The following is a 42,546-nucleotide window of genomic DNA, read 5'->3' as shown; positions in this document are numbered from 1 at the left end:
TTAGCTGCATCGATTCCGCTCCCACCCCTCCCCGAACAGCGCCGGATCGTGGCGCGGATCGAGGCGCTCTTCGCCCGCACCCGCCGTGCCCGTGCCGACCTCGAACGCATCGCGCCGCTGGCAGAGCAACACCGCCGCGCCCTCCTCGCAGCCGCATTCAGAGGCGAACTGACAACAGGTGGACCTGCCAAACCCGGTGACCCGAGTGGCAAAGAAAACCTCGAACGGGTGCGCGCAGCCCGTCGCAAGACGATACACGACCGCCGCCGGCGGGAGGCGCTTGAGGCCATACCAACGCCAAGCGCCGCGTTCCCCGAGATTCCTTCTGGCTGGGCATGGGCCTGCGTGGAGGAAATCGCGTCTGACATCCCACGCTCGATCCAAAGCGGCCCCTTTGGTAGCGCATTACTGCATTCCGAATTCACCGATACTGGTCGATTGGTCATCGGTATCGACAATGTGCAGGATGGTCGCTTCTCCCCTGGTTCGCAGAACCGGATCAGCGACGAGAAGTTTGCGCAGCTCGCGCGATTCCAGGCGCGCCCGCAGGATGTTGTCATCACCGTGATGGCGACCGTCGGCCGGTGCTGCGTGGTGCCAGCGGATATCGAAACCGCCATCATAACCAAACATGTTTATCGTATTTCGGTGGATCCCCGGCTCGTCAATCCGCATTATTTGATGAACGCGCTGCGCGGCTGTGAGGCTGCACTCGAACATATGGGTGCGAACATTCGTGGCCAAACCCGGCCCGGGATTAACGGGGAAATCTTGAAGTCTCTATTCATCCCGCTTCCCTCTCTTGCCGAGCAGCAATTGATCGTGGACCGTCTCAACCAAGGCCTCGCTGCAATCGAACAAGCCGAGCGACAAGCCACCCGCGCTCTCGCGCTCCTGGACCGCCTGGAACAGAGCATCCTTACCAGAGCCTTCCGCGGTGAATTGGTCCCCCAGGACCCCAACGATGAACCTGGCAACATACTGCTGGAGCGGACCAAGGCAGGGGGTGACGCCGGAGGCGAAAAGCCGACAAGCGGGCGTGGGCGGAAGCCAAATAGATCGAAAGAGCAATTGATGCTGGATAAACCAATGGCGGCGCGCGACCGGCTCTTGAAGGACAGCGAAAAGTGGCCGACGACTGGCCTTCCCTTTGAAGCCATAGCCATGCGCAATTTGATGCCCCATGACACTTTGCGCGATGCCTTGTTTGAGCTTCTATCCGGCCCATCCCCTGCTTTGCAGCAGCATTTCGATGCCGAGGCAGAAGTAATGGTTATCCAGCGGGTCGCGGCATGAGGCTTCGACGCCTTCAGGTCACCCGCGCGTCAAAATGCGGCGGCCTGCTCGATTGGGCCGATATCTGGCTAGGGCGGGCGGAGACGGAAACAAACAATCAACCGCTTGAACCGTTATGCCTGATCGGACCGAATGGTTCGGGAAAATCTCAGTTTCTACAGCTTGTAGCCGAGATATTTCAGGCGGCCTGGCACGCCCATGCACCAGGCGAAGAGCGGGACTCGGCAAATTCTGATGCGATCTTTGAACTAGAGTACTTGATCAGGCCAAGCACAGACGATCCTTATGTACTGACGAAGTTGTCCCGGACGGCCAAGGGTAAGTACGCTGGTCCTATCGAACTCCACGTCCAGAAAGGCGACGATTGGATTTCGGTCAAGCTGGGAACATCGGATTTTGGGAGGCATTTGCCGTCGCTGATCATCGGTTACACGTCCGGTGACAATGAAACGATGAGCCTGCCCTTCATGGTGAGCCGTGCGGGCTATGCCAATTCGGTGGCGACGGCGGCGCTAGCAAAGGCCGCGCCAGCCGAGCCGCCGCCTGACAACCGCGCATTGCTAATCGACTATGGGACCAACCTTGAAGTCCTGTTCGCCAACCTGACGATGGCGAAACCGGAAGTGCGCAAGGACATCCTTCAGCACGCCCGGCTTGAGGACCTTGCCTCATGCCGGTGCGTCATACGAATGGCGCACTCCGCAGCGCCCAAAGCCCCGGCTTCAGCAAAGAAGGTCGGGGGTCGTAAGGGCATACAGCTCACGGGGGAGCTTGAAGATATCCTGCGAAAGCTGAAGCGGTCAGCCACTTGCTGGCATCTGGACGAGAAGACTGAGTCCTACACGTTTGACTATTTCGTCGACGGCGCGACGCGGCAGGCCCTTTCGCACTTTTTCCACAGCGCGCTCGACCTCTATCGGTCCTTGCATAAATTTGCGTTACTCAACGACCTTGTAATCCCCAAATCCGCGCGGGAACGTATGCGCAAGGCTGTACGCGAGAGGCGATTTGCTACCCGCTTGCCCGAACCTCAGCAGGACGACATGGTCTTCGCGTTCGAAGAAGTCCGGTTCCATCCTTGCTCTGACAAGGCCGACCGGACGCCCGTAGACTATGTCGCGCTGTCTGACGGCGAACATCAGCAATCGCTGATCCTTGGCCTATTTTCGATGATCATCGAACAAAACGCGCTGTTTCTGCTCGACGAGCCGGAATCGCACTTCAATCCCCAGTGGCGCGTGCAGTTCGTGAAACGCTTTCTTAATCTGCATGTGGAACGCGGCGAGCAAGATGTCCTGCTCACGTCACATGCCCCATTCGTTCCGGCTGACATTTCCCGCGAACAAGTGCTAATTTTCAAGCGGCAGGGCCACACACTCGAGGTCAGCAACCCAGAGATCGAAACGTTCGGCGCGAACTTCGACCGCATCCTGGAGCATTGCTTCGAGATCAGGCCGCCCCTGTCACAGCTTGCCCGCGATGAAATCGAGGGCTCCTGGACAGCAATGACATTGGAAAGCTGGAAGCCGCACTACCGCCGTTGGGAGCGTCGGTAGAAAAATCGTTTGTCGCTGACCGTCTGCGTCAACTAAAAAAGGGGCGTGTGACGTAGTGCTATTCTCATACCCGCCAGCTGGATTTCAGGATAACTGGCTGCACGAGACTCTAACCGAGATGTTAGCCTCCGACATGGCTGCGATAGATGCTGGCCAGCCGCGCTCGCGCTGGCCCACATGCATTCCGCTGAAACGCCGCGAAAAACTCCGGAAAAAATACGGCCTAAAAAGCCGACGGGCTGCGTTCCTTGATTGCTATCAAGCGTTAGGAGCTGCAGATCGAGTCCGTGTTCATGATGCGATGAGAAGACACAATGCGTTTCCAGCCATCTTCGACGATGGCCAGCCTTGCTTTGGCATATCCGATCTTCCAGAAGATATGGGCAGGGCAGTAAAAAATATCTTCGAACTTGCCTTCGACCTTTTAACCGACCTGGGTCTGCGCGACGCGAACTATAAGCTCGTGTACGAGCATTTGAAATACAAGATTTGTGCCTTTTGTGGTGTAGAATTGCTCGATGCGCCGGGTCAAAAACGGGAAGCGCTGGATCACTACCTTCCCATCGCCGCTTATTCTTTTCCAGGGGTAAATTTTCGAAATCTCTCCCCGATGGGCACGAAGTGTAATTCGCGGTACAAATTTCGACAGGACATATTTGTTAACCCTGCGACTGGGAAGCGCCGTACCTGTTGCGATCCATACGACAGTCCTACAATTTCGCTGTCGTTGAATGCTAGTCGTCCATTCGAAGGTCCGCGCGTTGACCTCGTGACCTGTCCCGAGTGGGCCATCCAATGGGAGGGCGGAGATCCTGAAAAACTTCAGACTTGGGACTCAATCTTCGCGATCTCAGAACGATACCGGGAGTCGTCACTAAATCCGAATTTTCGAAGCTGGATCGATCATTTTTGTCAATGGGCTGCTCGGCAGCCGCATGATGCGGGCAGCCCGGAATTACTGCGTAGTGTGCTTCGCGAATTCACCGAGATAATCATACCTGAAGGCTTAACAGATTCGGCGTTCTTAAAGCGCGCGACATTTCAGATGCTGGAAAAGCACTGCGACAGCACGGAGGGCGGTCGCCGAATATTCGACTGGTTACATGGACAAATCTTGGATCATAGTGCGCTCGCTGCACCCGTCGCACATTCGGCGTCTCCATTGGAATAGGAAGCCCGGCGATACGCCTTTGCGGCGCCGACTGTCGCTGGCTCAGCCAACTGGGAGTGGCTCGCGCTGTGCCTCCCACTCCACCGGAAACGGCTCCATCAGCCGCGGCAGCGTCATCTCATCCGACTGCCGCCCGTCCAGGATCGCCTCGACGATGTCGGGGGACAGCAGCGTGAGGCGCAGCAGGCGCGAGACGTAGGACGAGTTGATCTTCTCGGCTGCCGCCAGCTCGTCGATCGTGCCATAGCGGCCCGCCTCCATCATCCGCCGCCAGCGGAACGCCCGTGCCAGCGTCTTCACCAACGTGATGTCCGCAGCCGAGACGCCGCGGGACGCCATGCCGCCCGGCGTCAGCACCAGCTTTCGCCCGCCGCGCTGCTTCCGGACCGCCAGCGGCACCCGCACGGTCAGCATCTGCGCGGCGCCGGTCATGCTGCCGCCCTGGGCGCTTCGGCGGGTGGCCCGGCCCAGGTCCCGCGCCAGGCTGGCCAGCCCCTCCAGCTTCAGCCGCACGTCGGCGCCGCCCACCCCGATGTCCACTCGGTCGACCAGCAAGCGGATGATGCGCGCCTGCTCCGCGGGGAATAGCTCCTCCCACAGCGGGTCCAGCCGCTCCAGCGCCTGGCGGAGCCTCCTCTTCTACGAAGTCCGCAAAATGCCGTGCGGCATCAAGGCTGCCAGACGCCCGCGCCGGTTCGCTGCAGGCCGCCCAAAGCCGGCACCTCGAAGTGGGGATTTATGTGGGGAAATCTTAAGCGCTGCGCTAGATGCCGCAGACCAGCTCATGTTTTGGCGGAGGAGGTGCGACCGGTTACAAGCGGTCGCTGAGCGCCCCATTTGGCCACGGGCCGGCAGGCGGGTCGATGTCGATGGCTCATATCAACCCTTTCACCTCGGAACGGAGTCCAGGCTAGTCTTCGCGCCACCCAGAACTGCTGCTGGCCTTGCGCGGCCCAGCCGGAGGGCCGCGCCCAAGCGCCAGCTCAACCTGCGGCGCAGCCTGCGTTCTGTCTGTCGCTGCAACTTGCCTTGTCGAGAGCCGACGTGTCCGCGGCATGACCGCCGCGCTACGAGCAGCCTTGGCGTCAGCCCGCGAAGGAGTTGCTGGCGGACTTCTCCCGCTTTGAGGCGACGCTGCACCCCGACGACCGCGGCATCGTCAATGCCCGCAAGGTGGCCCAGCCACGTGGCGAGCCGGTGGTGTCGGAGTACCGCATACTGCGTCCGGACGGAGAGATACGCTGGATCCTCGAACGCAGATCCTTGATCTCCACGGCACCGGCTGACTCTCCGTCACGATCAGATCGGCGAGGGTCCGCATCGCGATGGTAGCAGAAACGAGGGCGCGCCCCTTATTCGGGCAGGCCGGCCTGGCGAAGCTGATCGAAGAAGCGGACCCGCACGGCGGGCGGCAGCGTGGTGCGCAGCGCGAAGCCGCGCAGGCTGAACCCGGGATCCAGCTCCAGCAGGCGCCGCGCGGCCTCGCGAGCCTCGGACATACGGCCGGCCGCGACGAGGCTGACGATCAGCGCCCGCCATGTCGCCTGGTGCCGGGGGTTGGAGGCGATGGAGGTGCGGCCCCATGCGATTGCCTGCTCCCAGTTCCCGGCCGTGTAGTGCGCCTGGGCCAGGATATGCTCGTGCAGGAAGGCGAAGGGATCGACGGGGGCGAGGCGCACGGCGCGCTCCGCCCAGGCGACCGCCTCCTTGCCCTCGTCCCGCCAGTTGCGGAGCGCGGCGCCGCCGCTCCAGGCCAGCGCGCAGCTCGGGCTGGCGGCGACCGCCTGGTCGAACAGGCGCTCCGCTAGGTCGAAGTCCCGCTCGATATGGCCGACCAGCAGGCCGCGCGCCGTTAGCGCCAGGCTGTCGTTGCGGTCGCGCTCCAGCGCGGCGGAGGTCGCGCGCGTCGCGGCGGCCTGGTCCGCCGCGATGTCGTCCGACCATCCCTGCGCCACCCAGAACACGTACCACCAGCCGAGATGGCCGTAGGCCAGCCCGTGCCCGGGATCGGCGGCGATCGCCTGTTCCAGCAGCGCGCGGCCGCGCTCCATCGCGGCGCGGTCGAGTTGCCGCATCTCGTCGAGCGCGCGCAGCGCCAGCTCATAGGCGGTCAGGCTCGCGGGCGGCTTGCGCATCGCCCGCGCCAGCTCGCGCTGGCGCACCTCGGGGGCGATCGTGGTCACCACCCGCTCCGCGATCAGGTCCTGCAGCGCGAAGAGGTCGTCCACATCGCCTTCGTAGCGGTCGCTGCGGATGATGGCGCCGGTGTCCGTCTCGCTCAGCTCCGTCGTGATGCGCAGCCGCTTGCCCGCGCGCCGCACGCCGCCGTAGAGCACGTAGCGCACGCTGAGCGCGCGGCCGACATCGCGCGGGTCGACCGTCGTCTCCGCCACCGCCAGCGACGAGCCGCGCGAGACCACGACGATCCGCTCGAGCCCCGAGAGAACATGCACGATGCCCTCGATGATGCCGTCGGCGAAATAGGCCTCTTGCGGGTCGGCGACGCCCCTGCGGAAGGGCAGCACCGCGATGGAGGGGCGGTCGTCGGGCAGCCCGGCCGGGCCGTCCCCGGCGGCGTGGCCGTCCGACCGCTCCGCCGCCACCTCGGCCTGCAGCAGGTAGCCGCGGCGGTACAGCGTCCTGAGCAGTCCGGCGCCGCCCTTGCCCATCGCCTTGCGCAGCTCCACCACGCACTGCGTTATGCTGTCGTCTGTGACGAAGACGCCGGGCCAGGCCGCCTCCATGATCTCGTCGCGCGTCACCACTTGGCCGGCGTTGTGCAGCAGCAAGCGCAGCAGCTCCAGTGTCTTCGGGCGCAGCAGCGTCTCCGCCCCGTCGGGTGCGAACAGCACGCCCAGCCCCTCGTCGAGGGTGCAGTGGCCGAAGCGGATCCGGTGCGCGCGCGCCTTGGTCTCCATTCCTGCCTACGCCCATCCCGCGCGTGTCCCTGGGCCTTCCAGCTAGCCGGAACGGACACACTCTATCGCAACGCAGCGCTGGCGCCACCTCCTGCCCGTCGCGAACGCGATCGCATGAAACATCTGCAACAGCGCAGATCATCCCGTATTCGGTGCCTGTCGCTGCACGTCCGCCTTGAGCAGCCAACCTAGGCTGCCCGCCGTTGGCGGGGCCCGCGAAGGAGTGCCGCAAGATGTGCGGCGTCACGTCGGCCGGCAGCCCGCCCGTCTTCGCGATGCGCGCGAACAGGGAGGGGGAAGCCGGTCATCGTCCCGTCGTCGCGCGAGGGCGGGAACACCTGCGCATCCAGGGCGCCCTGCCCTTGGGCTCGCAGCACGTCGCAGGCGGCGGCGGAGAGGGGGCGGAGGCTTTCGCCCGCATTGGTTTCCGGCGAGCGGGCGTTGCGCCTGGCGAGGTCGACCCTGTCCCACCGCAGCGTAAGCGCCTAGCCGCTGCGCCAGCCGGGAGCGCCAGGAAGCGAGCCGCTGCGATAGCGGCAGGCCACATCGTCACCTTGGCGGGCTTTCTGTCCTTCCGCGGCGGCGGCTTCGGTCGCAGCCGCTGGCTGGCGCTTCACGCCCCTTCTTGGCTTCGTTCAAGATGATCGTCACCGAGATTGCCCCGCGCGCCCTGCGCCCCCCAGGAGACGTTCGGACGCCGGCGCTGGCTCGCCGTCCCCCGCCTCAAGGGGCCGGTTTCGTGAATCTTTCGTCTTCGCTTCCTGATCGCCCTGCGCGCTCGTGCGACTGATTAGGCGACGGTTTGTGGGCGAGGTCGGTATGCACAGGATCTGGACCAAAGTGCTGGCGGTGGCCGCGTTCTGTGCGGCCGGGGGAGAGCAGGCCTGGACCTACCCGCTCACGCTGGAAACACGGTCCCAGCTGATCGACTTGCCAGCGCCGGACGGGTTCGCCACCGCGGCCCTGCCCCGTGCCGACGTGCTGTGGGAGGGCGCCGAGGTAGAGGACGATGCCCGCAGCCTTCTCGCGGATGCCATTCCCGGAGCGGTCGTGCAGTCCCTCGTGGCGTACCCCTACGAGCCCGGCCCTGGCGTCAGCGGCTATGTCGCCTGTGGCGCTATTCGGCGCACCAATGAGGTCGTCGGCTTCGCCGTCTTCTACGTGGCCACCGAGGAGACGGTCGGGTTCGTCCGCGCCGGTGGGCCGATCGTAGTGGGATCGAGGGCGCATGCTGCGTCGTCGAGCGAGCTTGTCTGGGAGCTCTGCCGCCGCGCCGGCCTGGCAGGGACGACGACAGAGGTCTCGTTCACCGGCACCGAGCCCCGCGCTCGCTGAACGCACCGGCGCTTCGAAAGGCGGGGGCCTTGGGTCCGTCGTTGGTCCGCCCCCGCCCAACATGGACTCGCATCGTTGGCTGCCGCGCTCAGGCGCGCATGCCTCCACGGGATGACTGGATTGAAGCACGCCGATGTCAGCCACTCCCCCTCCACTCGAAACTGCGCTTCGTAATTGGCCGGCGCTGTGCCTGTTGGTTGGGCTGCTGCTGGGCCACGCCGCGCCCGCATCGGCCACGCGCGAACAGCCGCCTGAGCCTTTCTGCGAGATCGGGATGTTTCGCGCCGACGACGCCAAAGGTATCCTGGTCGTGCCGCCGGGCGCGCCCGATTGGCAGACACCGCACGTTTCCGCCCTGCACGATGCCCTTGAGCCGGATGGCCGCGCCGGCCTCTCTACTGATCAATCGCTCGGCACCGGTGTCGCTGTGCTGGAAATCGAGGCTTTCGAGGCTGATTCCCTCAATGCCCTGCTCGATGCGCTGGCGCGCCATCCGCGGGTGGCGGGCCAGCCCAGAGGTCTGCTGGGCTTTGGCGCGGGCTCCCGGATGGCGGCGGAATGCTCCGGGCCGGTCGCCACGCGGGCGCTGCTGTATCCGGGCTGCTGCGGGCTTGTCCGGGCCGCGATGCGGGGTGGGCCGGTGCTGTTGATGCATGGCACGGCCACTTCGGCCGATGAACCGGATGGCTGCGCCAGCGTGGGCCGGACGCTCAGCGCCGCGGGAGCCAGAGTACGACTGCGGACGCTGGTGCTTTCCGCCGGCGACGTCGCGAACTGTTGCGCGGCGAGCCTGCTGGGCGGTCGGCGGTGAGGTGCTGCCTTGCAGATCCGCGAGGATCGACCCGGCACACGCGGCCAATCCGGGCGCCAACCGTGCGGCACGACACCATGGGCGCGCGCCATGCAGCGTGATGCGACGGGAGCGGTGCCGCGCCGCGATTCTCCTTTTTCGGTCCTCGGGTGCTGCACACTGGCGGCGGTGGCCTACGCCGGGACGGTCGGCGCGATCTGGCCGGGACTGGACATGCTGCTGCCTTTGCTAGCGGTGTTCCTGGCGTCGGCCGTCGCATCGATCGCGGGCTTCGCCTTCGCGCCCATCTGCGCAGTGATGCTGGTGCATCTGGTCGATGAACCGATGCGGATCGTATCGATCATTCTGGTCGCCAGCATCGCCATGCAAGGCTATTCGGTACTCCACCTGTGGCGGGACCTGGACTGGCGGGGCGGGGTGCCGTTCCTGCTCGGCGGCCTGGCAACGCTGCCCTTGGGGCTGATGCTGCTGCTGCAAATCAGCGGTCGTGGCCACATCCTCCTTCTGGGTACGCTGCTGATGGTCTTTGCCACCTGGATGCTTTGGCGGCCACCGTCAGCGCCGCAGGACGCGGGGCCGCGCTGGGCGCAGGTGCTGGTCGGAGCCGCAGGCGGAGTCGCGGGCGGGCTTCTTGCGTTCCCGGCGGCGCCGGTGGTGGTTTGGTGCGGCGTGCGCGGCCTTGGTCGGGGCGCGGCGCGCGGACTGACGCAGCCGTACATCCTGATGATGCAGGTCGCGGCACTGCTGCTGTTGCAGGTGATGGACCCGGGGCGTAGGGCGTTGTCCAGCGCCGACCCGGAGCTGCTGCTCACCGTGGCACCGGCGCTGTTCGGGACCGTGTGTGGGCTGGCTTTGTTTGACCGGCTTTCGGACCAGCAGTTCGGGCGAACACTTAGTGGAATGCTGCTGGTGGCGGGGGGCACGATGGTACTGTGACGGGTGCTTCGCATCCGGACGATCGTGCTGCAGATGCAGCCGACTGTTTGGCACAAGGAAGAATCCTTGGCCACAAACACTGCTGCTGCCATGCTGAAGCGTTCGTCGCGATGGTGGAGACACATCGATGGCCGTCCTAGGAAGGGCCACGCCGCATAAGCGCGTCCCTGGCCAAAGGCCTGGCCCGGATCAGCGCGAAGAGCTGCTCCGGATTTGGGGCCATGTCGATGACGACGGCCGTAAGATGCTGCTGTTCTTTGCACGCCAATTAGCCCGTTAGCAGGGTCTGGTGCTGGCCGATACGCCGCTGATGGTCACCAATCGCGTGTTCTGACCTCGTTCAGGGCACCCGCCGCTTCACCACCCCCACCGACAGCGTCGCCGCCGCGAGATCGAACGTCGCCCCCGAGATGTTCCGCGCCACCATGCGCACCGTGTTGTTCGACCACACCGCCGCATCGAGTTCGATGAACCGAGTCGACGATACCAGCGACGCCTGCGCGAAATCCCCCGCCCGCGCCCCGTTCACGGTGACGTCGAGCAGCGATGTCGCTCCGGGCGCCAAGCTCGGCAGATCCCAGGATACCTCCGCCGCAAACTCCCGTCGCCCTGAGCCGAACAGCGCCCCCGTCAACAGCGGCGTCCCGTTCAGCACGGCGGGTGCAGCCTCGGGCAGCCCGTAGAGCCGCAGCGACTGCAGGTCGATCGGCCCATCGAAGCCGATCACCCCCACCTGCGCATAGGCCACGGATGCGCCGACGCGGATGGTCTGCGCCGATTGAAGTTCGCATCGTCCATGGGCGCGCCGGCGTTCCAGCCCTTGGCGGGCCCGTTCCATTGCATCGTGGTGATCGAGGCCAGCACGTCGCCCGCGACGTCCTCGCGGACATTTCCAGCGCCATCAAACACCCGCACGAACAGACGGCCGCCCGACGCCCCGTTCGTCAGCCAATGCGCCAGCGCGAACTCCTTCGCCTGGGAGGTATCCAGCATCCACCCCAGCCCACGATTGGCCGCCAGCGTCACCGCGCGGTCGGTCGGCGTCAGGTCGGTCAGCCCATTGAAGCAGAAATCAGCCATGAAGGTTGCGGTGGTGGTCGAGGTGGCGATGGTGATCAGCCCTTCCACCCCGACCTCCGTCGCCGACTGCCGGAACGCCGCCGCTCGGGTGTTCGGCACGCCGGCGAGGAAGCGCTGGAAGCGCGACGCCGGTGCCCGATGGCGGTTGATCACGGCATTGCCGCAGCGGCTGGCCGTCGCGGTGTAGTCGATCCCCACCAGGTAGGTGTTGGTCCAGGCGATGTCGTACTCGCAATCCTGCGCGCCCGCCGTGTGCCGTGCTGCCAGCGGCGAGCAGGCCTCCATGCGCATGTTGCGCGCGATGATGGCGCTGCCCGAGGTCTGGTTCAGGAAGGGGATGGCGATGTTGCTGCCGGCCTGGCGCAGCTCGAAGTTCGGCGCGTCGAAGACGTGGCGGTTGTGGTTGGAATAGGCGCCGACCTCATTGCCGAAGCGCACCCCGAACCGGTCCTGCGCCGCGTTCACCCCGGTCGCGTGCGCGAAGTGGCCGCCATAGTAGCGCACGGAGGTGTTCCACGCGGTGGCGGTGGCGCACCAAATGTCGAGGCCGATGCGGTTGTTGACGATGCGCCCGAGCGTGAAGGTGCTGTCCTCCACCCCGCGGCCATCGCCCAGCGTGCGCATGCCGATGGTGAAGCCCTCGACGCGGCGCAGCTCGATCTGCGAGGCATCGACGTTGCGCACGGTGATGCCGATATCGGCCTCGGAGGACCAGTCGGACTGCGTCTGCCGGATGACGTTCAACCCGCTGTAGAGCTTCTCCGCGTTGCGGATGGTGCCGCCATCGCCCAGCACCAGCATGCTGGTGGGCGCGGTGCCCGTGTAGCGGATGGTGCCCTGCATGATCAGGCCGCGCGCCCCGCCTGGCAGGGTGACGGTGCCGGAGACGTTCCAGGTACCGGGCGGGATCATCGCGAATTTCTGGTCCGCGCCGGCGCGATCGAAGGCCGCCTGGATGGCGGTGCGATCATCGGCCACGCCGTCGCCGAGCCCGCCGAAATCATTCGGCAGCACCGCCTCGCGATCCCGCAGGTACCTCGCGAAGTCGCTCTTGTTGAGGTTGGCGTTGAGGACGAGCAGGTCGTCGATGCGTGCCGGCATTTTTCCCGAGTCTCCTACAGGGCGGTGGCGGTGACTGGGCCGGCGAAGTCGGAAACGTTGCCCTCGGCCGAGACGCTGCGGAGCCAATACCAGCGGGCCTGACCGGTGGTGAGGCCGGTGCGGTCCCAGGGCAGCGCGGTGGGCTCCGTGGCCAGGCTGGCGCTGTCCGCCTCGAACACCTGCAGCCGTACGGCGCCGATGGGGACGCCGCCCGAGAGGCGCACGCCGCCGGTGATGCCGAGGGCCGCCGGCGCGGTCACCGCACCTGGCACCGCCGCCTCCCGCCAGCCCGACACGGCGCCACTGCGCGCCACGGCGCGCGCCCGAAAGGCGGTAGGCTCCGTGGTGGGGACCGAGGCCGCGGTGGCGCCCAGGGCGCCCCCGTAGCCCTGCCAGACGGCAACGGAGGCCGGCAGGAACTCGAGCTCGTAGCCGGCGAGAAAGGCCGAGCCCACGGGAGACCAGGACACGCCCAGCGCCCAAAAGGCGGCGGTGACAGGCGTTGCCACGGCAATGGCGGCCGGCGCGGCGATGATGCCCGGGTTGGGCAGCACCACCGAGGGGCTGTCGCCCGCGGCGCGCTCGTCCACCGCCGGGTTCCAGTTCCATACGGCGGGGTCCTCCTCGGACAGCGCCAGATCCACCCCGCCATCCGGCGACAGCCGCCAGCCGGTCACCCGCGCCGGAAAGGCCCCCACGCGATCGAGCGCCACCGTCACCCCATCCCAGGGCCGCAGCCGCAGCGCCGACAGGTTCGCCGGAAACGCCACCTCACGCTGGCGCCGCACCCGTTCCAGCTCGGCCTTCATCAGCCGCTGCACGGTGGCCACCGAGGTGGTGAGCGGGAATTCCAGATCGCGAAAAATCTGCTCGCCGCCATCCTCGGCCACGTAGTTGGCGGCGAGCAGCGGCGGGGCGTCGGTGGGCTGCCAGTTTTTCGCGGGGTCGACATAGACCGCCCGCACCCCGTTGAAGAGGTCCCGCCGCGGCCGGCTCCCTGGATGGTGACGTCGCCGCGCAGGTCGTCCGAGGTGAGTGTGGCGGAGGGCAGCGCGGGCCCGCCCGCATGGATAAAGAACCGCCCGCCTGAGACCACCATAGCCCCGGCCATGGCGGCGACGAGCTTGCGGGTGATGGCGATCTTGCCCTCGCCGAGCGAGACGCGGCCGTTCACCGTGTAGCGGCGCTCGTGCAGGCCGGCGCGGGTGCCGATCAGCTCGTCGCAGATGTTGGTGGCGGCCATCAGCGCCGGGATGTCGATGTCGTCCCAGGAGGCTTTCCAGCCGAAGGGCGCGGTGAGGTACCAGGCCAGGCACAGCGCGGGATTGTCGGACCACCCTAAGGCACCGGTACGGGGGTCGAGGATGGTGTCGGCGCCCTCGACCAGGGCGGCGATGTTGGGCGGGCCGGCGGGAAAGGCCTCGGCCGTGATTTTCAGGCGCAGCGCGACATAGGCGCGGCCGCGACCGCGGTGGTCGGCGGTCCATTTGCCGCTGGTCTCGGTGATGAGGTTGGCGTCGGCCGGCTGGTCAATTGTGCCCAGGTGGCGATCGACCCGCACCAGGCCGGCGAACTTCGCGTCGGTCGCCAGGGTGTCGCCCAGCCAGACACCGCCGATGCCACGCACGTGATGCGCGGCCAGCACCATCACCGAATAGAACCAGCCATCGGCGCGGCCCTCGTCGTCGGGTGCCGAGTGGATGAACACGATGGGCCCGCCGACCTTGCAACGGCCAAAGACGATCTGGTGCTCGGTGATGGGCTGGCGAAAGGACTGGGTGCGGCCGGCGCCGGGGGCGGAGGGGTCGTCGCCGGGCCGAGTTGGGGCGGTCGGGCGCTTGGCCGGAAAGACCGAGGCGCCGATGGAGGAGACGACGAAGGCTGCCCCGGCGCCGACCAGCGCACCGAGCAGGCCGCCGCCGAGGGCGGCGGAGGCCACGCCGCCGGCGACGACGGCGATGAGGGGGATGGTAGCGGGCATTCAGCCAATCCTCCAAGCGGTGGTGCAGTCAGTGACCGGGAGGCGGATGAGGCCGCGCGGCCCGACGAAAGCGGCGCGGCCGCCGTCCACGACGATGCCCAGCCGCGGCGGATCGCCTGCCAGGACCACATCGCCCATGCGGGCAAAGGCGGGCGGGATGCGGGGAAAGCCCGCGCTGTCCGCGGAGGCGGCGAGATCCGGCAGCACGCGGACGCGGGGCCGGGTGCCGGTCACCGCCTCCACGGCCGCCCGCGCGAAGAGGGCGCAGTTCCACTGGCCCGGATGGAAGGCGCGCGCCTCCGCCGCTGACAGCAGGGCTGCCAGCCCGGTCGGCCAGTCGGGGTGGCGCATGGGGGCTCGGCCTACCGCGCCGGCAGCCGGATCTCGGCCTCCTGCAGCGCCGGCACGTATTCGAAGAACCGGTCGCCCGGATACTCGGCCTGCTGGTAGGCATCCGTGTAGCGGCGCACCTCGGCCCGCTCGAGGTCCACCAGCCGGCTCTCGCAGGTGAGTGTCACGCGCGGTTCGGCACCGTCCGTCACCTGCATGGTGTCCATCAGCCCGGCCCACAGCGGAAACGGGTCGGCGATAAACGCGCCCTCGGCATCGAGCAGCGCGCCCCACAGCCGGGCCGGCCGCAGCCGAAAGCTGCGCTCGGCCAAGGCGATGTCCACCACCTCCTGCGGCACCGGAGAGAGCGCGAGGGACAGGCGGACGGCGCGCAGCTCCACCGTCTCCTCGATCTCGCCCACGGCGCCGATTGAGCCCACGCCCTCAAAGACCTTACCGGCCCAGTGCAGCAGGCCGAGCCCGGTCCAGGCGCGGAAGGCACCCGAGGCGAAGTCGAGCTCCACCATCACCACGGGGGCAGCGACCGGCGCAGTTGCGGAGGCCGCCGCGTGGGCGGAGAGACGCGGTGTGCCGAACATCGAGGGAATTCCGCATACTGAGTGTGATTGAGGTGGAGCTGCCCCGGCCGCGTGCCGCCCCTGCACCGCTCTGGCGATCGATTCTCGGCGGCTAAAACACCAGCGCTATGCCGTGCCTTGAAGCATTGGTCCGAACAGCGCTCGGCCGACCTCCAGCGCTTGCTGCAATGTCAGCCTGTGGCCCGCACCGTGCGGATCGACCTCGCGTCGCCAGGCATCAAGGTGGGCGTCGCCGCAGAAAAAGACCTTGAGCAAGCAGCCTGATGTCGCGGCGCAGCCGCCTGAATATCGGATCCCAGACCACACCACGGCCATCCCAGGCGCCGAGCAGGCCAGGCTGCGCCCATTATCGCTGGTCCGCACTGCGATCTGCGTACCGCAATGCGCACAGCTTGAGGTGATGCGGGACGCCACGGAAAGCATCGCCCCGGCCCCCAACGCATCGATTGCGCAAAGCGCATGCACCGGCAGTGTCGCCTCCGCCAGCAAGACACGGTGCGGAGTGGGTCTCGCGCTGAAGGGGTAGCTGGCGAGCACGTTTTGCTCCGTTGGATCCAGCACAAGAAGGTCGCGCTGCTGCAGGCGCCGCAGCAGGTTGCGAACCTCCATCGCATCGCGACCGGTGGCGTCGGCGAGATCCGCGATGGCCGGCCCGGCATCCTGCGAGACGAGGTGGCGCAGCACAGCACGGCGCACCGCATCCTCGGCCGCATCGAGGCCGGCCCAGCGCGTCCGGCGCTCCGATACCGCCATGCTGTCGGCCAACGCCCTCCGCGCCGTGGGCTCGGTCACGCAAGACCAGTCCGGCACCTCCAGGCCAGGGCGCAAGGTGATGGTCTCGCCCGGCATGAAATCGGCGACGAGGCTCACGGCTGGCGCCACCGCAGCAGCCGTCGCTCAAGTTGTTCGGCCAGGAAAAACAGCAGCAGCACGAATACCATGATGAGCAGGACCAGCGCGAGCGACAGCGAGGCGTTGTAGGTGCTCTGCGCGAATTGCAGCAGATAGCCGAGGCCGCGGGCGGAGGCGACAAACTCGCCGACGACGGCGCCGGTAAATGCAAAGCCCACTGCAACCTTCAGGTTGCCCATGACCCACGAGACGACGGAAGGTACATAGACCTCCCGCACCAGCACGGCGCGACCGCCGCCGAGGGTGCGCACGCGCTCAACCAGGCGCTGGTCTACCTCCTTCACCCCGGAATAAACCGAAAAGAACACCAGCACCGCGACCAGCACCGTGGCTAGCGCGACCTTGGAGGCGAGGTCGATGCCCATCCAGATGACGAACAGCGGCGCCAGGATCACCCGCGGCACCGCGTTCAGCAGCATCATCACCGGCTCCAGCAATGCCGCGAGCAGCGGCACCAGCGCCGCCGCAAAGCCGAGCACGATGCCGATAAGGAGACCCGCCGCGAGACCCAGCAAGGCTGCGGTGAAGGTTGCCTGCAGGTGCTGCCAGATGCTGCCATCGGCGAACAGCCCAGCTGCGACCCGCGCCACCTCGCTGGGCGGCGCGGCATAGAGGGGATCAAGCAGTCCCGCCCAACCGGCAGACTCCCACAGCAGCAGCAGAAAGGACAGCGCCAGTACACGGCGCAGCCAGATGCGCTCCAACATAGGTGTGGCGGAGTTCATGCAGCGACAGGCTCCGGCAAGGGTTCGGCCGGAAGGCTGGATGCGCCTTCCAGGTCACGCCACAACTGGCGCAGCAACGGTGCAAAGGCGGGGTGGCCGCGTGTCGCGACCAGATCGCGCGGCCGCTCTATCGATACGGGGCGGCTCGCCAGGATACGCGCCCGTGGGCCGTTCGAAAGTACATGCACCACGTCAGATAGTGCGATGGACTCTTCCAAATCGTGGGTAACCAGCAACACAGAAATGCCCTCCCGCTGAACCAGGTTCAGCAGGTCTTGGGTAACGCGGGTCCGCACAATCGCATCCAGCGAGGCGAAAGGCTCGTCCATCAGCAATAGCCGGGGGCGCAGCGCCAGCACCTGCGCGATGGCCACCCGCTTGCGCTGCCCGCCGGAAAGCTGCCGGGGGAAGCGTCCGCCAAATCCGGCGAGGCCGAGGCGTGCCAGCCATTCCTCCGCCCGTGCCAGGGCATCGGCCTTGGACATGCCGTGAATCCGCAGGCCAAGCGCCACGTTCTGCGCCGCGGTGCGCCAGGGCAGCAGCGCGTCGTCCTGGAACAGGAAGCCGACCTCGGCCGGCGGCACCGACAGGTCGATGACCCCCGCCTGCGCGCGCTGAAGCCCGGTGATGGCGCGCAGCACGGAGGTCTTGCCCGAGCCGGAGGGGCCAACCAGGCTGGCGAATTGCGCTTCCTTCAGCGAAAGGTCGAGATTGGCCAGCACGGGCTCCGGCCCGCCATAGCCGAGGGTCAGGCCATTAATGCGCAGCACCGTCACCCCTCCAGCACCGCGGTATCGAGCAACGTGTCCAGCGCCAGCTCCCGGTTCAGCACCCCGGCCTCGCGCTGCGAGACGACGACGCGCTGCGCCGCCTCCCGGTCGATCCGCACATCAGCCGGATAGAGCGAGCCGCGGTAGCGCTCCAGCATCACGCCCAGCCGGCCCCAATTGCCGCCTGCGATGAGCTCGCGCGGCAGCGCGGCCACCACCTCCTCAATCGGGATGTCGCGCGTGTCGCGCAACCCGGCAGTCAAAGCTCGCGACAGGCGGCGCATCTCCTCAAGCCGGCGATCACGTTCCGCCGCGCGCACCGCGACGCCCATGAATTCGAAGGCGCCGCCGAGCACGCGGTTGGCGTCCTCGATGTCCATCGCGTTGAAGATCACCCGGCCACCAGCTTCTCGCACCAGGGTCAGCGCCGGTTCCTGCACCATGCCGGCATCAACCTGGCCACGGCGCAGCGCCTCGAACAGGTTGGTGCCGATGGCGGCGAAGCGGGTGCGCGCGAGATCAGCGCCGGCGCGCTTCATCAGGTACATCACCAGCACATGGTCAGCATTGCCAAGGCCGGAGACGCCGATGGTGCGGCCCTCGAGTGCGCGGATATCGCGGATGTCGTCGGCACTGCGCGGCGCAGTCGCCAGGGCGAATAGCGGCAACCTGCCGGTTGAAGCGAAACGGCGGATTTCGGCTCCATTCGCAAAGGCCTGCAGCGCGACGTCAAAGGAAGTGCCGGCGTAATCAACCGCGCCGCCGACCAGGGCCTGCATGGCCTGGTTACCGCCACGTGTGTAAATCAGTTCGACCTCCAGACCCTCCGCCCGGAAATGGCCGCGAGCCTTGGTCACCTCATAGGGGACGACGCAGAGTAACTGGCCGCAGAAGGCCAGCCGGATTTGAGTTAGCCCGCCCTGAGCCTTGGCCGCTGCGCCGAGCGCGATCGAGCCGGCAACTCCGCCGAGCGCGGCTCGCCGTCCCAAGCCTCGCGCAGCTGTCTCGTCCTGGGGAGCGGGGTTGAGGCTGTTGCAGCAATCCATCTTAAGTGCCTCCATCGTCCGTGCGAGCTGTGCCGGAGCTACAGTTGGCCGGGGATATGGAAAGATTTTGCTTAGATTAACAAGACTGGGACGTGTTTTCGTTGAATTTTTCTGAATTATCCAGTTTCAGTGGAAGGATATCGTCCCATGAGGCCGCGGGCGGCACATGCGCTTTCTGCGCTCTGTAGATGAAACTGCGGCGCCGACGGCAGCATCGTGCCAAGCGAGGGTCAGGGGGGTTGTGCGCGGATAGCCCGGAGAGGCACCAGCACCACCGGCTCGGTTGCCGAGGCTGCTGCGCAGGCGGAAAGACGCAGCGTGCCGTTGCAGGCGGACATCAGAGTGCTTCCTCCATCCGGATGGTGATCGCCGTGAACCGCCCCGGCCGCGTCGGATTGGCCGCCTCGTCATCAGAGACCAGCCGCATTGGCACGCTGGGGCTGGTCAGAACCAGCGGCGCGCTGATCAGCATGGCCTCGCGCAGCGGCGGCGCGATGGGGATGGTGGCCGTGCCTGCGCCCGAGGCCACCACCGTCTCGGTGGCCATGTAGAGCCGCCCGCCAAGCCCGGTGTGATCCCCAGCCCCCACCGCCACCGTGCCCGGCCACCAGCCCGCGGTGATGATGCTCAGTGCGCCCCGCGGCGCCCCGGCGGCCAGCGCCGGATTGCCCGACCCCACCACAAGCCCCGTCCCATCCGTGAAGATCGTCGCGTCCGAGAAGCTGTAGGGCCCGCTCGGCACATCGCCCTGGCTGCGCGGATCGCCGGTCCGGAACTCCCGCCGCCAGTCCCACACCCGGACGGTGTTCACCGAGCCGGCCAGCGCCGCCAGCAGCCCCTCCAGCACGCCGGCCCTGGCCGGGTTCAGCGGCTCAAAGCTCGCCTCCGCCACCCAGCGCGCCCCCTCGCGCCGCATGACCTGGGTGGCGCGGGTCACCGGCGAGATAAAGCGCAGCGTGTTGTGCTGCAGGTAAAAGACCAGGCGTGAGGGGCGCAGCAGCTCCGGCCAGGCATATTCCACCATCGCCGCTACCCCCGCACCGTCTCATAGGCCGCACCACCGCGGCGCACCGCATCCAGCGTCATCACCGAGGCCTGGCGCGCGATCTGCCCCGCCAGCAGCCGCAGCCGTGCCTCTACCCCGGCGTCCGCCCCGCGCGCGTCGATCGAGATGGTCTGGTGGATCACCGGCCCGCTGGCGGGCGCAGTGCCGTTGGGCAGCACGGTGCCGCCCCGGCTGGGCACAAACCACTCCGGCCCGCGCTCGCCCACGATGTAGGGCTGCCCTGCCGAAACCGGCCCACCCTCCGCCCGGAACAGCCCCGAGAAGAGGTTCCCGAAGGAGAAGCCCGACAGGGCGGTGCTCAGCGCATCGCCCAGCGGCTCGGTGATGGTGCGCCGGGCGATGACGCGGGCGATGTCCTGCAGCAGCCCCTGCATCACCTTGGACAGCTTTTCCCCTTTGATGATCGCGTCCTCGAAGGCGCTGCTGAAGGTCATCCCGAGATCACGGGCGGTGCTGCTGGTGCGCTCAGTGGCGGCCTGCACGCGCTGCTGGCCGCGCTCCAGTTCCTCCAGCGCGGCATTGGCCTCGCGCGAGATGGTCTCGTCCGGCACCGGGCGGCCGGCGCGCTCGGCCCGTTCCACCAGCCGGCCCAGGTTCTCCAGGCGGCGCTGGTACTTCTCGTAGGCCGTCTCGTTGTTCTGGATGAGCCGCTCGCGCTCGCGGATCAGGTCGTTGATCTCGCGCTCGGCCTCACGGTCGGGGCGCGGAATCGTGGCCACGCGCCGCGTGGTGCCCTCGATGCGCTGCAGCGCCTGGTCGCGCTCGCGCAGGGCCAGGGTTTCGAGGCGGGCGCGGTCGGCGGCGGTCAGCCCGCCGGCGGCCTCGGCCTCGCGCAGGCGGCGGACGCGCTCCTCATAGGCGCTGTTGATCCGAAACCGGTCGTCCAGTTGCTTGCGGAGCTCCTCGGCCTCGGCGGCGGCGCGGCGGCGGCGGGAATCCGCGGCCTGGGCGGCGGCACCCTCGTGCTCGGCGCGCTGGCGCTCGCCGGCGGCCTGCTCGCCGCGGGTGATCTCCTCCGACAGTTCAAGGTACTGCCGGCGCAGCTCCTCCAGCCGGGCGGCGCGATCGACGCCCGCCTGCTGCTGGGCGGTGCCGACCAGCCCACCGCGAATACTGCCGCGGCGCGGCTGGGCGCGCAGGCTGTCGCGGCCATCGTCCTCCGCCTCCATGCGGGCGATGGCGGCGCGCAGCTCCTCGGCCTGGCGGCGCCGATCGGCATCCACCTCGCCCGGCAGGCCAAGCCCCGCGCCGCGGCGAATGCCGTCCAGCACCCGGGCGGCCCCGGCCAGGGCGCGCGCCAGCCCGTTGGACAGGCCGATGGCCTGGTCGAGCTGGCCGAGGAAGGTGTCGGTCGCGGCCGTCAGCTGGCCAAAGGCGCGGCTGAGCGAGAGCGGCGCGCGCTCGAACTCCGCGCCCAGGCGTTCGGTGGCGCGCAGCAGGGCGGGAAACACCCGCTCAGCCGTAAGCTGGCCCTCGGAGCCGAGCTTGCGCAGCTCGCCGATGGACACGCCGAGCTCGCGCGACAGCCCCTCGGCCAGCAGCGGCATGGCCTCGAGGATGGCGCGCAGCTCATCGCCCTGCAGCACACCCGAGGCCAGGGCCTGCGCCAGCTGCAACGTGGCCGAGGAGATCTCCTGCGTCGACGCGCCGGAGACGATGGCCACACGCTGCAGCCCGCCGACGAGGCGCACCACCTGGTCCGAGGTGGCGCCGATCTCGCGCGCGGCGATGGAGAAGCGCTGGAAGGCGGAGACGCTCTCGCCGACGGCGACGCCGGTGGAGAGCGCGTTGCGGTACAGCGCCTCATACACCTCGCTGGCGCGCTCGATCGAGCCGGTGGCGTTCTGCAGGCGGGACAGGCCCTGGGTGAGGCTGTCGCCGGCCTGCACAAAGGCGCGCGCCGCGGCGGCGAGGCCCGCGATTTGCAGGCCGCGGACAGCGACGTCCAGCAGGTCGAGGGAGCGGGAGGCGCGCTCTGCACCGCCCCTGATCTGGTCGAGGGAGCGCTGGCCGGTCTCGCCGACCTCGCGCAGGCCGGCCTTGACCCGGGCGGCGTCGTCGAGCGAGAGCTGCACCGAGACGCGGCGGGTGGCATCGGCCATGTCAGCTGGTCTCCCCCTCGCGGTGGGTGGTGGCGCCCTCGGCCATGCCGATGCGCAGCGCGAGCAACAGCTCGGCGGCGGCCCAGCCGGTGGCGCCCATTTCGCGGGACGCGGCGAGTGCGCCGGCGGTGTCGAGGGTGAGGCCGGTCATGGAAGCCTGAGCGCAGGCGGTGCCGGCGGACCAGCAGGCGTGCCCCTCGATGCTGGTGGGGGCATGCGCGGCGTAGGGGCACTCGGTGCCGCAGTCGCGCGCGAGGGCGGCGCAGCCGCGGCAGTATTCGGGCCCGCGGCCGAAGTGCCAGGCGGCGCGAGCCCTTAGGCGTTTCCCTCCAGGGCCACGGCGGCGACGGGGCCGGTGGCGCGATCCCAGAAGGCGGCGGCGATCTCGTCCATGTCCATCAGGCGCTCGACCGCCTCCGGGGAGAGTGGCAGCGGCTTGCCGGCAGCGTCGCCGACGCCCTCCCAGGCAGTCACCGCGTGGCGGGCGAGCGCCTTGACCAGGAACGCGAGGGAGAGACCGCGGGCCATGTCGGGGTCGAGGTCTGGGTCGGCGATGCGGATTGCGGCGATGCGGCGCGCGGCGGCGGCCTGGGCCGCGGCCATGACGGCCGTCGTCACGGGGCGGATTTCCACGCGGACGCCGCGCGGCAGGTCGAGCCAGTACGGCTCGACCGGGAGGTCGAGGGTGAGCATGGGGTTCTCCATCCTTCGGCTTGGAACTGCGTGGCCTTCGCGGCAAAGCGGCGCGACACTTGAGCCATGATTGGCTTCCTGACGTAGCCGCCGCGCGGAGCAGCGCGGGGCCGACCGGAAGCGCACCGCGCGACAGCGGCGTTCGGGGTCTGCTGGGCGGTGTTCAGGTGATGGGCACGACGGCCTGCATCAGCCATGTCGTAAAGGCGGTTATGAGCGGCAGCCGCGGATGGTTAGCCCGGTGCGTGAGGTAGAAGCCGTAGCCCGGCAGGCGAAGGCCGCAGATCGGCACCAGTCGCCCGGCGCGCAGTTCCGCCGCCACCAGCGCATCGCTGCAGATGGCCACGCCCTGGCCGCCAATGGCCGCCTCGATTGCGTGCGCCTCCTCCTGGAAGCTCAGCGCAACCCGCCCGGCGAGAGAGGGTAGCGCGCCGCCCGACTGCGCCCGCGTCGCCGCGGCCCAGCACCGCCAAGTCGGTGCCTGACCGTCCGATGGCGGCCATGCAGCCTCGATCAGCGGCAGACGGATGATCTCCTTCGGCGCCAGCGGTAGCCGGGCATCGCCCACGAGGGACGGGCTGGCGACGACCTGGAAGCTGTCGCGTAGGATTTCCACCGTGCAAAGATCGGGCGGAGGCAGGCGCGCATAGCGGATCGCCACATCCGCCTCGCCGGCCCGCAGGTCGAGCACCGCATCCGTGCCGGCGATGTCGAGCGCGATGTCCGGATGCGCGCGGCGCCAGGCTGGCAGACGCGGCAGCAGCCAACGGGCCGCGATCGCGTTGGTGGTGGTGACCCGCAGGCTTGCCGCGGCACGGGCCGGCAGCCGGGCCAGGGCATCGGCCATGGACTGGAACGCATCTCGGACCGCCGGGAACAGCGCCTCCCCGGCCGGCGACAGGGAAAGCGGGCGCGGCCGCCGCCGGAACAGCGGGGCGCCGCAATGCGCCTCGAGCTTGCGGATCTGGTGGCTGATGGCGGTGGGCGTCACACCGAGCTCGGTCGCCGCCCGCTGGAAGCTCAGCAGGCGCGCCGCGGCCTCGAAGGCGCGGAGGGCGAGGATGGGGGGTGGAGCGGCCATACGCCTAGTCTAGCTGACTCCGATTCATCTGCTGATAAGAACTTAGCAGTTGCAGCTTGATCGCGGGCCGGCCGAGGCTGTGGCGGGAGGGGGAGACCCGAGCATGCACGCGCAGGAAGCCGAGACAGTTGCCTTGCTGCTGGACCGAGTGCGTGCTCTCGCACGGATGGTGGCGGAATGCCGGGAGGCCATCGAGCAGGAGCGGCGCCTGCCCGCGCCGCTGTTCGGCGCGCTGGCGGAGGCGGGACTGTTCCGGCTCTGGTTGCCGCGGGCGCTCGGCGGGCCGGAGGTCTCGCCCTTCAGCTTCATGGAGGTGGTGGAGGCGGCCGCGGCGCTGGATGCCTCGGTCGGCTGGGTAGTCGGCAATGGCGGTGGCGCTAGCCGCATCGCCGGCTACCTGGAGCCGGACGCGGCCCACGGCCTGTTCGGCGACCCGCGCGCCTTCATGGTGACCGCGACGGGCGCGGTGGGGCAGGCGGTGCCGGTGGAAGGCGGCTTTCGCGTCAGCGGAAGGTGGCCCTTCGGCAGCGGCATCCATGGCGCGACCGCGGTGACCGGCCTTTGCGCAGTGGAGCAGCGGGGCCGGGAGGGGCTAGCGCCCATGATCATGTGCTGCGCGCCGATCGGCGCGGCGCGCGTGATCGACAACTGGCATGTCTCTGGCCTGCGGGGCACCGGCAGTTGCGACTGGGTCATGGAGGACGTCTTCGTCCCCGCCGAGCTTGCCTTCGGCTTCCCGGACCAGCGCGCGACGCAGCCGGGCGTGGTCTATCGCATGCCGGTGATCAGCAGCTTTTCCTGGAGCGTCGCGGTGGTGCCGCTGGCGCTGGCGCGCGCCGCGCTCGATGACTTCGTGGCGGTGGCGCGTGACAAGGTGCGCGTCGGCACCTCCCAGCCGCTGCGCGAGCGGGAGGTGATCCAGTCCGATGTCGGGCGTGCTGACGCGCTCCTGCGCGCGGGCCGCGCGCTGCTGGTCGAGGCCATGCAGGCGCTGGTGGTGGCGCTGGAGCGCGGCGAGACGGAAGTGTTCCCCCTGCGGATCGGCCTGCGCCAGGCCGCGGCGCATGCCGCCGAGACGGCGCTGCGCGTCGCAGGCATGTTGGAAGGCATGGCAGGCTCCGCGGCGATCCTGGAGGCGGGCCGGCTACCGCGCCAGTTGCGGGACCTGCGCGCCTCGGTTCAGCACGTCGCCATGTCGCCGCACAACTTCATCACCGCCGGCCGCCTGGCGATGGGGTTGGACCTGGGGACGACGCGGGTCTGACCCCGGGCGGCAAAGCAGGAAGGAACGACATGCCTTGCGTTCGGATTGCCACTGGCCTTTGGGCCGTCGGTCATGAGGCTGCGCTGATTGCGGCAGTACAGTCCGCCCTGGTGAGCGCATTCCGCATCCCCGAGGGCGACCGCGACGTCGTCCTCGATCTCTATGGCGAGGCTCGGCGCATCGTCCCGGCCGGGCGTTCGGACCGCTACACGCGCGTTGAGATCGTGGGCATCGCTGCGCGCTCGACTGAGGCGAAGCGTGCCCTGTACCGGGCGATCGTGGACAACCTCGAGCGCCTCGGCGTGCCGCCGCTGGAGAGTCGCATCGTGATGATCGAGCCGCCGGCGGAGAACTGGGGCATCAAAGGCGGCATCCCGGCCTCCCAGGTGGAGTTGGGCTTCCGGATCGATGTCTAGCGCGGCGCGGCGCATGGCGTGGCGACCTTTCGCGCGGTAGGCTTGAGGAGCCTTCGCTCTCGGGCAACGACGGCTCGCCGCCCCATGCTTCCGGACGATGGCACGAACGTCACCAGCGTCATGAGCGTCACGCATACTCCGTTCCCGCCTGCTGGTTCCGCAGCACCACCGTCATCATCCGCGTCGCCGTCGCGTTGAAGGCCGCGCGGAAATCGAAGCTGGCCTCCACGCCCGCCGGCCCCTCGATCGGTGTCTTGGCCAGCGCCAGGTACACCTCGTGCAGCGTGATGGTCAGGCTGCGGTTCGCATCAATGGTGTAGGCAAAGGCGAATTCCGCCGGGGTGCCGTTCTGCGCCTGTGTCAGCAGCGTGGTATTCTCGAAGCGCGCGGTGATCTGGCCCGTGGCGCGGGAGACACCGGGATCCGCGCCCTCGATCCTGCGATCGGCGCGGATGGTGCGCACCGTCTCGATGCTGTTGGAATAGGCCAGCCGCGCCCCGGTCACCTGCGCCAGCGCGGCGCCGCTCCGCGTGATGGACCCTTGAGCCTTGTTGAAGGCTGTGTAAGCGGCGGTGACGGGCGAGCCGCCCGAAGTCGCGCCCGAGCGCACCGAGCCCTGCGCCACCAGCTTGATGGTGGCCGTCGCCGGCCCGGTCGGCGAGAAGTCGATCTCCAGCGTGTCGGCGCGTACGCCGGTGCAGACGTCGAAGGACGGCACGTCGGGATAGCCGGTCTCGATCGCCTGCGACGGCAGCCCTGCCGCGCCGGAGCCGAAGGTGTGGATGAAGTTCGGGCTGGTGCCGGTGGTGGTCGGCGCGCCGAGCATCAGGCGCAGCCAGTGGCCGGTGTTCACCAGATCAATCGGCACCACGACATCGCCAGCAACGGTGACGGTGTCGAGGAAAGGCGCGGCAGGATCGCGATTGCCACCGAGGCCGATGACATCCGCGTCCAGCAGCGGCTGCTCGGCGCCGAGGCTGGTGGAGAGGAACGGCACGCGGCGCCAGTTGCCGCCCGGGGCAGTGCCGTAGGTGACCTCGGGGATCATGAGCAGGCGCGAATTCGCGCCGATGGCACGGGGCATGGGGAGACTCCTGTCAGGCCAGCGGCGAGCCGGCGACGGTAAAGACCAGCGTCACGGGAATGGCGGCGGCGCGGGCAGTGGCCGCGCCCTCCGTCTCGACGTCGTCGAAGGACGGGGCGCCGGGCTGCGCCCATTCCACCGTGCCGCCGAGCGTGCGGTCCGCGGTGATGGCGGCGCCAATCTCCACCAGCAGTGCGTCGAGCGGCGTGGTGCTGGCCGCCACCACCTCGACCACGGCGCGGTGTTCGATCTGCCAGGAGAGCGGGGAGAGGATCGGTGTCTCCTCCACCGTCTCCCCGTCGCGCAGTACCACCAGCCCGCAGGGCGGCAGGCGCTGCGGCACCGTCTCGTTGCGCAGCAGCTTGGGCGGGGGGTTGCGAAGGGCCAGCGACAGGGCGAGCCGGTTCTGCAGCGCCGTGATGGCGGTCTCGCGGATGCTCATGCCCACCCCAGCAGAGACGCAAAGAAGCGCCCGGTGACCCAGGTGAGCGCCATGCCGACGGCCACGGCCACCCAGGACAGCGCGACAAGCCCGAGCAGCAGGAGAAACCGCGCCCGCACACTCATGCCGCCCGTCCCGTCTCGGCGCCCCACGCCGCCACAAAGCGCCGCGGCAGGCGGCGCAGGGCGCGTAGCGAGGCGCCCCGCACATCGAGCCGCTTGCGCAGCAGCACCTGCGGCAGAAGGAGAAACATCGGCACCATCCCCTGTTCCAGCAGGCCGCGGGCCCAGGCCTCGCGCCCCTTGCGGTTGGCGGTGCCGACCTCGGCCACTCCACCGGCGATCAGACGCGTGCGCCGCCGCCGCCCGGTGCCCTGGCCCTGCCGCAGCGGCAGGCACCACACGAAGCCCCGGCCCGATTTGAACGGCCGGAGGAAGGCCTGACCGGAGGCGACCATCTGCGCCGGCGTGACGCGCAGCCCCTTGTCGCCGCGCCCGCGCCAGCCGCGGGCGGCATTGAAGCCGGTCGCGATGGCCAGGAACTTGCCGCCGCCCTTGGGGCGGATCAGCGCGCCGCGATCGAAGGCGTCGATCACCAGCGGGGTCTTGCTCCACACCAGGCCAGCCGCGCGCATCGACACGCCGCTCCGCGGAAACACCTGCGAGCGCCAGGCATTGGCGATGCCGGGCGCCTTGCCGCCGAGCGAGCCGGTAACCTGCTGGCGCAGTTCGCGCTGGAGCATTTCGGTTTCCTCACGCACGGCGCGGGAGGCGGCGCGCTCGCCGGCGCGGACCTCCTCGGCCAGTGCCTTGCGAAGGTCGCCGACGATGGCGGTGACGCGCATGGGCTATCGGCGGCAGAGGACGCGCCAGGCGACACCCGCTGCATCACGCTCGGCGCTGTCCACCCTCAGCACGTCCGCGCCGAGGGTGAATGTGTCGCCCGGTTCAATGGCAGGCAGCGTGGCCAGGGGCACGGTGAGAATGTCGGTGGCCTGGAGGATGCCGGTGCCAAAGCCGTCCGCCACGCGATCGGGGCTGGAGCGCAGCACGCGGAGCGGCACAGGCGCGCCGGTGCCACCGGCGCGGTAGGTGGCGTCGGTCCCGAGGTTCGGGTCTGCGGCCAGCACGGCCAGCGCCGCGTCAAAGGCGGTCATCGGGTTCAGCCCAGCCCGAACCAGGAGGCCAGCTTGGCGCCCATGGCCGCACCGATGATGCCGCCCGCCGCCGCCGCCCCGGTGGCCGGCACCGCCATCGGCATGCCGGAACTGCTGCCCACCGCAGAGAGAGATAACCGCGCCGTGAGGGCTGCCATGGCCTTGACCAGCTCCGTCACCGTGCGGGTCAGCTCGCGCATATCGGCGTCGCCCTCGCCGAGCCGGCGCTCGATCTCGGTGAGGCGGGCGATGATGGCGCCGAGCTCGCGGTCGTGGTCGGTCATGGCACGATCTCCCGCTGACGCTGCAGACGCTGGAGGATGCCCCAGGCCGCGGCACCAGCGACGGCCAGCGCCACGCCCCAGGGGCCGAGGGCTCGCGCAACGGAGGCGAGGCCGTCGGCGTGCGGGGCGATCAGTTCCACCGCCTCCAGTACGGTTGCGGCGCTGAGGCCCGCTGCCGCGGCACCGGCGGCGGCGCGCACGGTGCCGGTGCGGGTGATGCCGGGCTCTACCAGCCCGGCCATGCGCAGACCCTCGGCGATCACGTCTGGCGCATAGGGCTGGCCGCCCAGCTCATGCCGGATGATGCCCTCGACCAGGCCCCGCAGCGCGGCGGCGTCGTGCAGGTCGATGGGATCATCCAGCCCGACCGCCAGGCGCTTGGCGACCGCGTCCTGGTAGGCGCGGGTGTTGTTCTCCGTGCTCGGCGCCCAGCGTGCGACGATGCCACGCACGGTGCGCAGGCCGTGCCGGTCCTGGTAGCTCTGCAGCAGCAGGGCGAGCGCGCGGATGCCGTGCTGGTGCGAGTGGAACCGGCAGAAGCGCCCATCTGAGGGTGGATCGGCCAGGCCCTGCCACTTGTTGGCCGGGACGTGCTCGATGTTCCCCGGATTGCGGTTGCGATAGCCCCGCGCGGCCTTCGGGTCGCCGCTCATGTGCCGGACGCCGGGGCGCGCAGCAGCACCGCGCGGACGGTGGTGTCCGCGGCGAGCGCCGCCAACGCGGCGATGCCCACCTGGAAATTGCCGGTGGCGGTGGTGGTGAGGCGTCGGTTGGTATCGTCCCAGAAGAGGCGGGCGCCGGCGGTGATGGCCAGCGCCGGCTGCTTGGTGATGTCGAACACGCCCTTGGTCTGGCATTCGATGACGGCGTTCTGCGCGCCGTCGACGGCGGCGACGCCGAACAGCGCGCCAACCAGCACGCCCTGGCCGGAGGTGACGCCGCCGGCATAGGGGACGGCGAGAGCCAGGCTGGCGCCCGGCTGCACATAGTTGCGCATGGGGATGATGTCTCCAGAAACGCAGAAGGCGCCCGGTGGGGCGCCCTCTGAGTGGATTGACGATGGATGGCCTGTTGGGTGGCGGAGGTGATCAGGTGCCCGGGTTGAACCAGGCGCCGCGCCAGTCGATAGCGCCCACGCCGAAGTCGAAGATCACCGACACCTCGACGCCATCCACGCCCTGGACATTGCCCGTGGTGACCTGCGGACCTTCGGCACCGTTCAGGTAGCCATAGACATAGACCGGCGCCGCCAGTGGATCCGAGAACAGGTACCAGCGGTTCGCCGGGATCAGCGGCTCGACCAGCGGCTGCACGAAGCCCGCATAGACGTTGGCGTTGCTGGTCTGCGTCGCCTGCACCGAGACGGTCAGCTGCCGCGCCGCGAGCTCCTGGTTCGGCCCGACCAGCAGGCGCATCTGCGCGCCGACCGCGATCGGCAGGCCATCGAGGGTTTTCTGGCGCATCACCGCGGCACGGCCCAGCGCCAGGTTCGGCAGATCGAGCGCCGTGCCGGCACCCGCCTTGTTGGCTCGCGCCGCCGCCGTGCCAAACACGGCTGCCGCACCGGTGATGAGCGTCGGGCCGTCGCCATTCGCCGCATTCAGCAGCTGGTAGGCCGTCGCATTCTCGAAGTCCGCGACGCGCCGGCCGATCATGCTGGCGAAGTCGGTGAAGGCGCCGAGATCGTCGTTCACAAGCATCTGCCGCGTCACGCGGATGCGTCGGGCGAAGGTCTGCAGGAAGACCAGCTCCTGGCTTTCGGACATCGTGCCCGCCTGCACCTCGCCGTTCTCCGACAGCGGCAGCAGCGTCGGGAAGTCGCCGACCCGCAGATGGCGGTGCGGCTTGAAGTCCCGGAAATCGCGCCGCAGGAACAGCGTCCGGTAGGTGGGTGCCGCCGGCGCATAGGCCGCCAGCAGCATCTTGTTGGCCGCAGCCGAAAGCAGCGCGGGGAAGTCGGAGGTGGTGTGGAAGGCGCTCGGCCAGGATGGTGGGGTTGCGCGGCACGTTGCGTTCGCCACGGGCGCGGAGCAGCTCGCCGATCATGTCGGAGGGGCGCCAGCCCAGGAACTCGGTGTGGCGGCCGGTCGCTGGTGTCTGGTAGCCGGGCATGGTGCGGGCGGCGAGCGCCTCGGCCATGGCGTCGAGGAGCTGCGCCGGGTCGTCGTTGGACGGACCGGTGTCGGGGCGAGCCGGCAGGGACGGGCGCGCGGCGCCGCTGGTGAAGGCCTCCCACAGCCGACCGCGCAGCACCTCGGGGGAGACGCGGTCGCGGATGGCGGCCTCGCGCATGGTGTCGAGCATGTCGGGGGTCACCAGGCCGCGGGCGGCGGCCAGCACCGGCTCATAGCCGGCGATGCGCGCGACCGCGGCGCGCTCGGCCTCGGCGCGGATGGCCTCGAGATCAGGCGTGGGCGGCATGGCGCGGGTCGGCTCGGGCGGGGCAGTGGGCGGGGTGCTGGCGGGCGTCGTGGTCACAGGGTTCTCCTGGGGCGGGGCGATGGGCGGCGCGGGCGGCGCCGGCGCGTGATCCGGCGAAGCCGGCGTCGTCTCGGGCATGGGTGGTTCCTCGGGGATGGTCAGGGCGGGTTCGATGGCGGTGGCGGGGGTGCCCTGGTCCCCCTCACCACGGACGACGGCGGCTGCGTCCACGGGGACGGGCACGATCGAGATTTCGTAGGGCTCCCAATCCACCGCGCGGTGGATGGTCTGGCCGGTGCTGGCGTCGGGCCGTGGATCGTAGCGATGCACACGGTAACCGACGCTGACAGACTGCAGCGTGCCGTCGGCCACGCGCTGCCAGACCGGCTCCACGTCGTCCGCGCCGCTGAATTGGAGGGTGGCGTAGCCGCGGCCGGCCTCGAGGCGCGCGGCGGTGACACGGCCCAGAACGTCACGCGTGCCGGCGCGCCGGTGGGTGTCCAGCACCGGTGCGCGACCGGAGCGCAGCGCATCCATGCGCACCGCGGAGGGTGCCATGTCGAGCTCTTCGAGGATCGGCCCATAGGGGGGCACGAAGTTGCGGGCCCGTGCGCCGGTGCTCCACACCACCTCGACGGTGCGGGCTGCGCGATTGACCGTGACGGGCGCGGCAAGCGCACGGCACGCGGTGATCGACTGCCCAGCGTCGGGCATTCGATCCGGCGCAGGGGATTCCCCGCCCGGTTCGATCGGCTCGGTCATGAGATGTGCTCCTGGGGCGGCGCCGCTACGGCGCGGCAAAGCCCTGCGCGTTGACGTAGACCTGCGCGCCGGTGGTGATGTAGGCGACGTTCATCGCCGTGGCGGCGGTGCCGCGTAGCGGGGTGGGAAAGGTGATCTCCACCGGAGCCGCCATCGCGGCTGGCAGCAGCTGCCGCCAGATCACGGTGGCGCCATCCTTGATCACCACCTCCGTCGCCACCGTCGCATGCGCATTGCGGATGTCGATCGAGGTGACGTAATTCCGGATGCCGGCCGCGGCCGCCGCCCGGAGCACCACGTCGGTGGTGTTGATGATCCCGCCCGCGGCGGCGGCGTATTGCCAGTCGGCCTCCGGGATGGCGTAGGGCTTGGTGACCAGCGCGCCGATCAGCGTCGCCAGCAGGTCCACGCCGCGCGCCGTGGTGACGGCAATCGGGTTGGCCGAGTAGCCGGTCGCGGCCAGGACCGGCACGGCGCCGCTGGTGTTGCGCGCCTGACCACCCACGGGCGTGACGGACGGCGGGATGGTGCTGAGGACGTTCACGCCCAGCCCCTGGCCCGCAACCGACTGGCCGCGGCCGGCCGTGATTTCCGTCGTCAGCTCGGCATAGTCCGCGATGGTGACGAACTGGACCTTGATGTCGGTGTTCGAGACCGGCGCGAGGCTGCGCGAGACCGAGGCCCAGCCGGTGTTCAGATAGGCGCCGGTGAAGGTCGAGCCCACCAGGTCAAAGCTGTTCGCGTCGATGACCGTGATCGTGAATGTCCCGGTCGCCCCGGGCACGCCCGAGACATCGGCGACCGTCACCACATCGTTCGTGGCAAAGCCATGCGCCGCGCGGGTGATGCGCACCGCGCCTCCGCCATTGTTCGCCACCGCCGAGACGCCGCTGTTGAACTGGCGGTTCCGCACGCGGATCCGAAAGCGATACAGCGCGTTCGGCTCGGGGATCTGCTGATGGCGGACATGAGAGTTCGACCGCGCCGCCGTGGTGTCGAGCAGCCGCCCATGGAAGTAGCATTCGTCGTTGGTCGGCTCGAGCTCCAGCACCGACCAGCCCGCGGGCGCGGTGGTCGGGATGGTGCTGCCGGAGGTGCTGCCCAGCCGCGGGGCGCCCTCGCTCTGCACCTCGTAGTTGCCGAGCGTCGCGCTGGCCCCGTCCAGCCGCCATGCGGCCGCGCTGCGCCCGTCCGGCTGCGCCGTGGTGGGATCGATGCTGACCAGCTCGAGCCACACCGACTGGCCGACGATCCGCTGGCTCATGTTCACCGCCACCATGACCCGCAGCGGGATGGTGAAGGTGGTGCGGCTGGTGAGCGTCAGCTCATCGTCGAGCGTGGTACCGGTGGAGATGGTGACGGCGCCATCCGCGACGGTGTGCGTAATGCCGCCGCCGGTGGCCGCGATCTCCCAGCGGGCCGGGTTGATCTCGGTCCCGTTGAAGCTGTCGCGGAACTTCTTCTGCATGCTCTTGATCTTGAGCATGTCGTCGGTCCAGTCGTAGGCGCCTGCGATCATGGCTGTGCTCCGGGTGTCGGCTCGGCGCGCGGCGACGCGGCACCGGTGGCGGCGATCTCGATGGCGGCGAGCTGCGCGGCGTCCTGGGCAGCGCCGGACTTCGCGACACGGCGGGGATCGGTGTCGAGCGAGAGGCCGGGCTCGTCGAGCAGGGCATTGGCCTCGCGGATCATCTCGACCACCTGGCGGAAGTCGTAGCCAAAGGCACCGACCGCCTCGGGCTGCGGCACGAAGCCCGCACGGACCTGCGCGATGAGCGCCGTCGTGTCCTTGAGCGGGTCGATCATCTCGTGCGCCGGCGGGACGTGGGACAGGCCCTCCGGGATCTCCGCGCTCCATAACCCGAGCAGTGCGCCCTGGGCGTGGAAGCGATCGGCGATCGGCCGCACCAGCATCGGGATGAGCATGCCGTACTGCACCTGCTCGCAGAGGCGGCGGAACTCGATCTTGCCGGCGCGGAGCGAGGAGTAGTTCGCCTGCGTCAGATCGCCGGCGACCTGGTCATAGGTCAGGCCGGTGCCGACGGCGGAAGCCTCCAGCGCCCGCCGCGCGAAAGCAGCGTGCGATCCGCCGCCGCTGGGGTTCACCACCTCCACGGATCCCATGCCACGGCGATACAGGATCATGCCCGGCTCGAAGCTCTCCACCGTACGACCCTGGGCGTCGCGCAGCAGCCCGGAGGCGGGCCCGGTCATGGCGTCGTCGCCATCCTCGGAGACCACCGCGGCGAGGCAGGCCTCGATCCTGGCCTTCATGAGCAGCGCGGCCTCGTAATCGCCCAGGTCGCGGAGCCGCGTCAGCACCGGGGCGAGCCAGGAGACGTCGCGCAGCTGCCCAGGGCGGCGCTTGCGGTAGATGCAGCAAGCCGCAGGCCGATCGGGTTCGCCGGCGTGATGTCGGCGGGGAGGAGGCGCACGAAGCATTCGCCGCTCTCGACCACCGCCCGCATGACCAGGGCCTGCAGGCCATAGAGGTCGAGGCGCCCCTCCGCGTCGCAGGCGGTGCTGTCGGACCAGCGGCGCCAGGCCTCGGCGTGGGGTTTGTCCGGCCAGCGCGTGGTGATACCGGCGCCCACCGCGTTGCCGGTCCAGAGATCGACGATGCGGGCGCCGTAGGGGTCGTTGCGGACGGCATCACGGGCGCGGCGTGCGACGGTGGGGGCCGCGGCGCCGACCTCGGCCGTGGCGCTGCCACCGGAGGCCGCCCAGCTCGAGGCGCGGCTGTCCTGCGCGGCGGCATAGCCCCGCAGCGCGTGCCAGGCATCTCGCAGACGCCCCATCACCTGCTGCCCCCGCGCGAGAAGGTGGCGAAGGTGACGCTGGGTCGGCGCGCGGCGGCGTTTTCGGCGGCGTGCAGCACGGACAGGGCGCGGCCCAACTCATCCAGCAAGCGGTACTCCACCGTGCGGCCATCGAAGGTCACGCGCGTGGTGCCGCCGGTGAACGCCGCGGCCAGGACGGCGGCACGGGTGCCGGCAGGCTGTGCCAGCGCCCAGGCGAGGACGGTCGGGTCCATGGCTTCCCCTGTCGTTCGGCAAACAGTGTGGGTGAAATTTGCGGCTGGAGCTGAAATTCGGCGCACGGCACGAACGCGCGTTGTCGATTCTCAGTCCTGATCACGCCGTTCCTGCGGCAGTCGAGGCGCCGCAACCTAGGCCTAGCCAAAGCGTTGACCGCTTGGTTCCAGGAGCACCCGTCATGTTCATGCACAACAAGCGTCTGATGTACACCGTCCGTGTCGACGCGCCCGATGCCCGGATGGGCAACCTGATCTTGGAACAGTTCGGCGGCGCCGACGGGGAGTTGGCGGCGGCAATGCGCTACTTCACGCAAGGCCTCGCGGAGGGCGACCCTGGCCGGAAGGATTTGCTGCTCGATATCGCCACCGAGGAACTGAGCCATCTCGAAGTCGTTGGCAGCATCGTTGTCATGTTGAACAGGGGCGTCAAAGGGCAGATGGCCGAAGGTATCGGCGCCGCGGAGCTCATGGCCAACATCACTGGCGGGACGGACAGCCACACGACCGCCCTGCTCTATGGCGGCGGCGTCGCGCTCACCAACTCGGCCGGTGTTCCGTGGACGGCCGCCTATGTTGATTCCCGCACCGAGCCCACGGCGGACATGCGGTCCAACATCGCAGCGGAGGCGCGGGCAAAGATCATCTACGAGCGCCTGATCAACCTCTGTGATGATCCAGGCGTCAAGGACGCGCTGGGCTTTCTGATGACACGCGAAATCGCCCATCAGAAGAGCTTCGAGAAGGCGCTTTACGCAATGGAGATGAACTTCCCACCCGGTAAGCTGCCGGGCGAGCCACAATTCACTGACAAGTACTACAACATGTCCCAAGGCAACGGCGACATGCGAGGGCCTTGGAACCAGGGCTCGGAGTGGGATTACGTCGACGCACGAGGCGAGCAGGCGGCCGTCGATGGCGGCGACGGAGCGGCCAGTGTGAAGCTCAGCCGGAGCGAACAGGCGCTCGAGAGGAAAATCCTGGAACGGACCATGTCCGATCCGGACAGCGATCCCACGACCGGTGCGGATCTCGGCGCGGGTCCAGGAGCCGGAAAGACGAAAAAAACGCTCTGAAACAGTGCGTTAGCGGGTTGGGAAACGCAAGCGCGCCGCTGCCCAGCAAACAGGCGGCCGCGGCAGCACCCAGGCGATGGCCTTCGCGAGGTCGTCTTCCTCTCAGCGAAGCCAGCCGCTGCGCGGCGCGAGCCAGCCGCGTGGCCGCTGGGTGTCGGATGCGGCTGGCGCAGGTGGTGGCGACTGAAGAGCGACATTCCCACCGGCGGGAACCTCGCTCGACCGCAGGGGCGCATCAGCGATCTGATCGCGCAGTTGCTGCCAGAACCGCTCGCCGTAGCGATCCGCGCCGAGCAGCCAGAGCGCGGCGCGGGCGAGCACCGCGCAGTCCAGCGCCTCGTTCCTCTCGCGCAACTTGGCCCATTCCTGCCGGGCGAAGCCGCGCCGATCCTTTGTCGTCCGCAGCTGCTCCGCGACCAGCTGCTTGACCCATTCGACGTCGATCGCGCGCGGCAGATGCACCCAGCCGGGCGGCAGTTCCTCCGCGTCGCCGCGGCCGAGCCAAAGCCGACGATAGAGATCAGCCTTCCACGTCGAGACCGACACCGTCCAGAGCTTGAGGCCGCGGCGGAGCTTCTGGCCGTTCACCAGCGCATCCACCGGCGTCGGGCCCTGGACAGGCTGCGCCCGGTTCCAGCCGTCGATGCCCTTGGTCGGCGCGATGCGCGGATCCCGCAGGCGCCGCAGGTGGCCATAGACCGCCGCTGTGTCTCGGCCGCCGGTGTCGACGCAGGCCTTGGCGATGCGCATGCTGCCGCCGCCGGTCCTGGGCCAGTCGCGCGCCAGCACCTTCGCCAGTTCGTCCCAGGGCTCGCGGTCCCGCGGGCTGCCGGGGATCACCACGTGATCGACGAGCCAGGAGGAGAAGCCCTCCGCCCAGCCCCAGACGTCGCATTCCAGGCGGTCGTCCTGGACGTCCATGCCGGCGGTGAGCACCAGCGCACCGGGCGGGACGACGCCCATAGCGAAATCCTCGCGCCGCTCGACCAGGCGCTCCCAATCCGGCGCCTCACCCTGCTCCTGCCAGGTCTCGCCCAGGACCGTGTTCTTGAAGGTCTTGATGTCCTCGGGCTTGCCCTGCGCCGCCTCCCAATCCCGCGCGATCTGCTCCCAGGAGAGCCATCCCACCGGCGAGTACAGCGCCGAGATGTGGAAGCCGATGGTGTGCGGATCCTGGCCCTCTGCCGTCGCGCGCCACTCGCCGCCGCCGAGCATGGCGGTCTTGTCGTGCTCCTGCATCGGGTGGTCGCAGGCATCGCAATGATACCGCGCTGTCTCTGGCGCACCCTTCTCCCAGAGCAGCCTATCAAAGCGTAGCCACTGCATCTCGCCGCAGGCGGTACACGGCACGAAGAATCGCCGCTGGTCGCTGGCCAGGTACTCCCGCTCGATCCGGCTGCGGCCGGCAATGGTGGGCGTCGAGACCAGGAAGGCCTTGCGCCGCCAGCCGAATGTACGGGTCCGCGCTTCGGCGAGGGCGATGGGGTCACCTTCCCCGGCAACGTCGCCGGGATAGGCGTCCACCTCGTCAAGAAACGGGAACCGCGCCGTCATCGAGCGCAGGCCGACCGCGCTGTTCGCGCCCGTCAGGACCAGGATGCCGCCGGGGAATTCCTTCGACAGCATGGTATTGCCGCTGTCGCGGGCACGCGCTGGCGCAACCCGCTCCCGCAGCGCCGGTGTTTCCTCCAGCAGCGGGTCGATGCGCTGGCGCGAGAAGCGCTTGGCCAGTTCCACGGTCGGCTGCACCGCCAGCGCGGGCGCCGGCACGTGGTGCATGATGTAGCCGAGCCAGTTGTTTCCGCTTTCCGTGGCGCCGACCTGGGCGCCCTTCATGAACACGACGCGGCGGGCAGGATGCACCGCAGACAGCGCGTCCATCACGTCCTTCAGGTAGGGCGTGCGGCTGGTGCGCCAGGGGCCCGGCTCCGCCGAGGCGCGGCCGCCAAGCATGCGGTGCCGCTCGGCCCATTCTGACACCGTGAGCTGCGACGGCGGGCGCAGCATCGCGCCGACACGCCGGCGCACATGCTCACGGCTGCGGAGACCGGTCCCCTCCGAGGCCTGCTGGATCGAAGCGATCGGCCGCCTCCGTCAGCAGGTCGTTGATATGACTCTGCAGGATGGTCTGCAGCAGATGCGGGTCGACGCTGATCTCGGCGGCGATCAGGCCTGCCACACACGCGGGCCAGTTCAGCAGCGCGTCACGCATGGTGCTGCCGATCTCGTCGAGCGCGGCATTGGCCTCGGTGACGTCGAGCAGGCGGCGCTTGGTCTCGTCGAGCGAGAGGCGCTGCGCCTCCACCTTCAGCGCGAGCTGCGCGACCTTCAGCCGGGCGAAGGGCGTGCCATCCGCGCCGGCGCTACTGGCCAGGGGCGAGCGGACGGGATCGGCGGTCTCGGTCAGGCGGCGGCGGGTCTTATCGATATCCCACCGGCCGTCCGGCTCGCGGGCAATCCGGCCGGCCCGTTCGGCCTTGTGGATGGCGGTGTCGCTGACGCCGAGGCGACGGGCGGCCTCGCGCGTGGAGGCGGTGAGTTCCGGCATGGCGGCGACCTCCCGCCGCACGAGATGGGCGCGGTGCAGCCAGTCCGAAGAATTGAGGATGGTCAGGCGACGGCGCGAATGATGCCGTTTCGGCAAGCAAGCGCCCGGGAGGGCGCAGGCTGCGCTGTCTGCCGGGGGTCAGGCACGCACCTTGATCAACTCAGAAACAAGTAATCTGCCTCAAGCAGGACAAATTTGTAGTGTTTAGCGCATAGGACGCTCATTGGGCTATCAGTGAGCCGAGCCACCCCCGGAGGATACCCCCATGCGCAAACTCGTTCTGCTTGTCGGAGTGCTATTGCTTTCACCGATGTACGGCGCCACGGCCCAAAATCTTCAGTTACCGAGCCTTGGAGATGTCCTCCAGGACGTCTTAACCCCCAACCGCAACAGCGACCGGCGCAACTACGACGACCGTGATCGCCGTGATGACCCTCGGGCCTACAACGAATGGCGAGCTGAGCAGGAGCGCCGCGAGGACTATCGCGATCGTCGCGACGATGAACGGCGGGCCTACGAGCGCAGGGATGAACGCGACGGTAGCCCATCCTGGTCACGCGGACGGGACGATGAGAACCGCGGTCGCGGCCGCGGCAACAACGCGGGCCGTGGAAACGACGGCAATCCTGGGCGTGGTAACGGCCGATAGGTCGCCGATCTAGCGTCTGTTGCGGATCAAAGGGTCGCTTTCGCTCGTTTAAGCTGCTTTACGGCGTTTCAGGCCGTAGCGCTGCCGCCGCCACCGGCACCACCATCGCCCACCGCGGATGGCGGTGTCGCTGATGCTAAGGCGGCGGGCGGCCTGGAGCGTGGAGGCGATCAGTTCTGGCATGGCCGCGTGTCAGGTTCCCGCGCCGCTTCCGGCCGAAGCCCTTAAAAGCGGAGCACCACAATCACAATTTAGCGAGATGATGATGCGGAAAATCAGCGGCCACATTTTCGACTTTACGTATGCGCAATACTCGGCCGCGCAAATGGAGGCGCTTCGCCATGCAAATCAGACAAGGTCGCTCTACTTCCCTGGAACATCGTTCTGGCTCGAATCGGAAGCGGTTCCTGGCAGGAACCGTTGCGTTTGCCTTGCTGATGGCGGCTCCCATGCTGCCAATCCTCGAATGGCCCGGTCGCCATGCGTTCGCGGCCGGCGGCGGTGGCGGTGGTGGCGGCGGTGGCGGTGCCGGTGGCGGCAATGGTGGTGGTGGCGGCGGTGGTGACGGCGGCAATGGCGGTGGCGGCGGCAACAGTGGCAATTCTGGGAATAGCGGCAGCGCTGGCAACAGCGGCAATTCCGGTAACAGCGGCAGCGCTGGCCGCGGCGGGTCCAGCGGGCAAAGTGGCAATGCCGGCAGCCAGGGGCAGGGCCGCGGACCGGCCAATCCGGCCGGTCGCGCCGGCACTTCCAGCCAACACGGCACGCCGGCGGACCGGGCCTCGCTGTCCCGTGCGCTCGGTGCACTGAATGCGGCGAATGCCTCGCCAACGGCGCGGGCGAACGCGTCCACGAATTCTCGCGTCGGGCAGATAGCGTCTTATCAGCAGGCTATGCGCGCTGCACTCTCGCTGCCCGCGACCAACATTGCCGAGGAACAAGTCCGGACAGCGGCCATCGCGCGAGCGCGCAGCCAGCAGCTCAGCGCCGCAGCCAACCGAAGCTTGACGCCGTCGGTTGTCGCCCAGGTCGACAGCCTGCTTGGTCTACCTGCCGTGGACCCCTCGCTTGGTACAACGCGTCGCTAGGCACGGCCGACGATCGCCTGGCTGGTCGCAGGGAGGCGCGTGCGCGTGCCTCACCTGCTGCCAAGCCGGAGCGCTGTTTGCCTGTCAGCACTGGCTTTCGACCAGTAGCGAAAATGCCTTGGGGCAAGTTCAGCACGAGTGCATGTGGCTGAGCGGCATGGCTCTCTATTGCACAGACACCAAACTCAGGCCTGTGGGAGGGTTCGCCAATCTGCGGCGAACCCCGCCTCGTGCCGAAATGGTCAGGCCGAGAGGTGGTAGACGGTGAAGGAGCCCTTTGCGCCGGTCTTATTGGGGCCGACCATCCGCTCCCGCGACTTCACCTCGACGGCGTGGCCCTTCTTCTTTAACCCGGCGAAGAATCCGCGGACCGTGTGCTGCGCCCAGCCGGTGGCGTCCGCGATCTGCGCGACTGTGGCGCCCTCGGGGCGGCGCAGCATGGCCAGCACCTGCTCCTGCTTCGTGCCCTCCCGCGGCTTGCGCGCCGCACCGGGCTCGCGCGGAGCGCGGGCGGGCTTGCCGGCGAGCTGGGTGCGCAGGGCTTCAATCGCGCGGGAGATGGGATTATCGGTAGCGCCCTGCGCAGGGCTCGCGTCCCAGGCATCGAGGACCCGCTGTGCGGCGTCGCGCACGCTGGTCCGCGGCGTTGCGGTGCGTGCCGCCAGGGCCTGGTCGAGCAGGGCGATCTCCTCCGTCAGGGGCGCGGCCTGGGCGGCTTCGGGCGCCGGGGCGTTCTGCCCGTGCGGCGTCGGGTCCTCCGCGCCCGTGGGCGCCGTATCGAACACACTGCCCTCGATGCCCGAGCAGTCGGGCTCGCCGGCCCCCGCGTCGCCCTCGTTCGGATCGATGCCAATGGCGCGCAGCCCCTCGTCGGTGATGCGCGCCACGATCCAGGTGCCGTCGTCATCCTGGCGCCAGCCCAGGCCGACATGCTCACGCGGGGCGCTGATCTCGGTGAGCAGGTTGTTCATGATCAGGCTGCGGAACACCGCGTTGCGCGCTGCGGCCGGTAGGCTCTTCGGCGCGCGGGCCAGCCCCATCTCATGCTGCGCGGCGGCGCTGAGGATCACGCGCTGGGTATCGGAAAGCTTGGTCATCGTGTTGGTCTCCGGTTCCGGGTGCCGGTCATCGGCCCCTACTGCCGGGAGCCCCGCCGGCGTCGCCGGTCGGGGCGGTGCGGGAGTGGCCCGCGTCAGGCTGCGTATTCGCCGCGGCTGAGATGCTGGTCCGCGACGTCCTTGAGCTTCGCGGTGGCATCAGAAAGCCAGGCGGCTTCGCCCCAGAGCACCGTCTCCGGATCCGCGCCGAAGTGGTCCGCGCTGGCCTGGGTGAGTTCCGCGAGGAGGGCGTCGAACTCGGCCTTCTTCGCGAGGAAGGCGGCCAGGCTATTTGCCTGGTTGCGGGCGGCGCGGGCGGTGCGGTCGGTCATCGTCGACTCCATCTGTTGCTGCAGGGCATCCCCTGCGTGTGACGGACCATTCGCGCTGTGCCACGCACGAGCCAAGCAAGATGCAGCGGCGTGAGATTGCTATGTTTCGGCGGTCTGGATCACATCATGATCGACGACGCCGCGCGCTGCCGCGACATCGGCAAAGATGCGATCATCACCCTCCAGCACAGCGGCTTCGCCGGTCGTCTCCTGCCACCGCTGCACGATCACATCGGCATAGGCGGGATCGATCTCCAGCAGCACAGCGCGCCGTCCCGTGCGCTCCGCCGCGATCATGGTGGTGCCTGAGCCGCCGAAGCAATCCAGCACCGTGTCGCGCGGCTTGCTGCTGTTGCGGATGGCACGTTCGACCAGCGCCACCGGCTTCATGGTCGGATGCAAGTCGTTCCGCGCCGGCTTGTCGAAGTGCCAGACATTTCCCTGGTCACGTGCGCCGCACCAGTGCTGCGCGCCCGCCTTCCAGCCGTAGAGCATCGCCTCGAACTGCTGATGGTAATCCGCACGGCCGAGCGAGAAGGTGTTCTTCGCCCAGATGATGGTGCTGGACCATTTGCCGCCGGCCTCCTGCCAGACCCGATGCAGCGTCGGCCATTCGGAGGAGGACATGCAGACGTAGCAGGCGCCCTTGGTCACCGAGAGCAGGTTGGCCAGCGCGGGGCGGAGGAAGTCGGGAAAGCCGCCGCCCAGCGCGTCATTCGCGATGGTCATCTTGGCCGCGGTGCCGCCCTCGTAGGCCACATTATAGGGCGGATCGACGAAGCCCATGTCGGCCAGGTGGCCGGCGCCGAGGGCGCGCTGGACGTCGACCAGCTTCGTCGCGTCACCGCACAGTAGCCTGTGTCCCCCACAGCGCCAGAGATCGCCCGTGCGGGTGACGGGCACCGCGGGCGGCGGCGGCGCCTCGTCGGCGTCATTGCCGAGGCCGTCGTCGGCGGCGGCTAGCAGGCGGTCCAGCTCCATCCCGGAGAAGCCCAACACGTCCAGGTCAACCACCGCCTCGTCGCGGATGCGCGCGATCTCCGCGGCAAGCAGCGCCTCGTCCCAGCCCGAGTTCAGCGCGATCTGGTTGTCCGCCAGGCGCAGGGCACGCGCCTGCGCCGGGGAGAGATGGCCGAGCCGCAGCACCGGCACCGAGGCAAGCCCCAGTTGTTTCGCGGCCATGACACGGCCATGGCCGGCGATGAGCATGTCCTCGGCGTCGACCAGGACCGGGTTCACGAAGCCAAACTCAGCGATGGAGGCCGCGATCTGCGCCACCTGCGATGGCGAATGCGTGCGGGCATTGTCGGCATAAGGGACCAGCGCTGCCACCGGCAGGGTGGAGACGATGAGACCAGGCTGCATTGGCGGTGACCTCAGTCAG

The 42,546-nt window shown here is 68.8% G+C and carries 47 protein-coding genes; 13 read left to right on the top strand and 34 right to left on the bottom strand.

Annotated features, from left to right (window positions below; genetic code table 11):
* The 3 genes from ACFHNC_RS22605 to ACFHNC_RS22595 form a co-directional block, all read left to right on the top strand.
* The coding region (locus ACFHNC_RS22605) for a restriction endonuclease subunit S (RefSeq protein WP_437171507.1) at positions 1 to 1,296 on the top strand (1,296 nt) is incomplete at its 5' end.
* Entirely contained in the window at positions 1,293 to 2,852 is a 1,560-nt protein-coding gene (locus tag ACFHNC_RS22600) for a restriction system-associated AAA family ATPase (RefSeq protein WP_437171506.1), read from the top strand. The genes ACFHNC_RS22605 and ACFHNC_RS22600, both read left to right, overlap by 4 nt.
* A gap of 118 nt (positions 2,853 to 2,970) precedes the next feature.
* A complete protein-coding gene (locus ACFHNC_RS22595; RefSeq protein WP_437171505.1) occupies positions 2,971 to 4,023 on the top strand; it encodes a hypothetical protein in 1,053 nt (350 codons plus the stop codon).
* Between the two features lie 42 nt (positions 4,024 to 4,065).
* Here the strand turns inward: ACFHNC_RS22595 and ACFHNC_RS22590 are convergent, their stop codons facing one another.
* Positions 4,066 to 4,578, bottom strand: a complete 513-nt coding sequence (locus ACFHNC_RS22590) for a hypothetical protein (protein WP_437171504.1) — start codon at positions 4,576 to 4,578, stop codon at positions 4,066 to 4,068.
* 546 nt (positions 4,579 to 5,124) lie between these two features.
* On the opposite strand from ACFHNC_RS22590, the gene ACFHNC_RS22585 reads away from it, so the two are divergent.
* Complete coding sequence (locus ACFHNC_RS22585; RefSeq protein ID WP_437171503.1) at positions 5,125 to 5,355, top strand: PAS domain-containing protein; 231 nt, start codon at positions 5,125 to 5,127, stop codon at positions 5,353 to 5,355.
* A 20-nt stretch (positions 5,356 to 5,375) separates the two neighbouring features.
* Here ACFHNC_RS22585 and ACFHNC_RS22580 read toward each other — a convergent pair whose 3' ends face one another.
* Complete coding sequence (locus ACFHNC_RS22580; protein WP_437171502.1) at positions 5,376 to 6,941, bottom strand: winged helix-turn-helix domain-containing protein; 1,566 nt, start codon at positions 6,939 to 6,941, stop codon at positions 5,376 to 5,378.
* 819 nt (positions 6,942 to 7,760) lie between these two features.
* On the opposite strand from ACFHNC_RS22580, the gene ACFHNC_RS22575 reads away from it, so the two are divergent.
* The 3 genes from ACFHNC_RS22575 (at position 7,761) to ACFHNC_RS22565 (ending at position 10,023) form a co-directional block, all read left to right on the top strand.
* Positions 7,761 to 8,276 carry a hypothetical protein gene (locus ACFHNC_RS22575; RefSeq protein WP_437171501.1) on the top strand — a complete coding sequence of 172 codons (516 nt, stop codon included), beginning with the start codon at positions 7,761 to 7,763 and terminating at the stop codon, positions 8,274 to 8,276.
* A gap of 193 nt (positions 8,277 to 8,469) precedes the next feature.
* Entirely contained in the window at positions 8,470 to 9,087 is a 618-nt protein-coding gene (locus ACFHNC_RS22570; RefSeq protein ID WP_437171500.1) for a hypothetical protein, read from the top strand.
* A gap of 90 nt (positions 9,088 to 9,177) precedes the next feature.
* Entirely contained in the window at positions 9,178 to 10,023 is an 846-nt protein-coding gene (locus ACFHNC_RS22565) for a sulfite exporter TauE/SafE family protein (RefSeq protein WP_437171499.1), read from the top strand.
* A gap of 340 nt (positions 10,024 to 10,363) precedes the next feature.
* On the opposite strand, the gene ACFHNC_RS22560 is transcribed toward ACFHNC_RS22565, so the two are convergent.
* The 14 genes from ACFHNC_RS22560 to ACFHNC_RS22495 form a co-directional block, all read right to left on the bottom strand.
* On the bottom strand, positions 10,364 to 10,771 hold the full coding sequence (locus ACFHNC_RS22560) for a hypothetical protein (RefSeq protein WP_437171498.1): 408 nt from the start codon (positions 10,769 to 10,771) through the stop codon (positions 10,364 to 10,366).
* Positions 10,747 to 12,204 (bottom strand): hypothetical protein, encoded by a 1,458-nt coding sequence (locus ACFHNC_RS22555; RefSeq protein ID WP_437171497.1) that lies wholly within the window; start codon positions 12,202 to 12,204, stop codon positions 10,747 to 10,749. The genes ACFHNC_RS22560 and ACFHNC_RS22555 overlap by 25 nt, the downstream gene beginning before the upstream one ends.
* A gap of 14 nt (positions 12,205 to 12,218) precedes the next feature.
* Entirely contained in the window at positions 12,219 to 13,691 is a 1,473-nt protein-coding gene (locus ACFHNC_RS22550; protein WP_437171496.1) for a phage tail protein, read from the bottom strand.
* A 494-nt stretch (positions 13,692 to 14,185) separates the two neighbouring features.
* A complete protein-coding gene (locus ACFHNC_RS22545) occupies positions 14,186 to 14,536 on the bottom strand; it encodes a DUF6950 family protein (RefSeq protein ID WP_437171495.1) in 351 nt (116 codons plus the stop codon).
* Between the two features lie 11 nt (positions 14,537 to 14,547).
* Positions 14,548 to 15,114: a hypothetical protein gene (locus ACFHNC_RS22540; RefSeq protein ID WP_437171494.1), complete on the bottom strand. Its 567-nt coding sequence runs from the start codon at positions 15,112 to 15,114 to the stop codon at positions 14,548 to 14,550.
* Positions 15,115 to 15,219: 105 nt separating this feature from the next.
* Complete coding sequence (locus ACFHNC_RS22535) at positions 15,220 to 15,984, bottom strand: alkylmercury lyase family protein (protein WP_437171493.1); 765 nt, start codon at positions 15,982 to 15,984, stop codon at positions 15,220 to 15,222.
* Positions 15,981 to 16,751 carry an ABC transporter permease gene (locus ACFHNC_RS22530; RefSeq protein ID WP_437171492.1) on the bottom strand — a complete coding sequence of 257 codons (771 nt, stop codon included), beginning with the start codon at positions 16,749 to 16,751 and terminating at the stop codon, positions 15,981 to 15,983. The genes ACFHNC_RS22535 and ACFHNC_RS22530 overlap by 4 nt, the downstream gene beginning before the upstream one ends.
* A complete protein-coding gene (locus tag ACFHNC_RS22525; RefSeq protein WP_437171491.1) occupies positions 16,748 to 17,521 on the bottom strand; it encodes an ABC transporter ATP-binding protein in 774 nt (257 codons plus the stop codon). Before ACFHNC_RS22525 ends, ACFHNC_RS22530 begins: the two co-directional genes overlap by 4 nt.
* 2 nt (positions 17,522 to 17,523) lie before the next feature.
* On the bottom strand, positions 17,524 to 18,510 hold the full coding sequence (locus tag ACFHNC_RS22520; protein WP_437171490.1) for an ABC transporter substrate-binding protein: 987 nt from the start codon (positions 18,508 to 18,510) through the stop codon (positions 17,524 to 17,526).
* A gap of 394 nt (positions 18,511 to 18,904) precedes the next feature.
* Positions 18,905 to 19,591, bottom strand: coding sequence for a hypothetical protein (locus ACFHNC_RS22515; RefSeq protein ID WP_437171489.1), 687 nt, complete (start codon positions 19,589 to 19,591; stop codon positions 18,905 to 18,907).
* Between the two features lie 5 nt (positions 19,592 to 19,596).
* Positions 19,597 to 21,735, bottom strand: coding sequence for a tape measure protein (locus ACFHNC_RS22510; protein WP_437171488.1), 2,139 nt, complete (start codon positions 21,733 to 21,735; stop codon positions 19,597 to 19,599).
* A gap of 1 nt (position 21,736) precedes the next feature.
* Complete coding sequence (locus tag ACFHNC_RS22505; RefSeq protein ID WP_437171487.1) at positions 21,737 to 21,886, bottom strand: hypothetical protein; 150 nt, start codon at positions 21,884 to 21,886, stop codon at positions 21,737 to 21,739.
* 164 nt (positions 21,887 to 22,050) lie between these two features.
* A complete protein-coding gene (locus ACFHNC_RS22500) occupies positions 22,051 to 22,428 on the bottom strand; it encodes a hypothetical protein (protein ID WP_437171486.1) in 378 nt (125 codons plus the stop codon).
* A gap of 163 nt (positions 22,429 to 22,591) precedes the next feature.
* Entirely contained in the window at positions 22,592 to 23,509 is a 918-nt protein-coding gene (locus tag ACFHNC_RS22495) for a LysR substrate-binding domain-containing protein (RefSeq protein WP_437171485.1), read from the bottom strand.
* A 103-nt stretch (positions 23,510 to 23,612) separates the two neighbouring features.
* On the opposite strand from ACFHNC_RS22495, the gene ACFHNC_RS22490 reads away from it, so the two are divergent.
* Positions 23,613 to 24,773: an acyl-CoA dehydrogenase family protein gene (locus tag ACFHNC_RS22490; protein ID WP_437171484.1), complete on the top strand. Its 1,161-nt coding sequence runs from the start codon at positions 23,613 to 23,615 to the stop codon at positions 24,771 to 24,773.
* A gap of 110 nt (positions 24,774 to 24,883) precedes the next feature.
* The gene (locus ACFHNC_RS22485; protein ID WP_437171483.1) at positions 24,884 to 25,189 is read left to right on the top strand and encodes a tautomerase family protein; all 306 of its coding nucleotides are present in this window, start codon (positions 24,884 to 24,886) and stop codon (positions 25,187 to 25,189) included.
* Positions 25,190 to 25,316: 127 nt separating this feature from the next.
* On the opposite strand, the gene ACFHNC_RS22480 is transcribed toward ACFHNC_RS22485, so the two are convergent.
* From ACFHNC_RS22480 to ACFHNC_RS22440, 9 genes are all read right to left on the bottom strand, one after another.
* Positions 25,317 to 26,273 (bottom strand): phage tail tube protein, encoded by a 957-nt coding sequence (locus ACFHNC_RS22480; RefSeq protein WP_437171482.1) that lies wholly within the window; start codon positions 26,271 to 26,273, stop codon positions 25,317 to 25,319.
* A gap of 13 nt (positions 26,274 to 26,286) precedes the next feature.
* Entirely contained in the window at positions 26,287 to 26,715 is a 429-nt protein-coding gene (locus ACFHNC_RS22475; RefSeq protein ID WP_437171481.1) for a hypothetical protein, read from the bottom strand.
* Positions 26,712 to 26,840 carry a hypothetical protein gene (locus tag ACFHNC_RS22470; protein ID WP_437171480.1) on the bottom strand — a complete coding sequence of 43 codons (129 nt, stop codon included), beginning with the start codon at positions 26,838 to 26,840 and terminating at the stop codon, positions 26,712 to 26,714. The genes ACFHNC_RS22475 and ACFHNC_RS22470 overlap by 4 nt, the downstream gene beginning before the upstream one ends.
* Positions 26,837 to 27,559, bottom strand: a complete 723-nt coding sequence (locus tag ACFHNC_RS22465) for a DUF6441 family protein (RefSeq protein ID WP_437171479.1) — start codon at positions 27,557 to 27,559, stop codon at positions 26,837 to 26,839. Before ACFHNC_RS22465 ends, ACFHNC_RS22470 begins: the two co-directional genes overlap by 4 nt.
* Positions 27,560 to 27,562: 3 nt before the next feature.
* Complete coding sequence (locus ACFHNC_RS22460; protein ID WP_437171478.1) at positions 27,563 to 27,871, bottom strand: head-tail joining protein; 309 nt, start codon at positions 27,869 to 27,871, stop codon at positions 27,563 to 27,565.
* 5 nt (positions 27,872 to 27,876) lie between these two features.
* Complete coding sequence (locus ACFHNC_RS22455; RefSeq protein WP_437171477.1) at positions 27,877 to 28,155, bottom strand: hypothetical protein; 279 nt, start codon at positions 28,153 to 28,155, stop codon at positions 27,877 to 27,879.
* Positions 28,152 to 28,808 (bottom strand): structural protein, encoded by a 657-nt coding sequence (locus tag ACFHNC_RS22450; protein ID WP_437171476.1) that lies wholly within the window; start codon positions 28,806 to 28,808, stop codon positions 28,152 to 28,154. Before ACFHNC_RS22450 ends, ACFHNC_RS22455 begins: the two co-directional genes overlap by 4 nt.
* A complete protein-coding gene (locus ACFHNC_RS22445; protein WP_437171475.1) occupies positions 28,805 to 29,152 on the bottom strand; it encodes a DUF2190 family protein in 348 nt (115 codons plus the stop codon). The genes ACFHNC_RS22450 and ACFHNC_RS22445 overlap by 4 nt, the downstream gene beginning before the upstream one ends.
* A gap of 91 nt (positions 29,153 to 29,243) precedes the next feature.
* Positions 29,244 to 30,176, bottom strand: coding sequence for a phage major capsid protein (locus tag ACFHNC_RS22440; protein ID WP_437171474.1), 933 nt, complete (start codon positions 30,174 to 30,176; stop codon positions 29,244 to 29,246).
* Positions 30,177 to 30,547: 371 nt separating this feature from the next.
* Between ACFHNC_RS22440 and ACFHNC_RS22435 the strand changes: the two genes are divergently transcribed.
* Positions 30,548 to 30,685, top strand: a complete 138-nt coding sequence (locus tag ACFHNC_RS22435) for a hypothetical protein (RefSeq protein WP_437171473.1) — start codon at positions 30,548 to 30,550, stop codon at positions 30,683 to 30,685.
* A 678-nt stretch (positions 30,686 to 31,363) separates the two neighbouring features.
* Here the strand turns inward: ACFHNC_RS22435 and ACFHNC_RS22430 are convergent.
* The 4 genes from ACFHNC_RS22430 to ACFHNC_RS22415 are packed head-to-tail and all read right to left on the bottom strand — an operon-like array spanning position 31,364 to position 34,372.
* Positions 31,364 to 32,857, bottom strand: a complete 1,494-nt coding sequence (locus ACFHNC_RS22430) for a ubiquitin-activating E1 FCCH domain-containing protein (protein WP_437171472.1) — start codon at positions 32,855 to 32,857, stop codon at positions 31,364 to 31,366.
* Positions 32,854 to 33,687, bottom strand: coding sequence for a phage portal protein (locus ACFHNC_RS22425; RefSeq protein ID WP_437171508.1), 834 nt, complete (start codon positions 33,685 to 33,687; stop codon positions 32,854 to 32,856). Before ACFHNC_RS22425 ends, ACFHNC_RS22430 begins: the two co-directional genes overlap by 4 nt.
* The gene (locus tag ACFHNC_RS22420) at positions 33,654 to 34,136 is read right to left on the bottom strand and encodes a phage portal protein (protein WP_437171471.1); all 483 of its coding nucleotides are present in this window, start codon (positions 34,134 to 34,136) and stop codon (positions 33,654 to 33,656) included. Before ACFHNC_RS22420 ends, ACFHNC_RS22425 begins: the two co-directional genes overlap by 34 nt.
* Positions 34,136 to 34,372 carry a phage head-tail joining protein gene (locus ACFHNC_RS22415; RefSeq protein ID WP_437171470.1) on the bottom strand — a complete coding sequence of 79 codons (237 nt, stop codon included), beginning with the start codon at positions 34,370 to 34,372 and terminating at the stop codon, positions 34,136 to 34,138. Before ACFHNC_RS22415 ends, ACFHNC_RS22420 begins: the two co-directional genes overlap by 1 nt.
* A gap of 182 nt (positions 34,373 to 34,554) precedes the next feature.
* On the opposite strand from ACFHNC_RS22415, the gene ACFHNC_RS22410 reads away from it, so the two are divergent.
* Positions 34,555 to 35,448: a manganese catalase family protein gene (locus ACFHNC_RS22410; RefSeq protein WP_437171469.1), complete on the top strand. Its 894-nt coding sequence runs from the start codon at positions 34,555 to 34,557 to the stop codon at positions 35,446 to 35,448.
* A 102-nt stretch (positions 35,449 to 35,550) separates the two neighbouring features.
* Here ACFHNC_RS22410 and ACFHNC_RS22405 read toward each other — a convergent pair whose 3' ends face one another.
* Both ACFHNC_RS22405 and ACFHNC_RS22400 read right to left on the bottom strand, forming a co-directional pair.
* Complete coding sequence (locus tag ACFHNC_RS22405; protein ID WP_437171468.1) at positions 35,551 to 37,455, bottom strand: phage terminase large subunit family protein; 1,905 nt, start codon at positions 37,453 to 37,455, stop codon at positions 35,551 to 35,553.
* Positions 37,456 to 37,480: 25 nt separating this feature from the next.
* Entirely contained in the window at positions 37,481 to 37,996 is a 516-nt protein-coding gene (locus ACFHNC_RS22400; protein ID WP_437171467.1) for a hypothetical protein, read from the bottom strand.
* A 265-nt stretch (positions 37,997 to 38,261) separates the two neighbouring features.
* On the opposite strand from ACFHNC_RS22400, the gene ACFHNC_RS22395 reads away from it, so the two are divergent.
* Positions 38,262 to 38,645: a hypothetical protein gene (locus ACFHNC_RS22395; RefSeq protein ID WP_437171466.1), complete on the top strand. Its 384-nt coding sequence runs from the start codon at positions 38,262 to 38,264 to the stop codon at positions 38,643 to 38,645.
* A gap of 449 nt (positions 38,646 to 39,094) precedes the next feature.
* On the top strand, positions 39,095 to 39,733 hold the full coding sequence (locus ACFHNC_RS22390; protein ID WP_437171465.1) for a hypothetical protein: 639 nt from the start codon (positions 39,095 to 39,097) through the stop codon (positions 39,731 to 39,733).
* A gap of 242 nt (positions 39,734 to 39,975) precedes the next feature.
* On the opposite strand, the gene ACFHNC_RS22385 is transcribed toward ACFHNC_RS22390, so the two are convergent.
* The 3 genes from ACFHNC_RS22385 to ACFHNC_RS22375 form a co-directional block, all read right to left on the bottom strand.
* Positions 39,976 to 40,830 carry a DUF3489 domain-containing protein gene (locus ACFHNC_RS22385; RefSeq protein ID WP_437171464.1) on the bottom strand — a complete coding sequence of 285 codons (855 nt, stop codon included), beginning with the start codon at positions 40,828 to 40,830 and terminating at the stop codon, positions 39,976 to 39,978.
* A gap of 95 nt (positions 40,831 to 40,925) precedes the next feature.
* A complete protein-coding gene (locus tag ACFHNC_RS22380) occupies positions 40,926 to 41,162 on the bottom strand; it encodes a hypothetical protein (RefSeq protein WP_437171463.1) in 237 nt (78 codons plus the stop codon).
* Positions 41,163 to 41,261: 99 nt separating this feature from the next.
* The gene (locus ACFHNC_RS22375) at positions 41,262 to 42,527 is read right to left on the bottom strand and encodes a site-specific DNA-methyltransferase (RefSeq protein ID WP_437171462.1); all 1,266 of its coding nucleotides are present in this window, start codon (positions 42,525 to 42,527) and stop codon (positions 41,262 to 41,264) included.
* Between the last annotated feature and the right edge of the window lie 19 nt (positions 42,528 to 42,546).

It is taken from the genome of Falsiroseomonas sp. E2-1-a4 (assembly GCF_051433165.1).
Classification (GTDB): domain Bacteria; phylum Pseudomonadota; class Alphaproteobacteria; order Acetobacterales; family Acetobacteraceae; genus Falsiroseomonas.
This window is presented reverse-complemented; position numbering and strand designations above follow the sequence as displayed.

Bases quoted from the DNA above. Each gene is read 5' to 3' on its own strand.
- ACFHNC_RS22555 (WP_437171497.1), bottom strand. From the start codon at position 12,204: ATGCCGGCACGCATCGACGACCTGCTCGTCCTCAACGCCAACCTCAAC.
- ACFHNC_RS22580 (WP_437171502.1), bottom strand. From the start codon at position 6,941: ATGGAGACCAAGGCGCGCGCGCACCGGATCCGCTTCGGCCACTGCACC.
- ACFHNC_RS22415 (WP_437171470.1), bottom strand. From the start codon at position 34,372: ATGGACCCGACCGTCCTCGCCTGGGCGCTGGCACAGCCTGCCGGCACC.
- ACFHNC_RS22465 (WP_437171479.1), bottom strand. From the start codon at position 27,559: ATGCGCGTCACCGCCATCGTCGGCGACCTTCGCAAGGCACTGGCCGAG.
- ACFHNC_RS22565 (WP_437171499.1), top strand. From the start codon at position 9,178: ATGCAGCGTGATGCGACGGGAGCGGTGCCGCGCCGCGATTCTCCTTTT.
- ACFHNC_RS22475 (WP_437171481.1), bottom strand. From the start codon at position 26,715: ATGAGCATCCGCGAGACCGCCATCACGGCGCTGCAGAACCGGCTCGCC.
- ACFHNC_RS22435 (WP_437171473.1), top strand. From the start codon at position 30,548: ATGGCCTCGAGATCAGGCGTGGGCGGCATGGCGCGGGTCGGCTCGGGC.
- ACFHNC_RS22445 (WP_437171475.1), bottom strand. From the start codon at position 29,152: ATGCGCAACTATGTGCAGCCGGGCGCCAGCCTGGCTCTCGCCGTCCCC.
- ACFHNC_RS22455 (WP_437171477.1), bottom strand. From the start codon at position 28,155: ATGACCGACCACGACCGCGAGCTCGGCGCCATCATCGCCCGCCTCACC.
- ACFHNC_RS22500 (WP_437171486.1), bottom strand. From the start codon at position 22,428: ATGCTCACCCTCGACCTCCCGGTCGAGCCGTACTGGCTCGACCTGCCG.
- ACFHNC_RS22385 (WP_437171464.1), bottom strand. From the start codon at position 40,830: ATGACCAAGCTTTCCGATACCCAGCGCGTGATCCTCAGCGCCGCCGCG.
- ACFHNC_RS22545 (WP_437171495.1), bottom strand. From the start codon at position 14,536: ATGCGCCACCCCGACTGGCCGACCGGGCTGGCAGCCCTGCTGTCAGCG.
- ACFHNC_RS22505 (WP_437171487.1), bottom strand. From the start codon at position 21,886: ATGACCGGCCTCACCCTCGACACCGCCGGCGCACTCGCCGCGTCCCGC.
- ACFHNC_RS22495 (WP_437171485.1), bottom strand. From the start codon at position 23,509: ATGGCCGCTCCACCCCCCATCCTCGCCCTCCGCGCCTTCGAGGCCGCG.
- ACFHNC_RS22600 (WP_437171506.1), top strand. From the start codon at position 1,293: ATGAGGCTTCGACGCCTTCAGGTCACCCGCGCGTCAAAATGCGGCGGC.
- ACFHNC_RS22405 (WP_437171468.1), bottom strand. From the start codon at position 37,455: ATGCTGCGCCCGCCGTCGCAGCTCACGGTGTCAGAATGGGCCGAGCGG.
- ACFHNC_RS22510 (WP_437171488.1), bottom strand. From the start codon at position 21,735: ATGGCCGATGCCACCCGCCGCGTCTCGGTGCAGCTCTCGCTCGACGAC.
- ACFHNC_RS22430 (WP_437171472.1), bottom strand. From the start codon at position 32,857: ATGATCGCAGGCGCCTACGACTGGACCGACGACATGCTCAAGATCAAG.
- ACFHNC_RS22470 (WP_437171480.1), bottom strand. From the start codon at position 26,840: ATGAGTGTGCGGGCGCGGTTTCTCCTGCTGCTCGGGCTTGTCGCGCTG.
- ACFHNC_RS22420 (WP_437171471.1), bottom strand. From the start codon at position 34,136: ATGGGGCGTCTGCGAGATGCCTGGCACGCGCTGCGGGGCTATGCCGCC.
- ACFHNC_RS22490 (WP_437171484.1), top strand. From the start codon at position 23,613: ATGCACGCGCAGGAAGCCGAGACAGTTGCCTTGCTGCTGGACCGAGTG.
- ACFHNC_RS22450 (WP_437171476.1), bottom strand. From the start codon at position 28,808: ATGAGCGGCGACCCGAAGGCCGCGCGGGGCTATCGCAACCGCAATCCG.
- ACFHNC_RS22530 (WP_437171492.1), bottom strand. From the start codon at position 16,751: ATGAACTCCGCCACACCTATGTTGGAGCGCATCTGGCTGCGCCGTGTA.
- ACFHNC_RS22400 (WP_437171467.1), bottom strand. From the start codon at position 37,996: ATGCCGGAACTCACCGCCTCCACGCGCGAGGCCGCCCGTCGCCTCGGC.
- ACFHNC_RS22410 (WP_437171469.1), top strand. From the start codon at position 34,555: ATGTTCATGCACAACAAGCGTCTGATGTACACCGTCCGTGTCGACGCG.
- ACFHNC_RS22515 (WP_437171489.1), bottom strand. From the start codon at position 19,591: ATGGTGGAATATGCCTGGCCGGAGCTGCTGCGCCCCTCACGCCTGGTC.
- ACFHNC_RS22575 (WP_437171501.1), top strand. From the start codon at position 7,761: ATGCACAGGATCTGGACCAAAGTGCTGGCGGTGGCCGCGTTCTGTGCG.
- ACFHNC_RS22480 (WP_437171482.1), bottom strand. From the start codon at position 26,273: ATGCCCCGTGCCATCGGCGCGAATTCGCGCCTGCTCATGATCCCCGAG.
- ACFHNC_RS22540 (WP_437171494.1), bottom strand. From the start codon at position 15,114: ATGTTCGGCACACCGCGTCTCTCCGCCCACGCGGCGGCCTCCGCAACT.
- ACFHNC_RS22395 (WP_437171466.1), top strand. From the start codon at position 38,262: ATGCGCAAACTCGTTCTGCTTGTCGGAGTGCTATTGCTTTCACCGATG.
- ACFHNC_RS22390 (WP_437171465.1), top strand. From the start codon at position 39,095: ATGCTGCCAATCCTCGAATGGCCCGGTCGCCATGCGTTCGCGGCCGGC.
- ACFHNC_RS22375 (WP_437171462.1), bottom strand. From the start codon at position 42,527: ATGCAGCCTGGTCTCATCGTCTCCACCCTGCCGGTGGCAGCGCTGGTC.
- ACFHNC_RS22550 (WP_437171496.1), bottom strand. From the start codon at position 13,691: ATGGACCGCCGACCACCGCGGTCGCGGCCGCGCCTATGTCGCGCTGCG.
- ACFHNC_RS22460 (WP_437171478.1), bottom strand. From the start codon at position 27,871: ATGACCGCCTTTGACGCGGCGCTGGCCGTGCTGGCCGCAGACCCGAAC.
- ACFHNC_RS22380 (WP_437171463.1), bottom strand. From the start codon at position 41,162: ATGACCGACCGCACCGCCCGCGCCGCCCGCAACCAGGCAAATAGCCTG.
- ACFHNC_RS22595 (WP_437171505.1), top strand. From the start codon at position 2,971: ATGTTAGCCTCCGACATGGCTGCGATAGATGCTGGCCAGCCGCGCTCG.